At 61.4% G+C, this 55,008-nt stretch carries 46 protein-coding genes, 1 tRNA gene and 1 other RNA gene; 15 read left to right on the top strand and 33 right to left on the bottom strand.

Going from position 1 to position 55,008, the window contains the following annotated elements:
* Window positions 1–79 precede the first annotated feature (79 nt).
* The 4 genes from LOL23_RS18410 (at window position 80) to LOL23_RS18395 (ending at window position 2,739) form a co-directional block, all read left to right on the top strand.
* Window positions 80–331 (top strand): MoaD/ThiS family protein, encoded by a 252-nt coding sequence (locus LOL23_RS18410; RefSeq protein ID WP_237174082.1) that lies wholly within the window; start codon window positions 80–82, stop codon window positions 329–331.
* Between the two features lie 163 nt (window positions 332–494).
* On the top strand, window positions 495–962 hold the full coding sequence (locus LOL23_RS18405) for a molybdenum cofactor biosynthesis protein MoaE (protein ID WP_369414156.1): 468 nt from the start codon (window positions 495–497) through the stop codon (window positions 960–962).
* Between the two features lie 60 nt (window positions 963–1,022).
* On the top strand, window positions 1,023–1,541 hold the full coding sequence (gene moaB / locus LOL23_RS18400) for a molybdenum cofactor biosynthesis protein B (protein WP_160982224.1): 519 nt from the start codon (window positions 1,023–1,025) through the stop codon (window positions 1,539–1,541).
* Window positions 1,534–2,739 (top strand): molybdopterin molybdotransferase MoeA, encoded by a 1,206-nt coding sequence (locus LOL23_RS18395; protein ID WP_160982226.1) that lies wholly within the window; start codon window positions 1,534–1,536, stop codon window positions 2,737–2,739. Before moaB ends, LOL23_RS18395 begins: the two co-directional genes overlap by 8 nt.
* 68 nt (window positions 2,740–2,807) lie before the next feature.
* Here the strand turns inward: LOL23_RS18395 and rsmA are convergent, their stop codons facing one another.
* The 3 genes from rsmA to LOL23_RS18380 are packed head-to-tail and all read right to left on the bottom strand — an operon-like array spanning window position 2,808 to window position 7,515.
* Window positions 2,808–3,602, bottom strand: a complete 795-nt coding sequence (gene rsmA / locus LOL23_RS18390) for a 16S rRNA (adenine(1518)-N(6)/adenine(1519)-N(6))-dimethyltransferase RsmA (protein WP_160982228.1) — start codon at window positions 3,600–3,602, stop codon at window positions 2,808–2,810.
* 5 nt (window positions 3,603–3,607) lie between these two features.
* On the bottom strand, window positions 3,608–5,119 hold the full coding sequence (locus LOL23_RS18385) for a peptidylprolyl isomerase (protein WP_439652109.1): 1,512 nt from the start codon (window positions 5,117–5,119) through the stop codon (window positions 3,608–3,610).
* The gene (locus LOL23_RS18380) at window positions 5,116–7,515 is read right to left on the bottom strand and encodes an LPS-assembly protein LptD (protein ID WP_160982230.1); all 2,400 of its coding nucleotides are present in this window, start codon (window positions 7,513–7,515) and stop codon (window positions 5,116–5,118) included. The genes LOL23_RS18385 and LOL23_RS18380 overlap by 4 nt, the downstream gene beginning before the upstream one ends.
* A gap of 149 nt (window positions 7,516–7,664) precedes the next feature.
* Here LOL23_RS18380 and LOL23_RS18375 point away from each other — a divergent pair, with 149 nt between their 5' ends.
* The 3 genes from LOL23_RS18375 (at window position 7,665) to LOL23_RS18365 (ending at window position 10,393) form a co-directional block, all read left to right on the top strand.
* The gene (locus LOL23_RS18375; RefSeq protein ID WP_439652108.1) at window positions 7,665–8,708 is read left to right on the top strand and encodes an aminoglycoside phosphotransferase family protein; all 1,044 of its coding nucleotides are present in this window, start codon (window positions 7,665–7,667) and stop codon (window positions 8,706–8,708) included.
* Entirely contained in the window at window positions 8,708–9,421 is a 714-nt protein-coding gene (murU, locus tag LOL23_RS18370; RefSeq protein WP_160982232.1) for an N-acetylmuramate alpha-1-phosphate uridylyltransferase MurU, read from the top strand. Before LOL23_RS18375 ends, murU begins: the two co-directional genes overlap by 1 nt.
* A gap of 267 nt (window positions 9,422–9,688) precedes the next feature.
* Window positions 9,689–10,393, top strand: coding sequence for a DUF6776 family protein (locus LOL23_RS18365; RefSeq protein ID WP_160982234.1), 705 nt, complete (start codon window positions 9,689–9,691; stop codon window positions 10,391–10,393).
* 117 nt (window positions 10,394–10,510) lie between these two features.
* On the opposite strand, the gene glnQ is transcribed toward LOL23_RS18365, so the two are convergent.
* The 7 genes from glnQ to LOL23_RS18330 all read right to left on the bottom strand — a co-directional run bounded on the left by glnQ (window position 10,511) and on the right by LOL23_RS18330 (window position 16,012).
* Window positions 10,511–11,239 (bottom strand): glutamine ABC transporter ATP-binding protein GlnQ, encoded by a 729-nt coding sequence (glnQ, locus tag LOL23_RS18360; RefSeq protein WP_160982236.1) that lies wholly within the window; start codon window positions 11,237–11,239, stop codon window positions 10,511–10,513.
* The gene (locus LOL23_RS18355; protein WP_255457237.1) at window positions 11,236–12,072 is read right to left on the bottom strand and encodes an ABC transporter permease subunit; all 837 of its coding nucleotides are present in this window, start codon (window positions 12,070–12,072) and stop codon (window positions 11,236–11,238) included. The genes glnQ and LOL23_RS18355 overlap by 4 nt, the downstream gene beginning before the upstream one ends.
* Before the next feature lie 133 nt (window positions 12,073–12,205).
* Window positions 12,206–12,961, bottom strand: a complete 756-nt coding sequence (glnH, locus tag LOL23_RS18350; RefSeq protein WP_160982238.1) for a glutamine ABC transporter substrate-binding protein GlnH — start codon at window positions 12,959–12,961, stop codon at window positions 12,206–12,208.
* Between the two features lie 115 nt (window positions 12,962–13,076).
* Window positions 13,077–13,865, bottom strand: coding sequence for a MetQ/NlpA family ABC transporter substrate-binding protein (locus LOL23_RS18345; RefSeq protein ID WP_160982240.1), 789 nt, complete (start codon window positions 13,863–13,865; stop codon window positions 13,077–13,079).
* A gap of 87 nt (window positions 13,866–13,952) precedes the next feature.
* A complete protein-coding gene (locus LOL23_RS18340; protein WP_237174080.1) occupies window positions 13,953–14,612 on the bottom strand; it encodes a methionine ABC transporter permease in 660 nt (219 codons plus the stop codon).
* Entirely contained in the window at window positions 14,609–15,619 is a 1,011-nt protein-coding gene (locus LOL23_RS18335; protein WP_160982310.1) for a methionine ABC transporter ATP-binding protein, read from the bottom strand. Before LOL23_RS18335 ends, LOL23_RS18340 begins: the two co-directional genes overlap by 4 nt.
* Window positions 15,620–15,936: 317 nt before the next feature.
* Window positions 15,937–16,012 (bottom strand) — tRNA-Lys (locus LOL23_RS18330).
* A 20-nt stretch (window positions 16,013–16,032) separates the two neighbouring features.
* Here LOL23_RS18330 and LOL23_RS18325 point away from each other — a divergent pair.
* Window positions 16,033–16,944 (top strand): metallophosphoesterase, encoded by a 912-nt coding sequence (locus tag LOL23_RS18325; protein ID WP_237453382.1) that lies wholly within the window; start codon window positions 16,033–16,035, stop codon window positions 16,942–16,944.
* On the opposite strand, the gene LOL23_RS18320 is transcribed toward LOL23_RS18325, so the two are convergent.
* Complete coding sequence (locus LOL23_RS18320; protein WP_237174079.1) at window positions 16,922–19,138, bottom strand: glycoside hydrolase family 31 protein; 2,217 nt, start codon at window positions 19,136–19,138, stop codon at window positions 16,922–16,924. The genes LOL23_RS18325 and LOL23_RS18320 overlap by 23 nt on opposite strands.
* A gap of 102 nt (window positions 19,139–19,240) precedes the next feature.
* Window positions 19,241–21,127 (bottom strand): bifunctional tRNA (5-methylaminomethyl-2-thiouridine)(34)-methyltransferase MnmC2/FAD-dependent 5-carboxymethylaminomethyl-2-thiouridine(34) oxidoreductase MnmC1, encoded by a 1,887-nt coding sequence (gene mnmC / locus LOL23_RS18315; RefSeq protein WP_160982247.1) that lies wholly within the window; start codon window positions 21,125–21,127, stop codon window positions 19,241–19,243.
* A gap of 102 nt (window positions 21,128–21,229) precedes the next feature.
* On the opposite strand from mnmC, the gene LOL23_RS18310 reads away from it, so the two are divergent.
* The 4 genes from LOL23_RS18310 (at window position 21,230) to mgtE (ending at window position 25,395) form a co-directional block, all read left to right on the top strand.
* Window positions 21,230–22,078, top strand: a complete 849-nt coding sequence (locus LOL23_RS18310) for an inositol monophosphatase family protein (protein ID WP_160982249.1) — start codon at window positions 21,230–21,232, stop codon at window positions 22,076–22,078.
* 176 nt (window positions 22,079–22,254) lie between these two features.
* A complete protein-coding gene (locus LOL23_RS18305) occupies window positions 22,255–23,454 on the top strand; it encodes a M20 aminoacylase family protein (RefSeq protein WP_160982251.1) in 1,200 nt (399 codons plus the stop codon).
* Between the two features lie 104 nt (window positions 23,455–23,558).
* Window positions 23,559–23,903, top strand: coding sequence for an acyl-CoA thioesterase (locus LOL23_RS18300; protein WP_237174083.1), 345 nt, complete (start codon window positions 23,559–23,561; stop codon window positions 23,901–23,903).
* Window positions 23,904–23,916: 13 nt separating this feature from the next.
* A complete protein-coding gene (mgtE, locus tag LOL23_RS18295) occupies window positions 23,917–25,395 on the top strand; it encodes a magnesium transporter (protein WP_160982255.1) in 1,479 nt (492 codons plus the stop codon).
* A 190-nt stretch (window positions 25,396–25,585) separates the two neighbouring features.
* Here mgtE and secA read toward each other — a convergent pair whose 3' ends face one another.
* Both secA and LOL23_RS18285 read right to left on the bottom strand, forming a co-directional pair.
* Window positions 25,586–28,327 (bottom strand): preprotein translocase subunit SecA, encoded by a 2,742-nt coding sequence (gene secA, locus LOL23_RS18290; protein ID WP_160982257.1) that lies wholly within the window; start codon window positions 28,325–28,327, stop codon window positions 25,586–25,588.
* A gap of 110 nt (window positions 28,328–28,437) precedes the next feature.
* Window positions 28,438–29,304 (bottom strand): M23 family metallopeptidase, encoded by an 867-nt coding sequence (locus LOL23_RS18285; protein ID WP_237174078.1) that lies wholly within the window; start codon window positions 29,302–29,304, stop codon window positions 28,438–28,440.
* Window positions 29,305–29,528: 224 nt separating this feature from the next.
* On the opposite strand from LOL23_RS18285, the gene LOL23_RS18280 reads away from it, so the two are divergent.
* Complete coding sequence (locus LOL23_RS18280) at window positions 29,529–30,008, top strand: DciA family protein (RefSeq protein ID WP_160982261.1); 480 nt, start codon at window positions 29,529–29,531, stop codon at window positions 30,006–30,008.
* A 47-nt stretch (window positions 30,009–30,055) separates the two neighbouring features.
* Here LOL23_RS18280 and lpxC read toward each other — a convergent pair whose 3' ends face one another.
* The 16 genes from lpxC to rnpB form a co-directional block, all read right to left on the bottom strand.
* The gene (gene lpxC, locus LOL23_RS18275; protein ID WP_160982262.1) at window positions 30,056–30,979 is read right to left on the bottom strand and encodes a UDP-3-O-acyl-N-acetylglucosamine deacetylase; all 924 of its coding nucleotides are present in this window, start codon (window positions 30,977–30,979) and stop codon (window positions 30,056–30,058) included.
* Window positions 30,980–31,296: 317 nt separating this feature from the next.
* Window positions 31,297–32,463, bottom strand: a complete 1,167-nt coding sequence (ftsZ, locus tag LOL23_RS18270; RefSeq protein WP_160982264.1) for a cell division protein FtsZ — start codon at window positions 32,461–32,463, stop codon at window positions 31,297–31,299.
* Between the two features lie 175 nt (window positions 32,464–32,638).
* The gene (gene ftsA / locus LOL23_RS18265; RefSeq protein ID WP_160982266.1) at window positions 32,639–33,865 is read right to left on the bottom strand and encodes a cell division protein FtsA; all 1,227 of its coding nucleotides are present in this window, start codon (window positions 33,863–33,865) and stop codon (window positions 32,639–32,641) included.
* 11 nt (window positions 33,866–33,876) lie between these two features.
* Window positions 33,877–34,671 carry a cell division protein FtsQ/DivIB gene (locus LOL23_RS18260; protein WP_160982268.1) on the bottom strand — a complete coding sequence of 265 codons (795 nt, stop codon included), beginning with the start codon at window positions 34,669–34,671 and terminating at the stop codon, window positions 33,877–33,879.
* Window positions 34,672–34,684: 13 nt separating this feature from the next.
* On the bottom strand, window positions 34,685–35,632 hold the full coding sequence (locus LOL23_RS18255; RefSeq protein ID WP_160982270.1) for a D-alanine--D-alanine ligase: 948 nt from the start codon (window positions 35,630–35,632) through the stop codon (window positions 34,685–34,687).
* Window positions 35,629–37,035: a UDP-N-acetylmuramate--L-alanine ligase gene (gene murC, locus LOL23_RS18250; protein WP_160982272.1), complete on the bottom strand. Its 1,407-nt coding sequence runs from the start codon at window positions 37,033–37,035 to the stop codon at window positions 35,629–35,631. Before murC ends, LOL23_RS18255 begins: the two co-directional genes overlap by 4 nt.
* Window positions 37,032–38,105 (bottom strand): undecaprenyldiphospho-muramoylpentapeptide beta-N-acetylglucosaminyltransferase, encoded by a 1,074-nt coding sequence (gene murG / locus LOL23_RS18245; protein ID WP_237174077.1) that lies wholly within the window; start codon window positions 38,103–38,105, stop codon window positions 37,032–37,034. The genes murC and murG overlap by 4 nt, the downstream gene beginning before the upstream one ends.
* Window positions 38,102–39,295, bottom strand: coding sequence for a putative lipid II flippase FtsW (gene ftsW, locus LOL23_RS18240; protein ID WP_160982276.1), 1,194 nt, complete (start codon window positions 39,293–39,295; stop codon window positions 38,102–38,104). The genes murG and ftsW overlap by 4 nt, the downstream gene beginning before the upstream one ends.
* A complete protein-coding gene (gene murD, locus LOL23_RS18235; protein WP_160982278.1) occupies window positions 39,292–40,821 on the bottom strand; it encodes a UDP-N-acetylmuramoyl-L-alanine--D-glutamate ligase in 1,530 nt (509 codons plus the stop codon). The genes ftsW and murD overlap by 4 nt, the downstream gene beginning before the upstream one ends.
* On the bottom strand, window positions 40,818–41,990 hold the full coding sequence (mraY, locus tag LOL23_RS18230; RefSeq protein WP_160982280.1) for a phospho-N-acetylmuramoyl-pentapeptide-transferase: 1,173 nt from the start codon (window positions 41,988–41,990) through the stop codon (window positions 40,818–40,820). The genes murD and mraY overlap by 4 nt, the downstream gene beginning before the upstream one ends.
* Window positions 41,980–44,766: a bifunctional UDP-N-acetylmuramoyl-L-alanyl-D-glutamate--2,6-diaminopimelate ligase MurE/UDP-N-acetylmuramoyl-tripeptide--D-alanyl-D-alanine ligase MurF gene (murF, locus tag LOL23_RS18225; protein WP_160982282.1), complete on the bottom strand. Its 2,787-nt coding sequence runs from the start codon at window positions 44,764–44,766 to the stop codon at window positions 41,980–41,982. Before murF ends, mraY begins: the two co-directional genes overlap by 11 nt.
* Complete coding sequence (locus LOL23_RS18220) at window positions 44,763–46,499, bottom strand: peptidoglycan D,D-transpeptidase FtsI family protein (RefSeq protein ID WP_160982284.1); 1,737 nt, start codon at window positions 46,497–46,499, stop codon at window positions 44,763–44,765. Before LOL23_RS18220 ends, murF begins: the two co-directional genes overlap by 4 nt.
* The gene (gene ftsL / locus LOL23_RS18215; RefSeq protein ID WP_160982286.1) at window positions 46,496–46,804 is read right to left on the bottom strand and encodes a cell division protein FtsL; all 309 of its coding nucleotides are present in this window, start codon (window positions 46,802–46,804) and stop codon (window positions 46,496–46,498) included. The genes LOL23_RS18220 and ftsL overlap by 4 nt, the downstream gene beginning before the upstream one ends.
* Window positions 46,792–47,898, bottom strand: a complete 1,107-nt coding sequence (rsmH, locus tag LOL23_RS18210) for a 16S rRNA (cytosine(1402)-N(4))-methyltransferase RsmH (protein ID WP_237174076.1) — start codon at window positions 47,896–47,898, stop codon at window positions 46,792–46,794. The genes ftsL and rsmH overlap by 13 nt, the downstream gene beginning before the upstream one ends.
* Before the next feature lie 8 nt (window positions 47,899–47,906).
* Window positions 47,907–48,335 (bottom strand): division/cell wall cluster transcriptional repressor MraZ, encoded by a 429-nt coding sequence (mraZ, locus tag LOL23_RS18205; protein ID WP_160982290.1) that lies wholly within the window; start codon window positions 48,333–48,335, stop codon window positions 47,907–47,909.
* Window positions 48,336–48,852: 517 nt separating this feature from the next.
* Window positions 48,853–49,256, bottom strand: an RNA gene (rnpB, locus tag LOL23_RS18200) — RNase P RNA component class A.
* 111 nt (window positions 49,257–49,367) lie between these two features.
* Between rnpB and LOL23_RS18195 the strand changes: the two genes are divergently transcribed.
* A complete protein-coding gene (locus tag LOL23_RS18195) occupies window positions 49,368–51,236 on the top strand; it encodes an ATP-binding cassette domain-containing protein (protein WP_160982292.1) in 1,869 nt (622 codons plus the stop codon).
* Window positions 51,237–51,389: 153 nt separating this feature from the next.
* Here LOL23_RS18195 and pyrC read toward each other — a convergent pair whose 3' ends face one another.
* Both pyrC and LOL23_RS18185 read right to left on the bottom strand, forming a co-directional pair.
* Window positions 51,390–52,451: a dihydroorotase gene (gene pyrC, locus LOL23_RS18190; RefSeq protein ID WP_160982294.1), complete on the bottom strand. Its 1,062-nt coding sequence runs from the start codon at window positions 52,449–52,451 to the stop codon at window positions 51,390–51,392.
* 32 nt (window positions 52,452–52,483) lie between these two features.
* Complete coding sequence (locus tag LOL23_RS18185) at window positions 52,484–53,680, bottom strand: M20 aminoacylase family protein (RefSeq protein WP_160982296.1); 1,197 nt, start codon at window positions 53,678–53,680, stop codon at window positions 52,484–52,486.
* A gap of 221 nt (window positions 53,681–53,901) precedes the next feature.
* Between LOL23_RS18185 and LOL23_RS18180 the strand changes: the two genes are divergently transcribed.
* Window positions 53,902–54,174: an SWIB/MDM2 domain-containing protein gene (locus LOL23_RS18180; RefSeq protein WP_160982298.1), complete on the top strand. Its 273-nt coding sequence runs from the start codon at window positions 53,902–53,904 to the stop codon at window positions 54,172–54,174.
* A 150-nt stretch (window positions 54,175–54,324) separates the two neighbouring features.
* On the opposite strand, the gene LOL23_RS18175 is transcribed toward LOL23_RS18180, so the two are convergent.
* A complete protein-coding gene (locus LOL23_RS18175) occupies window positions 54,325–54,690 on the bottom strand; it encodes a DUF4870 family protein (protein ID WP_160982300.1) in 366 nt (121 codons plus the stop codon).
* Between the last annotated feature and the right edge of the window lie 318 nt (window positions 54,691–55,008).

Genomic DNA, 55,008 nt, shown 5'->3' with positions numbered 1-55,008 from the left:
GGGGGGGCGGGCACCGTGCCACACTGCGGCATACCCGCTACAATGAACTAAAGAGAATGCCATAGAGATGGAGGCTGGCGTGGCACATTCCTGCATAAACGTTCTGTATTTTGCCCAAGTGGCCGAACTGGCCGGGCTCAGGCAAGAAAGCCTGCCGCTGGCCGCTCCCATTAGCGGTGCCGAATGGCTGACCCAACTCGAAGGCCGTTACCCTGCGCTTGCACCCACCGCGCGGCTCAAATTGGCGATCAATCAGCAACGTTCGCCGCATCAGGCCATCATACAGCCCGGCGACGAGGTTGCCGTCTTCGAACCCGTGACGGGCGGCTGACGCTGGCCGTCACCGTCAAGCTCGGATATCAACCATGACCACCACCCTCCCCCTGAATGGCGCTGCCGCATCGAACACGACGACGGCACACCCGCAAACGTACCCAGCAGATACCTCTGGCGCAGCCAGCCCGGTGAACGACACGCGGCCGCAGGCCTCCAGCATTTGGGTACAGGAGCAGGATTTCGACAGCGCCGCCTTGGTGGCGGGCATGCGCCAGCGCACCGCCGGCCGTGCGGGTGCGCTGGTCAGTTTTACCGGATATGTGCGGGATTACACGCCCGACACCCCCACACACACCCTGTTTCTTGAGCACTACCCCGGCATGTGCGAACGCGAACTGCACGCGCTGTGCGCCACCGCGCGAGCGCGCTGGGACGTACAAGACTGCCTGATCGTGCATCGGGTGGGTGAGCTGCACAACACCGACCAGATCGTTTTCGTAGCCGTCGCCAGCGCTCACCGCGGCGATGCCTTCCGCGCCTGCGAGTTCATCATCGACGCCCTGAAGACACGCGCGCCGTTCTGGAAGCGTGAAGCGCTCGCGAATGGCGAGCGCTTCTGGGTGCAACAGCGCGAGTCGGATGCGGACAAGACCAATGCATGGGAATCCGGTGCCGCGCCGCCCTGAATCCCCACGCAGCGCCAACGCATCTGTCATCGGTAACCTCACTATATCGAACCCTCTCTCATGAGCAAAGCGACCCCAGGGCAAGCCACCCTGCCCCTGAACTGTGCAGTCATCACCATCTCCGACACCCGCGAAGCCACCAACGATACATCAGGCGACTACCTGGCCGAAAGCCTGCTGGCCGCTGGCCATCGTTGTGTACAACGGGTGATCTGCAAGAGCAGCCTGTACGAAATCCGCAAGCACATGAGCGACTGGATTCTCGACGCCGGCATTCAAGTCATCCTGGCCAACGGCGGCACCGGCTACTCGCACCGCAAATCCACGGCAGCGGCTGTCACACCGCTGCTCGACCAGACAATTACCGGCTTCGGTGAATTGTTCCGTTATCTGTCTTACAAAGATATCGGCAGCTCGATGCTGCAATCCGATGCCTTTGCCGGCATCGCCAACAATACCCTTATCTTCTGCCTACCCGGCTCCACCAAGGCGTGCCAGACCGCATGGGAAGGCATCCTGCGCGAACAACTCGACAGCACTCACCGCCCCTGCAATTTCGGAGCTTCGTTCCATGCTTGATTTCGACGACGCGCAGCAGCGCCTGGCCGCCGCTGGCGGCGTGCCCACCATCACCGAAAGCTGTCCGCTTTCCCAGGCGAGCGGCCGCGTGCTGGCGCAAACATTATTCGCCACGCTAGATCTCCCGCCCGCCGACAACAGCGCCATGGACGGCTATGCAATCCGCCATGCCGATTACGCACCCGGCCGGGCGCTGCCGATACAGCAACGCTGCTTTGCGGGCGAAAAGCCACAGGCGCTGGTAGCGGGCCAAGCAATCCGCCTCTTTACCGGTAGCTTGATTCCCGAAGGTGCCGATACGGTGGTCATGCAGGAAGACGCGGAGGAAGCCGACAACGCCGTTACCCTCACTCTCGCCCCCACGCTTGGCACGCACGTAAGACGGCGTGGCGAAGATGTGGCCCAGGGCAAGCAGCTACTGGCGCGCGGCACACTGCTGCGCGCGGCTGAACTGGCCTTGCTGGCCTCGCAAGGCTACGCCGAGGTGCCGGTCTTTGCCCGCCTGAAAATCGGCCTGCTGACCACCGGCGACGAGCTTGTCGCGCCAGGCACGCCACGTGACGAAGCACAGATATTCAACTCCAACAGCCCCATGCTGGCGGCGCTGGCCGCAGGCCTGGGCGCGCAGGTCGTGCATACCCTGCACGCGGCGGATACCGCATCCGCCCTGGATGATGCCTTCCAGACGCTGCTGCGCGATTGCGATCTCATCCTGACGGTGGGCGGCGTATCCGTGGGCGAAAAAGACTTGGTCAAGCCCACCATCGAACAACTGGGGGGTACGCTGGACATGTGGCGTGTACGCATGAAGCCGGGCAAGCCCGTTGCCTTCGCACGCATACAGGGCAAGCCCGTGGTGTGCCTGCCTGGCAACCCGGTATCGGCCTTCGCCGTGTTTACCCTGCTAGTGACACCCCTGGTGCGAGCCATGCAAGGCCGCGCCGATACCCTGCCCCCGGTTGGGTTCGGCACGCTCGCGACATCTCAAGTGTTCCAGGAAAAGCGCGACGATTTTTTGCGGGTGCGTGCCGAACCCCGGGCTGATGGGCTGCCGCAGCTTGTGCCCTATGCGCAGCAGGGTTCGGGCATCATCAGCGCTTTGCCGTGGGCCAGCGGCCTGGCTCGCGTCCCGGCTGGCGCAAGCACCGGCAATGGCGCCGTGCTGCGGTACTACGACCTGGCACACTGGCTGGCATAACCCCGCAGCGCGCCCACGCGCCGCACGGTATGCCGCCAAGCATTCTCGGCGCTGCGCAGCACATGCGCTCAGGCTGACACCACCCCGACCACCCCGGCACGCACCAGCGCGTCGGCCAGCGCCATGAACTGTGCCACTGATAGTTCTTCGGCACGCGCCGTTGCCGGGATGCCCAACCCGTCCCAATCAATATGGCCCGCCCACTCCGACAAGCCGCGCCGCAGCATTTTGCGGCGCTGCGCGAACGCCCGCGCCACTACTTGCTCAAAAGCGCGCTCGCTGAGCGGCTTCGGCCTGTTTTCGGGCAGCGGCACCATGCGCACCACCGCGGATACCACGCGAGGCGGCGGATCGAAGGCCTCGGGCGGCACATCGAAGAGCTTCTCCATGCGGTAGCGCGACTGGAGCATAACGGACAAACGGCCATAATCGGCCGTGCGCGGCGCCGCAACCATGCGATCGATCACCTCTCGCTGCAGCATGAAGTGCTGGTCCAGCACTTGGCTCGCGCATCCCAGCAAATGGAATAACAATGGGCTCGAAATGTTATAGGGCAGATTGCCCACGATGCGCAGCCGCTCGCCCAAGCCCGCAAAGTCAGTCTTGAGCGCATCGGCCTCGACGACAGTGAGCCGATTGGCCGGATAGTTCAGACGTAGCCGGGCGGCCAGGTCGCGATCGATCTCGACAACTGTCAGGTGGTCCAGCGCCCCGAGCAGCGGCGCGGTCAGTGCGGACAGGCCGGGGCCGATCTCCACGACTGCGTCGCCCCGCGCGGGTGCGATAGCACGCACAATGGCGTCAATGACGCCCTCGTCAACCAGAAAATGCTGGCCGAATCGTTTGCGGGCTTGATGAACCATCTGTGTCAGCGCCGCCCGCTGCTCGACTGCGGATCAAGACGGTTGTCGATATAGGCTCGGCCACGCAATTGATTGAGCCATTCTTCGACGGCCGGCTCAAGCCTGCGCTCGAACAGGGCCCGACGCGCCTGCATCCGCTTGTATTCATCGCCCATGTCTTTGCTGCGGCGTTCGATCACTTCGATCAGGTGCCAGCCAAACTGGGATTGCACCGGTTGGCTCAGTTGCCCCGGCTGCAGCCCGTTCATGGCCTGCTCGAAGGCAGGCACCGTTTCACCGGGCGTCAGCCAGCCCAGATCGCCGCCTTGCGGTGCAGTCGCGTCTTCAGAGTAGCGCTTAGCCAAATCGGCAAATTTTTCGCCGTTTTCGATGCGCTGACGCAGTTGAACCAGCCGTGTGCGGGCCTGCTCATCTGTCATGACCTTGGATGTCTTGATCAGAATGTGGCGCGCATGTGTCTGCGTGACCATCATGGGGCCCTGCTGGCCCGTGACAGGCGCGGCAGGCTCCGCTTGCGGCGCAGCCTGTGCGCGTGCGGGACCGGACTGGCCGCGCGTCAGGACTTTGAGAATGTGAAAACCATTGCCGCTCTGGATGATGCCACTGACCTGGCCTGCCTGCAGATCGCGGGTAGCCTGAACGAAGAGATCCGGCCACCCCGCCACTGGCCGCACCCCCATGTTGCCACCCTCGAGCGCCTGCGGGCCGTCAGAGGACGATGCCGCCACGCCGGCGAAATCAGCGCCGCCGCGCACTTTGGCGAGCAGCCCCTCGGCCTTGCGCCGCAACTCGGCAACCTGTGACGACGATGCACCCTCGGGCACCGCCACGAGAATCTGCGCAATGCCCAATACTTCGGGCCCCGTCGCAGCGGGCGCGGGCGCAGCAGGCGCGGCGCCCGCCTGGGGTTGCTTGGACGCCGCCGCTTGCCCGCCCTGACTGCGCAAGAAGGCATCGATTTCGGCATCGGAAATCATAATGGTGCTGTCGACCGCCCGCTGGCGCAACATATCGAAGCGCACTTCATCGCGCAGGCTGTCGAGATAGTCAGACCACTTGATGCCGGATTTCTCGATCTCCGTACGTAGCTGGGCCGTAGAGATCCGGTTACGCTGGGCAATGGTGTCCAGCGCACGCTGCACCTGGGCGTCATTGACGCGAACACCAAGCCGGTCGGCCTCCTGGCGCTCGAGTTCCTGCGTGATCATGCGCTGCAATACTTGCTTGCGCAGCACATCGTCGGGCGGAACAGGGATGTTCTGCTGGCGCAGTTGCTGGCGTGCGGACTGCGTCTGGGTTTCGACCTGCCGCAATGTGATCACGTTTTTGTTTACAACGGCAGCAATACCGTCGACGAATTCAGGCGCCGCCTGGCTGGCGGCAGGCTTGGCCGCCTTGGCCGGTGCGGCAACCGTTGCAACAGCGGGCAGCAACCCGGCCAGCAGGCCGGCAAGCAGCACTGCAAGCCAGGGCGTCGCACCCATCTGGTGCGTCTTGGCATGCTTACTTCGCATTATTCATACCTCTCGAAAGTGGTTTTTTCCGGTATAGGTGTCGCGACGGGCTCGTAGCCGATGACGCGGTCTTTGAGCAGGCTCATTGGATCGCTGCCCAATGAGCCCAGCCCTGCAAGTTCAAGCTGGAAGAAGACGGCGCTGTTCACGTCTTCACGTGACACTGCATAGCGCTGCATCACCACGCGTGCTGTCCAACAGCAATCGCCCTTGTACTCAAGCCCCATGATGGATTGCGTATTACGCTTTTCCTGCAAGGAGTAATCGTAACGACCCATCGCGTACAGCTTACGGGTAAGCGGCCACTGCCCCGTCAGGCTCGCCTGTTCGCGTGTGCGGTCGGCATCAGGGCTAAGCACCAAGGTGGGATCGTCGATCATGCGGATATCGCGTTCGTAGCGATACGACAGGCCCAGCGTTGCAAGCCGTTTGGGCATCCAGCGAATACCCGCCGACATGCGATTGCGCTCTTTGGACTCGGGGCTGACCTGCGCATCGAAGCGCACACTGAACTTGTCGGTAAGCGCGGCCTTCATGCCAAAGAGATAATCCGAGCGGCGGTTGGTGCGCGGCTCACGATACAACGTAACCTTCTGGTCGGCAAAATAGAAACGCTGCGCGGCCGACAGCGACAGACGTTCGAAACCGCTGTCTTCGTCCAGCCATCGCGAAGTGAGCCCGAGAGTGACCTGGTTGGCATTGGCGATGCGGTCCCAGCCGCCCGAGAAGATGTTTTCGTCGAAGGCCTGGGAAAAGTTGAACGCGGCCTGCGCCGTATCGTAGATGGGGATATCGGACTGATCGCGGTAAGGCACATACAGATAGTACATTCGCGGCTCCAGCGTCTGGATGGCGTTATTGCCGAAGAGCGTGGTCTTGCGCTCGAAGGTCATCCCGCTGTCCAGCGAAAGTATCGGCAGCGCACGCGTGTGCGTGTCGGGCCGGCCCGCAAAATATGGCAGGTCGTCAACATACCAATCGGTGCTGTATTGGCTCAGGTGCAAGCCGGCCTTGGGGGTGATGTACCAGCCCGGACGGACAATAGGGTGAGACACCGAGGTATACGATGTCATACGGGTGCCGTCGGGCGCCCGATGGCGCGTCCGCCACGGATCAAAGATGCTGCCAGTGTAGCGGCCCGTGTAGTACGGCATGCGAAACTTGGTGGCGTAGTTCTCGGACACGACGTCGAACCCGCCCCAGTTGTAGCGCGCACCCCGCACAAAGAGCTCGGGCAGCTTGTCGTACTGCGGCGTCATGTAATAGCCAAGCGTGGCATCTTGCAACGTCTGGTATTTATAGGCCGCCACACTGGCGTAAAAATACTTGCTGCCGCCCCAAGACAATGCCGCGGAACTGGGCAAGTAGTTGAGGGTGGAGTCTGTCAACCCAAACGAGGAGAAATCGCGGAAATAGTCGTCGTCAGACACCCGGCGGACATCGAACGAGGCATTGAAGCCGCCACCCAGGCTTTGGCGATGCTGCGCCATCAACAGCCAGCGGCTGTCGCCCGTAAGGCGATCGCTGCCAAGATAGGTGCCGTCCACCTGCCCACTGTAAGTGCTGCCAAGATAACGGAACTGCCCGCCAAGCTGCAGCCCGCGCTTGGACAGATAACGGGGCGCCAGTGTGGCATCGTAATTTGGCGCCAGGTTAAGGTAGTATGGTACCGACAGATCGAAGCCGCTTTGCGACGACATGCCATAAGTAGGCAGCAGAAAGCCTGATTTGCGTTCTTTCTTGATCGGAAAGGTAAGATACGGCGAGTACAGAATAGGCACATTTTTGAAATACAGCACGCCGTTGCGCGCCACGCCTTCGTTTTCTTCGAAATCCAGGTCGACCCGCGGCGACGAGATATACCAAGACGGCTCGGGACACGGGCAACCAGCGTAGACGACGTCTGTCAGGCGCATGCGGCTCTTGCTGAAAATATCGGCCCGTGTGGCCACCCCGGTGCCGCCCGCGGCGCCAAGCCAGAAATTCGGCTCGGTGACTTCGCCCGTATCGCTGTCGACATTGAAATCCATGGCCGTGCCACGCACAATGCTGCCTTCGCGCATGATAAGGCCATTGCCGCGCACACGCGCCTGCCCGGTGGCGCGGTCGTAGTCGATATAGTCGCCTTTGACCACGGAATCAATGCGGCGCACCTCAGCCGAGCCTTTCAGGATGATGCGGCCATCCTGGGTGGTTTCCATCTTGTCGGCCACCGTGAAGGCCGAGATCTCGCTGTCGTTGACATTGCTGTGCAGGGACAGCCGGGGCGCCACACGCAAACTACCAGCCTGCGCCTCGGGCGCCTCAGACGCTGCACCCTGCGCGCCGGCGCGCTGCTGCGCCTGCGCCGCCGGCACAGAGCCAAGAGCGATGAGTATTGCCCACCAGACCAAACGCACGAGGATGAAGCCTCCTGAAAAACCGAATATTATTATGCCCGCGCTCCGTTACCGGGTCTGGCACCCGGTATTATAGAGACAGCAGTCATGCGGCATGCATGATTAAAGCATGCCGGCGCCGCTCCCGTCCCCGCGATTTCCCCTCTGATATGAATCTTGTTACCAATCCTGGCCGCGACACCCGGCGCGATGCAATGCTGCAATGGCTGGGCGTCATTGCGCCCTCGCATAGCCTAGACTTGTCCACACTCGAGCCCGCTTCGGCCGACGCCAGTTTCCGGCGTTATTTCCGCCTCCGCGCGGGGCCGGGCACGGCAATCGTGATGGACGCGCCACCCAGCCACGAAGACTGCCGGCCATTCGTGCATGTCACCCGCCTGCTGCACGACGTGGCACTTAACGTACCGCGGGTTCTGGCACAGAATCTGGACGACGGTTTTCTGCTGCTGTCCGATCTTGGCCGGGATACTTTTTATCACGCAATCGGAGAGGGGCTGGACGACGCCCGCCTGCAATCCATGTATCGCGGCGCGCTGGGCGCGTTGGTGCGCATGCAGCAGGCTTCCACCACCGGCTTGGCCGCCTTCGATGCACGACGCCTGCTCGACGAGCTATCGGTTTTCCCCGAATGGTATGCGCGCACGCATTGTCAGGCCGAACTCACCGCTGTCGAACAAGATGCGCTGGGCAGCACCTTTGGCATGCTAGTGGCCGACAACGCCGCTCAGCCCCACGTACTGGTCCATCGCGACTTCCATTCGCCCAACCTGATGGTCGGCGCCCACGACGACGCCCCGGGCATCATCGATTACCAAGACGCCCTCGCCGGCCCCATCACCTACGACATCGCCTCGCTAGTCATGGATGCCCGCACCACATGGGAAGAGCCTCAACAGCTCGACTGGGCAATCCGTTACTGGCAGGCAGCGCGGTCGGCAGGCCTACCGGTGGGCGACGATTTCGCCGAATTCCACCGCGCCTACGAATGGATGGGCCTGCAGCGCAACTTGCGCATTCTGGGCGTGTTCGCCCGACTGTCGCACCGCGACGGTAAACACCACTACCTGGATCACATGCCGCGGGTCAGCGCCTATGTACGCCAGGTGGCTGCCCGCTACAACGTCTTCCGCCCTCTGCTTCGCATTCTCGACAGGCTCGAAAACCGCCAGGCCGCCACAGGGTTCACCTTTTGATGCGCGCCATGATCCTGGCGGCCGGGCGGGGCGAACGCATGCGGCCATTGACAGACAGCGTCCCGAAGCCATTGCTGCGGGCCGGTGGCAAGCCCCTGATTGCCTGGCATATCGAGCGCCTGGTCGCTGCCGGCATTACCGACATCATCATCAACCACGCGTGGTTGGGCGACCAGATCGAGCAGGCATTGGGCGATGGCAGCACATTCGGCGCCCGGCTTGCCTATTCGCCCGAACCGCCCGGGGCACTCGAAACCGCGGGCGGCATCGCCCAGGCCTTGCCGTTTTTCCATGAGCAGCCTTTTCTGGTCGTGAATGGCGATGTGTGGTGCGATTGGCCAGCCACCCAAGCACCCGCCTTCGCCCGCGCCCTTGCCGATTCGGGCCGCAGCGCCTGGCTGCTGCTGGCCGATAACCCGCCCCAGCATCCACAGGGCGACTTCTGCCTGCTGCCCGACGGTACGGTACACGACAAAGCCGCAGACACTGGCGCGGGTCAAATCCTTACATTTTCGGGCATTGGCATTTACACACCCGCATTGTTCGCCCCCATCACCCCCGGCATGCGGGCGCCGCTTGCGCCGCTGCTGCGCCACGCAATGCTTGCCAGGCAAGTCACGGGCACCCGCCATGCGGGCGCCTGGGAAGACATCGGCACACCCGAGCGCCTGAGCGCACTCGATCGGCGCCTGGGCACGGCTTCCCGCGCCTGACGCCACTGCGCCCAGGCGCCCAGGCGCGGCAGTGGCCGCCGCGGGCTGGCCTCCAACAGCACTGCATTTGGCAAACGCAACGCCCGACCCGGCACCGGTATGGATATGTCCAGTCACCTTATCCGCACTACAAAATACAGCTATTTCTATCAAATCGAAACCAACACGACTGCACTACTGTCCGCATCACAGAATCTGGTCTATGCTTAATGGTTTTTCTGGGGCACTGCCTCTTGCTCCCATTTCGCCACGCCAGGATCCCTGCCCATGTTCGGTTCGCGCAAACGTAATGTCTTCACCCCCACCGCCTACGGCTCGGCACGCCGCTCGCGGCGCATACCGCGCTGGTTTTTGCTGCTGCTAGCCGGCATCGTGCTAGGCGCTGGCGGCCTGCTGTTCCTGCAAAAAAGCTACGGGCCGCAGCGTCTCACCGTCGAACAGTCAGAACAACTGCACTACGACTTGAACAGCCTGGGTATCGACAAGCAGCGCCTGCAGTCCGAGCTGGCACAAACTAGCCGCAGTCTGTCCGAAGCCCAAACCAGGCTGACCGCGCAAGAAAAAGCGCTGACTGAAGCGAATGCCAGTGTCGAGACGCTCAAGAAAGATGTAGCGATGCTGGCCAACGCCATGCCGCCCGATCCGCGTGGCACGTCGCCTGGCATCCGGGCGGCAGATTTCAACAACCGGGATGGCCAGTTGGCCTACCAACTGCTGCTCATGCAAGATGCAAATAAAGCGGCGCAGACGTTCACCGGCCATGCAGAGATGATCGTAACGGGGCGTTACCCCAACGGCCGCACGGGTACCGTCTCGCTGCCCGCTGTCGATCTTTCACTGGGGCGCTATACACAGCTTCAAGGCATGGCCGAACTGCCCGCCGGCTTCCAGGCACGCCGCGTCACCGTGAACGTGCGAGGCCAGGGCTCGGATAAGGTCGTCGCCACGCGCACGCTGATCGTCTCGCGCTAGCAGACCGGCCGTATAGCGGCGCGGCAGCGATACGCCGCGCCATCCCAGGCCACTCCAACAACACGCAACGACATACGCAACACCACGTGGCATCGCCGGCACCGTGCCGGCGATGCTTCAACCCACATGCTGCAGAAACTCCCGCAAGCGCTGGCTGGGCGGGTTGCTCAACAGTTCGCTGGGCGGGCCATCCTCAGCAATCCGGCCGCCATCGATAAAAATCAGCCGCGTGCCCACCCGACGGGCGAACTCCATTTCGTGTGTCACCACCACCATGGTCATACCCGATTGCGCCACATCCTGCATCACCTTCAGCACCTCGTGGCGCAGCTCAGGATCCAAGGCAGAAGTAGGCTCATCAAATAGCATCAGGATAGGTTTGATCGCCAGCGCCCGGGCAATCGCCACCCGCTGCTGCTGCCCGCCTGACAACTGGCCGGGGTAATGATCCACCTTGGCCGACAGGCCCACTTTGTCCAGCAGCGCCAGCGCCTCTTCGCGCGCCTTCGCGCGCGGCAGCCCGCGCGTGTGCACTGGGCCGAACATGACGTTCTCGAGGGCCGTAAGCTGAGGAAACAGGTTGAACTGCTGGAACACCATGCCTGCCTCACGGCGCAGTTCACGCACTTGCGCGCCCTTGCCCAATACGCTCAGGCCATTGACGATGATGTCGCCACCCTGAATGGTTTCGAGGACATTGATACACCGCAGCAAGGTTGACTTGCCCGAGCCAGATGGCCCCACAATCACTACCACCTCGCCTTTTTCTATCGTCAGGTTAATGCCGTCGAGCACGGTGTTTTCGCCGAAACGTTTCACCACATTCTTGAATTCGACGATGCTCATACGATCTGTGTCCTGTGCTCAATGAATTTAAGCGTGGCCGCGATAATGCCGGTGAGTATCAGATAGATGATGGCCACAGCCCCCCAGATTTCGACCGATCTGAAATTGCCGGCTATGATCTCCTGCCCCTGGCGCGTCAGCTCCGCCACCCCGATCACGATGAACAGCGACGAGTCTTTCAGGCTGATAATGCACTGATTACCCATCGCCGGGATCATGCGCCGCAACGCCACCGGGCCAATGATGTACACCAGGATTTTCCAGAATGGCAGGCCCATTGCCTGCCCCGCTTCTTTCAGCCCCTTGGGCACCGACTGCAGCGCACCACGCACAATCTCGGCGATGTAGGCACCCGAGTTGATCACCAGTGTAAAGATGGCGGCCGGCACCGCCTCAATGCGCCATCCGGCAATCAGCGGCAGGGCAAAATAGATGAACATGACCTGCACCACAATGGGTGTACCGCGTATCACCAGAATATACACCTGCGACAAAAACGACAGCGCAATCGGAATATAAGCGGCCAGGCGCACCAACGTGGCGATCGCGATCAACACTTGCAGCAACGCCCACACCCAAGCGGGCACCCCCGGCATCACCGCCCCCAGCCAGCCCGGCAGACGCACGAGCACATACAGGCCCACCAAGGTGAGGACAGCCGCGAGAATACTCGGCCCATCGATGCGTACCCGGATATAGGTTGTGATGACACCCGTCAGAAATCCAATGATGCAGCCCCCGATGAGGCCGAGCACGGTAATCTGGATGGTGAGTTTGGCGCCATCCATGAGGCTGGGCAAAGCCGCCCAGATGACTGACCACTCGAACGACATGGCGATGGCCCCTTTAGTAAGTGTGCGCCAACGGCATGCGCACCGCCGCGGACGGAAGAATCAAAAAAGGCGACCGTCGCCTTGCGGGCAACCAGTCGCCATGACAGCTAGCGTAAGGCTACTTGAGCCAAGGTTACTTGACCTTCTCGCCAAACCATTTCGTGTACAGCTTGTCGTACGTGCCATTGCTTTGCAGGGTTTTGAGCGCATCGTTGACGACAGGCACCAGCTTGCTGCCTTTGGGGAAGGCGATGCCGTAATAATCGCCGCTCTTGAGGGCGCCAACCACTTTGACCTTGCCCTTGCCTGCTGTCTGGGCAAAGTACTGCACGTTGGGGGTGTCGTGCACCACCGCATCCACGCGCCCCGTCGCCAACTCGAGGAAGGCATTGTCGATGTTGGGAAACAGCTTGAGCTTAGCCTCAGGCACATTGGCCTTCAGGTAGTCGACCGTCGCCGTACCGATCTTCACTGCCACCGTCTTGCCCTTCAGGTCGGTGGCCGACTTGATGCCGTCGTTGTTCTGCGCCACCAGAATGGCCAGGCCGCTTTCATAGTAAGGGTCGGAAAAATCGATCACCTTTTTGCGATCGTCGCGAATCGTGATGCCGGCCAAGGCCGCATCCAGATTGCCAGTCTGCAGGCCGGGGATAATGCCGTTGAAATCCATGGGCCGCAGCTCGTACTTGAGATTGGCCTGCTTGGCGATGGCATCCCACAGATCGATGTCGAAACCCGTGTACTTGCCGTCCTGCTTGAACTCGAATGGTACAAATGCAGTGTCGGTGGCAACCAGCAGGGTTTTATCCTGCGCAACCGCGCTGCCGGCCGGTAGCGCCAGGGCGATGGTTAGCCCTGCCAGAAATGCCTTGGCTTTATTTTTAAGCATTGCGGACTCCTTTTGAGAAAAAGCAATGGTAACCGATGCGCGAACCGTGGGCCTCGGGGCCCCGCCATTTGGCAGTATCGCGCACCGGGGTGGGCCCGGGCAAACCCCGGCGTACTCAGAACGCCGGAACGATGGCGCCCTTGTACTTGGTTTCGATGAACTTCTTGATGTCGTCGTTGTTCAGCGACTTGACCAGCTTTTGTATCGCAGGATCGTTCTTCTTGGCTTCGGTCGTCACGATGATGTTGGCGTAGGGCGAATCCGAACCTTCAATGAACAGCGCATCCTTGACCGGGTTCAGCCCCGCTTCGAGCGCGTAGTTGGTATTGATCAAAGCCAGGTCGACGTCAGGCAGCACGCGCGGCAGCGTGGCCGCCTCCAGCTCCTTGAATTTCAACTTCTTGGGGTTTTCAACGATATCGCGCGACGTCGCGAGGATATTGCTTGGATCCTTCAACTTGATCAGACCCTGTTTTTGCAGCAATAGCAAGGCGCGTGCGCCATTCGACGGGTCATTGGGCAGCGCCACCAAGGCACCTTCCTTCAGATCTTTGATGTCTTTGATTTTGCTGGAATATGCGCCAAAGGGCTCGACATGCACCTTGCCGACCGTCACCAGTTTTGTACTGTGCTCTTTGTTGAAGGAGTCCAGATAAGGCTGGTGCTGGAAGAAGTTTACGTCGATATGGCCATCGGCGACCTGCTGATTGGGCTGCACGTAATCGGTGAACACCTTGATATCCAGCTCGACGCCTTCTTTGGCCAGGACAGGCTTGACGCGCTCGAGCAGCTCGGCATGCGGCACCGGCGTGGCGGCCACGCTCAGCTTCTCGGCATGCGCCGCCGTACCCAGCAGCATGGCCGCCCCCAACGCCAACACTGGCGCGAATTTCTTGAACGACATATTCACTACTCCTAAAAAAGTGCTTGGATGAGAAGCCCGGAATCGGCGATCCCTGCCATAACCCGCGCCCGCCGTTGAATCGAGCGCTTATTTTCTGCTCAAGCGGGCCACCAGCCGGTCGCCGAATACCTGCAGGATCTGCACCAGAACCACCAGAATGACCACGGTGACGATCATAACGTCAGTCTGGTAGCGCTGATAGCCGAAACGCAAGGCCAGATCGCCCAGGCCGCCCCCGCCGATCACACCCGACATGGCCGAATAGCCCACTAAAGCAATCGCCGTCACAATGACAGCGGCCACAATACCTGTGGTGGCTTCCGGCACCAACGCCATCAGCACCGTCTGCCGTGAATTCGCCCCCATGGCGCGGCATGCCTCGGACACACCTGGATCCAGCTCGCGCAAGACATTCTCGACCAACCGCGCAAAAAACGGCGCCGCGCTGACGACCAGCGGCGGCACCGCGCCCTGCACACCCAGCGAGGTGCCTGCCAATACACGCGTAAGCGGGATCATCACGATAAGAAGGATAAGAAACGGCACTGATCGCAGCACGTTCACAACGAAGGACAACGCGTGATACACCGGGCCGTTATCAAGCATCTGACCCCGGCTGGTGAGGAACAGCACAACGCCAAGCGGCAGGCCGATGACCACCGTGAACACCAGCGAGAAACCGGTCATCAGCAAGGTATCTATCGTCGCCTCGGCGATGAGTGCCCAATCGATATTGGTGAATATCATGCCCTGAGCACCTCGCACTGAATACCATCGGCGGCGAGCATGTCCGCCATGCGGCGCAGGCCATCAGACCCGCCCTGCACAGACACGACCAATTGGCCGTACCGTGTACCTTTGATACTGCCCACCGACCCCTGCAGTATGCTCAGGTCGAGCTCAAGCTCGCGGCTGATGCGGCTGATGAGCGGCTGCACCGTCGCCTCGCCCCGGAAGCTCAGGCGAAACAAGCGCCCGCCTATGCCATGCGCCATCTCGCGCCACCCTTCGGCATCCATGCCGCTTTCAGACAACAGGGACTGCGTCACCGTGTGGCGCGGATGCAGAAAGACATCGACGACATCGCCACTTTCAACAATGCGTCCCGCGTCGATCACCGCCACCTTGTCGCACACTGTACGGATCACATCCATACCGTGCGTGATGAGCACAATAGTCAGGCCCAATTGGCGGTTGATATCCAGCAGCAGTCGCAGTATCGATTGCGTGGTTTCAGGGTCCAGCGCCGACGTGGCTTCATCGCACAGCAGCAGCTCGGGTTGGTTCGCCAGCGCCCGCGCAATGCCCACGCGCTGCTGCTGCCCGCCGGATAACTGCCGAGGATACTTGGATGCATGCGCGTCCAGCCCCACAAGCGACAGCACCTCTCGCGCACGCTGCGTCTGGGCCTCGCGGCCCATGCCGGCCAGCCGCAAAGGGAAGCGCACGTTGTCCAGTACCGTGCGCGAACGCAGCAGATTGAAATGCTGGAACACCATGCCGACACGCTGCCGGTAGGCGCGCAGACGGGTATCGCTGTATTGGGTGATGTCTTCATCGCGCACAAGCACCCTGCCTGAACTGGGGCGTTCGAGCAGGTTCAGCATGCGGATGAGCGTGCTTTTGCCAGCGCCCGAGCGGCCGATGATGCCAAAAATCTCGCCTTGCGCCACATGCAGGTCTACCCCAGCCAGGGCGTGCGAAACCCGGCCGGGCGACGCGTATGTTTTGTGAATGTTTTCCAGACGGATCAAGGTGCCAGACTCTACAGGGACAAGCAAGCCGACAAATGCAAACACCTGCCCGCAACCGTGCCCGGCAGGCGCGGGCTCTAAGCGAAATAATTTAACACATGCCCGGCGCCACCCCCGGCCGCCGCAGCGTTCCGCATGAAGTGGGCTCGCGCCGCACCAGCAATAGCATTTGCCGTGGAACTTGCTATAGTTAACTGAACACGCGGCCAGATATAACGCCATCGGCCCGCGCCGCATACATAAGTGGGCGACGCAAAGCGCAACCCGATTTCCAAAGACAAGGGGCCGCGTGTAACCACGCGGCCCCTTGATGGTATTGGTGGGTCGTGCGCGGCTCGAACGCGCGACCAACGGATTAAAAGTCCGGTGCTCTACCGACTGAGCTAACGACCCAAAAACTTAAGAATGAAATTATGAAACAAACCGAGTCTATTGTCAACCGACATGGCATAGAAAAATCATCCAGCGGCAATTTGTCGGTACGCGCGGATAACGACAAGCGAAACAACAGGGGGGCACAGCAAGCCGTGCGCTTGTGGATCATGTCGGACCTGCACCTGGGCAATGGCGGATTGACACTCGCGCCGGTCGAGGCGGATATCGTCATCCTGGCCGGCGACATCAGCCGCCCGCGCCAGGCGATCGAATGGGCTGATGCCACCTTCGACGTACCGGTGCTGTATGTACCCGGTAACCACGAGTTCTACGGCAGCTCAATGGCGAAAGCGCGCCAGGCTTTGCAGGCATTTTCGCAAGGCACACGCGTACATGTGCTGGACAACAGCGAAACCACACTCTTGGGCGTTCGGTTCCTGGGCAGCACGCTGTGGAGCGATTTCAATCTCTCGCCCAGCGCGGCGGCACGCGACACTGCCATTCGCCAGGCGCTTGGCCTGATACGGGACTTCGAACGGATTGAATCCGACCAGCACCCGGGCACCCCCTTCTCGCCCGACGACATGGAGGCGCTATTCGCCCATAACCGTACATGGTTGGCCGCGCGGCTGACTGAAGGCAGCAACCTGCCCACAGTGGTCATCACGCATCATGCGCCGTCCACGCGCAGCATCCACCCGCGCTTTGCGGGCTCTCCCATCAATGCCTGTTTTGTATCGGACAGCGAGCACCTGCTGGACGCAAGCCGTGCATCGCTGTGGATACACGGCCATACGCACGACAGCTTCGACTACAGCGTGAATGGCACGCGCGTGGTGTGCAACCCACGCGGCTATATACGCGACGGAGAGCTCGAAAACCAGGCGTTCAACCCGGCCTTTACCGTGGACGTGACAGCGACGGGCGTCAGCGCGCCCGCGATATCCTGACTTCCGCCCCGCGGCGCTTTACCTCGAGCCCCTCGGAGGGCAGGATGCGCAAGCCCTCCAACCCTTTGATGTAGCTGGAGCCCTGCATCTGCATGACGCGAATCTTGTTGCGCATGACCACCGGGCTGTGTTCGGGCATGCCAAACATCCAGACTTCTTCGAGAATACGAGCCGAATTGAACTCGCCCGCATGCTGCACCACGGGGCCTAGACACAGCATATGGCCTTCGCGGCCGAACAGCGGCATCGTATCCAGGCCTGCTTCGAACGTCCAGGTGGTGCCCCCCTCGTAGCGCTGGCCGGTGGCCAGATCCCACCACGCGTCGCCAGCCGGCAAATAGACCTGCACTTTGTTGCCGGGCTGCAGCACCGGCGCCACCAGCAGCGCGGGGCCAAGCATATACTGCGTGTCCCAGGCCTGCGCCACAGGATCGGACGGAAATGCCAGCGCCATGGAGCGCTGCACCGGCAGCCCGGTGCGTACGGCATCTTCGATGATGCCCAGCACATACGGCACCAGGCGGTAGCGCCACTGCAGCCAGTGCCGCACCAACACTTGCGTGGCCTCGTCGAAGGAGGCGGGCAGCAGGGCCGGCGCGGCCTGGAAGCTAAAGTTGCCAGAGAACACGCACATTGCCAGCCAGCGTATGTAGCACTCGGGCGTCATGCTGTCGGTTGCATGCCGCGCCGAGCCCAGCGCGTGCGTTTGCACCGGGATACCGCTGTCGCCGAGCGAGAGCGCCGTGCGCAACGTATGCGCCATGGCGGCCCAATCGTTGCCGGTGCGCGGCCCTACCTGCCAGGCAAAACGCTGCGCGGAGGGAAATATGTCGCGGCTACAGACGACACCTTCCTGGGGCGTCTTGTGGCCAGCCACCGCCTCGAACAGCGCGCGGCGAACGAGCACAGGGTAGAGCGTGCGCAAAACCGCCCCGGTTTCGCCGCCACGCGCGGTGATGCCATCGGGAATGTTGTACTGGGCGTCGCAGACCGGGGAGGACAGGCCTTCGTCAACGCTTTGGCGCACGCGTTCGACCCAGAGCTTGTAGACGTCTTTGTGCGTGAGGTCGAGCAGCCCAAACGGCTTGCCGCCAGATGCATCGGTGCCCGCAATGCGCACCGCGTTGCTGTCGTCGTCAAGCAGCAGCCATCCACGGTCTTCCCATTCCGCAAACAGTTCGGTGTCGGCCAGAACGCCGGGAAACACTGGCGCGGCAAGCTGAAGATTGGTGGCCTGCAAGCGCCCGTACAAATCGCGGGTATCGGCGACACGGCCTGCATCCCATTCAAAGCCGGGTTTGTCTGCCTGGAACCCCAGCGGGGCAGGCGCCGCGAGGTTGGCCACGTCCAGCCCCCATTGCTGCTCACGAAAAACCTGGGCGGCCTGCAACAGCGCGTCGACCGACTGGCCGGGCACCTGGTCGAGCCAGACGCCCATGGGTGCCAGGCCGGGCTGCCCTGCGCGACCCGTGAGGGCCGTATAGGCATTGAGAATCTCGGCCGGTTCGCCGGCAAAGATGAAGACATCCAGCACGGTGTCGTGAACAACGGCTTGGTACTGATCGGGATCCGCGCAGCCCATGTCGTGTTCGACACGTGAGAAGGTGTTGAAGTAGAGACCCCAGCCCTTGGTGCTCCAGACCAGGGGCAAGGCGCGGCAAGCCGGGTCATCGGTGACCAGGTGCTCGCCGCGGCGATCGAGATCGCCTGCGGTTTCACCCGCGCCATGCAGGGTGTCGTCGCCATCGAGCTCGGCGCAAAGGCGCCAGAATGGCATATCGCCGTCCGGGCTATACCCCAGCGCGGCGCCGCCGCATGTGGACAGCAACAGCTGCTCGCCCTTGTAGAGGGCAAGCCCGAAGGGCTCGCGCGTGAGCTCGAGCGTTACATCGCCCTGCTGCAGCCGCCAACCATGACTACCGTCGTCCGTGGCCGAGCTGACCGCAAGCTCGCCAACGGCCTCTTGGCGAGCCAGCAGCATTTCAGCCTGCGCACGGGCACGCGCAGAAGGTTTTTCGGAATGCAAAAGGGCAGCTTGCCCGCAGCGCAGCCGGTAAACACCTGGCGCATGCGCTTCGATCTCAAGCTTCAGGCCGGCTTGCGACAACGCGAATTCCGCACATGCGGATCGCGATGTTACAAATTCCAGGGCGTCAAGTTGCGTCACGTGATCAAGTTCAGGCTTGGGCGGCACAGCGCGTTCCTCGGGACTAGCCCAAAAACGTTCAAAAGATAGTATTTTGACGGATTTGGGCCATAAAATAAAATCACGTGTTTTTGAGCGCCCGCGCCCGGCTCAATGGGGCGCCATCTTTGCAAGCAAATTACGTTCCAGGGGTGCCGGTTCACCGTCCAGGCTGGCGCCCATCAACTCGCCCGCCAAGGCCGACCACGTCAACCCGCGCGAGCCGTACCCGCACGCCAGCCATAGCCCCACATCCGCCGACAGCGGCCCGATGATGGGCAGTCGATCAGGCGCCGCCACGCGCCAGCCTGCCCACCCTCCGGCCACGGCCACATCGGCCAGGCGGCGGCCTGCCGAGCCATCCAGCAGGGTTTCAAGCTTTCTGGCTATCTCACGCCGGCCCGCAGGCGTTTCCACCGCCGCGTGCGCGCCCCGCACATAAGTGCTGCCAGCCACCTGGACGCCGTCGTGCGGCGGCAGCAAATAGCCTTCTCCGGATAGAATCACAGCAGACGTGGGCAATGTGCCAGCCCGGTAGTGGCTGACCTGCCCCGCCACTGCATCCATGGCCCGAACCCGGGAGAGCGCGAGCATCGGGCCCGGCAGCCCCTGCACACCCGCCAGCAGGGCGCCGGCCCCCCGGGCGGCGGCAAGCACTACGTCTGCCCCCTCCGCAAGCACGGTACCGCCTGCGTCATACGCCAGCCAAGTACCGTCGGCCAGGCGCCGCAGTGCGGCAACCGACTTCGGTATGCAGCGAATGCCTGACCAGCCCAGCAGCGCATTAAGCAGTGGTTCGGGGTACACAACCTGACCACTGGGCAGATATGTAGCGCCTCGCGGCAGCTCAATGCCTGCCAGCGCTGACGCTTGGGCCGCATCAAGCCATTGCACCCACTGCTCGGTGAATTGCAGCGTTTGCACCACACCTTGCTGGGCCAGCGCATCTGCGTCAGTCGCCGCAGGCAGCAGGGTGCCACACATCTGCGGGCTCGCCGACGCGGGCAGCCCTTGCCAGCGATGCAGGGCACGCAATACACCCGCCCGGCTCACGCGCGCCCGGATGTTGTCGTCGATGCTGACCAGCGGTGACAGGGCCATCGCGCGATGGCCCTGGTGGGTCGCCGCCAAGCCCCCGGCAAACGCCGGATCCAGCACCGTCACACGATGCCCGCGCCGCGCCAGCGCCTGGGCGATGCCTGCCCCTGCCAGCCCTCCTCCCACCACCAACACTGCACGACGTTGTGTTTGCGCAGCAGGGGTGCGGCGCACGCTGATTTCGGCGCGCAGGCGCGCAACCGTCATTTCGCGTTTTGTCCCAAAACCCGGCACCTTTTCCACGACGAATCCAGCCGCCCGCAGATCGCGCCGCACCTGCCCGGCACAGCACCACGTGGCGGCCGTTGCCTCGGCGTTGGCCATGCGCACTAACTGCCCGAACAGCGCAGGCGACCACATATCGGGATTGAGCCGAGGGGCGAAACCATCGAGAAAGAATGCATCCACCCCGGCCTGGATCTGGCTGGCCGTGCGCGTGATGGGGCCGAAAGCCAACGTCAGGGTGACAGCACCCTGCTCGAAATCGAGCCGATGCAACCCCGGTGTAAGCGGTGGCCAGGCGTCGGACAGTTGGCGGGCCAGACCGAGCACCGCCCCTTCATGTTGATGGCTCAGCAGCGCGCGCAGATCATCGCGCCGGAACGGATGGGCCTCGAAGGAGACGACATGCAGGCGCGCCGGCCGTTGGGGGTCGTCCCGCCAGGCTTGCCAAAGCGCCAGGAAGTTGTTGCCCAGGCCAAAGCCTGTTTCACACACCGTGAAGGCTGAGCGGCCGCGCCAGCGCGCCGGCAACTGGTTGCCGGCCAGGAAGACGCCCCGTGCCTGCGCCAGCGCGCCAGAGCGGGAGTGGTACACATCGCCGAAGCGGCGGCTGACCGCGACGCCATGTTCGTCGAAAGCGGGTTCCGCGGGGATCAGAGGGTCGTAGCGGGTGGACATAGCCAAGTAACGCAATTGGAAAAACCATCACGTACAATGATGATGCAACGTGATCGGGCGCAGGAAACCCACGCCTGGACGTATGGAGGGGCCATTACCAGTATGCAAGCAACCCGTCTTCCACTGAGCGACTGCCTTGATGCAGCCGTCACCGCGGCGCATGCCGCTGCCGCGATTTTACAGTCGTACGCCCGAAACCGGTCTGAACTGGTCATTGACACCAAAATGCGCAACGACCTTGTCTCGCAGGCTGATCGCGAGGCCGAAGAGGCCATCGTCGCCATGTTGCGCGAACGCACACCCAACTTCGGCATTGTCGCTGAAGAAAGCGGCGGCCAAATCGCCGGTGCAGCGTCCTGGTACATCGATCCACTGGATGGCACCACCAATTTTCTGCATGGTATCCCGCAATATGCCGTCTCCATCGCACTGGTTGCGCATGCTGGCGCCATCGCCGGCGACGGCGAACCGCTGGAACGAGACACCCCCGTCATTGGCGTGGTTTACGATCCCTGCCGCGAAGAGCTGTTCACTGCCATGCATGGCGTGGGCGCGTGGATGAATGAACGCCGCATCGGCGTATCGCAGGCGCGCAATCTGGCCGAATCGGTGCTGGGCACGGGCTTTCCGTTCCGCGATTTTTCTTTCACCAGCCAGTACATGCCCACGCTCGAATACGCCATTCACCACACACGCGGCGTGCGCCGCCATGGTGCAGCCGCGCTTGACCTGGCCTGGGTGGCATGCGGGCGCTACGACGGCTACTGGGAGATGGGCCTTGCACCCTGGGATGTAGCCGCGGGCACCGTGCTGGTCCGTGAGGCAGGAGGGGTCTGCGAAGACATCCATCACCGCGATTCGTGGCCCATCAAAGGTTATGTGTATGCGGGCAACACGCACACCGCCCCCGCGCTCGACGCCATGATCCGGCCGCACCTGAAGTCGGACTAGAATAGGAACCAGAAAATATCGCGCCCGCGGCTGCACATGGCAGCGGGATGCACAAATCGAACTCAGCACGCACCGCCCCACGGGGCAGGCACATTGGCTGGCCGCGCGAGGCGCACGCCAGCCGCTGCCCCGCGCCGGCCGGCACACCACTGCCAGCACCTTAAAGGATACCGGACATGAAACTCACTGATGCCATCGTTGGCTGGAAATCCGAGATCATCGACATACGCCGGGACATTCACGCTCATCCCGAACTGGCCTACGAAGAACACCGCACATCGGAACTCGTTGCCAGCAAGCTCGAGTCGTGGGGCATCACCACCCATAAGGGCCTGGGCAAGACGGGCGTAGTGGGCGTCATCCACGGAAAATCACAAAATGGGCGCGCCATCGGCCTGCGCGCCGACATGGACGCATTGCCCATGAACGAAGACAACACCTTCGATCATGCCAGCAAGCATCCCGGCAAGATGCACGCCTGTGGCCACGACGGCCACACGGCAATGCTGCTCGCGGCGGCGCGGCACCTGGCGCAACATCGCGATTTCGACGGTACCGTGTATGTTATCTTCCAGCCGGCCGAAGAAGGCTTCAAAGGCGCCAAGGCCATGATCGACGATGGCCTGTTCGAACGCTTTCCCATGGACGCCGTGTTCGGCATGCACAACTGGCCCGGCATGGCTGCGGGCCAGTTCGGGCTGCGCGCCGGCCCCATTATGGCGTCCAGCAATACCTTCGATATCCGCATCATTGGCCGTGGCGCACATGGTGGTATGCCACATTTGGGTGCCGACCCTGTCATTGCGGCCGCACAGCTTGCGTTAAGCCTGCAAACCATTGTTTCGCGCAATATCAACCCGATAGACCCGGCAGTTCTCAGCATTACTCAGATACATGCCGGCTCGGCCGACAACGTCATCCCGCGCGACGCCATCTTGCGCGGCACGGTACGCACCCTGTCCGAAGACGTGCTCGACCTCATCGAGCGCCGCATGCGCGAAACCGCTGAAAGCGCAGCCAAGGCGCTCGAGTGCAGCGTCGAATTCAATTTCGAACGCAAGTACCCGCCCACCGTCAACCACTCAGACGAAACCGCCTTCTGTGCCAAGGTCATGCGCAGCATTGTCGGCGACGAAAACGTGTTCGACGACGTCCGGCCCACCATGGGCGCCGAAGACTTCGCCTATATGCTCAAGGTCAAGCCGGGCTGTTATGTGTGGATAGGCAACGGCGACGGCGACCACCGCAGCCACGGACACGGTGCCGGCCCCTGCATGCTGCACAACGGCAGCTATGATTTCAACGACGAGCTTATCCCGCTGGGTGCCACCTACTGGGTCGAACTGGCCCGGCAATGGCTGGCTGCCCGCGCCTGACACATTTTGTCGACCTCCCCGCAACATCCCGGAACTGCACCTTGACTACGCCAGCCCCAAACAACGTACTGCCCCCGCCCGAGCGCCACGCCATCCTGCGCGTTATGCCACAGCCGTCCGACGCCAATATCCACGGCGATGTGTTCGGGGGGTGGATCATGGCGCAGGTAGACATTGCAGGCTCGATTCCGGCAACTCGCCGCGCCAATGGCCGGGTGGCTACGATCGCGGTCAACGCCTTCACCTTCAAGCAGCCTGTCTTTGTTGGCGATCTGCTCAGTTTCTACGCCGAAATCATCAAAGAGGGCCGCACCTCCATCACGATTTCCGTTGAAGTCTACGCCGAACGCCAGCGTCTGGAAGGCGACGTCGTCAAGGTGACCGAAGCCATTCTCACCTACGTCGCCACAGACGCGCAGCGCAAGAGCCGCCCCCTGCCACCTCTCTGAATCAGGTCTGCCCATGACGGATGCCCACACGCCCGATGAGAGCGTGCCGATCACCATCCCGCGCCGGTTAGACCCGGAGGATGCCCAACTGGCCCTGCAGGAGCTGCAGGCCATTTTGCGCCGTCAAGAAGTCGTGGAGGAGCTCGCCCACCGGCAATACGAAACGGACGACCGTTCGCATCTGCTCGAAGGCCTGCTGCAACGCCAGCACGAAAACGAAATCAAGGCTATCGTCAACAAGCTGCATCCGGCTGACATCGCCTTCATTCTCGAATCCCTGCCTGTTCAGGAACGTCAGATCATCTGGGATTTGGTCGACGCATCCCATGACGCCGACGTTCTGCTCGAGGTCGAAGACTGGGCGCGCGAATCGCTGATCAAATCCATGGACCACCAGGATCTGGTCAACGCGACCGGAACCATGGACGCGGACGAGATCGCAGACCTGGCCGCCGACCTGCCGCCCGACGTCATCGCCGAAGTGCAGAAAGGCCTGACGGATGCCGAGCGCGCCCAGCTTATCGAAGCCATGGGCTACCCCGAAGACACCGTCGGCGCCATCATGGACTTCGAGATGGTGCGGGTCCGTGAGGACGTATCCCTGGAGGTAGTGCTGCGCTACTTGCGCCGCCTGCAAGAACTCCCCGATCACACTGACCAGATTTTCGTGGTCGACCGCGAGGACAAGCTGCAGGGCATCCTGCGCCTGACCAAGCTGCTGGTGCATGAACCCGAAGCCGACGTGTCCGAAGTCATGGATACCAACTACCTGACCCTCAATCCGCTCGACTCGGATGCCGATGCGGCGGGCGCATTCGAGCGCTACGACCTGGTGTCGGCGCCAGTCGTGGACGACCAGGGGCGTCTGATCGGCCGGGTTACCATCGCCGACGTGGTGGACGTCATCCAGGAAGACTCGCAAGAACAGGAGCTGTCTCGCGCGGGCTTGCAGGAAGAGGATATTTTCGCGCCGGTACTGTATGCGCTGCGCAACCGGGCTCCGTGGCTGCTGATCAACCTTTGCACCGCTGGTATTGCGTCGCTGGTTGCCTCGCGCTTTGAAGAAACGGTCAGCCATATTGTGATCCTGGCGTTTCTGATGTCTATTGTGGCGGGTATTGGCGGCAACTCGGGCAACCAGACCATGACCATGATCATCCGCGCTCTGGCTGTGGGCCGCATCAGCGAATCCAATGCCTTGCAACTGGTCCGCCGCGAGCTTACCGTCACGTTTCTGGTTGGCTTGTGCGGCAGCTTCGTGGCCGCCGCGTTCGCATGGGGGATCTCGGGCTCCCCCGCCATTGCGGCCGTGATGATGGCCGCAATGATCCTCAATATGCTGATCGGCGCCGGGCTCGGGGTGCTGATCCCCATATTGCGCGAGCGCTTCGGCAAAGATCCGGCCATCGGCTCGTCGGTGCTGCTCACCTTCGCCACCGATTCGCTCGGGTTCTTTATTTTCCTGGGGCTGGCGACGGTGTTTCTGCTTTAGTGCTGCTCGACAGCGACAGCGACAGCGACAGGCAGCCTTTTACTTCAACCGAACGCAGTCAGGAAGCAAAAAGCCCGGCACTGCACTACACCCCAAATGTCGGATTGAAGTCCAACGTTTGAAATGCAGTGCAGTGCCGGGCCATTTTTGCGGAGTCTAGGCCGCAGGCCTGCCCCCTGGGGCTTGCCAATCAGGCCAGGCGACCGTGGCAGTGCTTGTACTTTTTACCGCTGCCGCAAGGGCAGGGATCGTTGCGCCCGACCTTGCCCCCTGGATGCACCGCCGCGGCCGCCGACGTCGGCGCCTCGTCCAGGCCAGGATCCTGGCCGCTGAGCGCAGCGTCGTAGTCCGCGTGGTGGTAGGTGACTTTCTCGAGCGCCGGCTCGGCTTCCTCGACTTCGACCTGCTCACGCGACTGGATGCGCACCGTCATCAGCACACGCACCACATCGTTGCGAATACGATCGAGCATGTCGGAGAACAGCTCGAACGCTTCCCGCTTGTATTCCTGCTTGGGGTCTTTCTGGGCATAGCCGCGCAGGTGAATGCCTTGGCGCAGATGATCAAGCGACGCCAGGTGCGCACGCCAGTTGGTATCGATGGACTGCAGCAGCATGGAGCGCTCGAACGGCGCCCAGCCTGCCTTGCTCACCAGATCAACCTTTTCCTGATAGATGCGCCGGCCTTCGGCCAGCACGCGCTCAAGCAGATCATCGTCAGTGAGATTGGGCTCTTTCTCGAGCATGTCGACCAGCGGCAACGACAGCTGCCACTCGGATTCGAGCGTATTCTGCAAACCAGCGACGTCCCACTGCTCCTCCATGGTGCCCTCGGGTATGAACACCCGGAACTGCTCGGACAGCGTGGCGTCGCGAAGGTTTTCGATGGTTTCGGCTACGTCTTCGGTTTCAAGCACCTCGTTGCGCTGCGCGTAAAGCACCTTGCGCTGGTCGTTAGCGACATCGTCATACTGCAGCAGTTGCTTGCGGATGTCGAAGTTGCGCCCTTCCACCTTGCGCTGCGCGGATTCGATCGAACGCGACACCATGCGCGCCTCGATGGGCTCGCCCTCGGGAAGACGCAGCCGATCCATGATGGCGCGCACACGGTCGCCCGCGAAAATGCGCATCAGCGAATCCTCGAGCGATAGATAGAAACGCGATGAGCCCGGATCGCCCTGCCGCCCCGCGCGACCGCGCAGTTGGTTGTCGATGCGACGGGACTCATGTCGCTCGGTGCCGATGATACGCAGGCCGCCCGCAGCCTTGACCGCCTCGTTGGCCGGCTGCCAGGCCGCCTTGATGGCCTCGATCCGACGTTCTTTTTCGTCTTGCGACAGCGAGGCGTCGGCGCGCACCAGATCAACCTGTTTTTCGACACTGCCGCCAAGCACGATGTCGGTACCGCGGCCCGCCATATTGGTAGCGATGGTGATATGACCCGGCTTGCCGGCTTCGGCGACGATCTCAGCTTCGCGCGCGTGCTGCTTGGCATTGAGCACATCGTGTGGCAGTTTTGCCTGCTTGAGCAGACCCGACAGCAGTTCGGAGTTCTCGATGCTGGTGGTGCCGACCAGCACTGGCTGGCCACGCTCGTGGCAGTCTTTGATGTCTGCCAGGATGGCGTTGTATTTTTCTGTGTCGGTCTTGAAGACCTGATCGTTTTGGTCGACCCGCGCCATGGGGCGGTTGGTGGGGATGATGACGGTTTCGAGGCTGTAGATTTCCTGGAACTCGTAGGCTTCCGTGTCTGCCGTGCCGGTCATGCCAGCCAGCTTCTCGTACATGCGGAAGTAATTCTGGAACGTGATGGAGGCCAGTGTCTGGTTTTCGTTCTGGATGCGCACGCCTTCCTTGGCTTCGACCGCCTGGTGCAACCCGTCGGACCAACGACGGCCCGCCATCAGGCGGCCTGTGAATTCGTCGACGATGACGACTTCGTCGTTCTGCACCACGTATTGCTGGTCGCGGAAGAATAGATTGTGCGCGCGCAACGCGACCATGAGATGATGAACCAGCGAGATATGGCGCGGGTCGTACAGGGATTCGCCCGCAGGCAGCAGGCCCAGTTCGTGCAGCACCTCTTCGGCCTTGACCTGCCCCGCTTCTGACAAATACACCTGCTGCGCCTTTTCATCGACCCAGAAATCACCTTCTGGCTCGGGCTCGTGCGGCTTGGGTTCGCTTGCCATGCGGATGAGCATGGGCGGCACGGCGTTCATGCGCACGTAAAGCTCGGTGTTGTCTTCGGCCTGACCAGAGATGATCAGCGGTGTACGCGCCTCGTCAATCAGGATCGAGTCGACCTCGTCGACAATGGCGTAGAACAGCGGACGTTGGCGCCGGTCTTCGGCGCGATACTCCATGTTGTCGCGCAGGTAATCGAAGCCGTATTCGTTGTTGGTGCCATAAGTAATATCGGCGGCATAGGCAGCGAGCTTTTCTTCGTTTTCCTGCTGCGGCACCACAACGCCAACCGTGAGCCCAAGAAAACCGTACAAGCGGCCCATCCATTCGGCATCGCGGCGGGCCAGGTAATCGTTGACCGTGACCACATGCACACCCTTGCCTGCGAGAGCATTCAGGTAGACGGCAAGGGTTGCCATGAGCGTCTTGCCTTCGCCGGTGCGCATTTCAGCGATCTTGCCGTTGTGCAGGGCGATGGCGCCCAACAGCTGCACGTCGAAGTGACGCATGCCGAACACACGTTTGCTGCCCTCGCGCACCACGGCGAACGCTTCCGGCAGCAGATCGTCGAGCGATGCGCCTTCGGCCAGCCTCTGCTTGAACGCGGGGGTTTTGGCGGCAAGCTCTTCATTAGAGAGCTTTTCCATGGCGGGCTCAAGCGCGTTGATTTGCGCCACCAGCTTGCGGTACTGCTTGAGAATGCGGTCGTTGCGACTGCCGATCAGCTTTTTGAGCAAGGAAACCATTCGTGTGTGGCGGACACGCCCGTGCCGGCGCGGGCCCGCTTTGCCTGTCGTTGGGTTGGCGGAAAAGGCTCCGCGGAAAACGCTACAGTTTAACGCAGGTTCGTGGCAACTTACTTTACAGCAGCCATGACAGCACTGGCGCCGCCGGCAGCCGCGTTGGCTGCGTCGGCAATCAGGCTGTCAGGCTCGGTGTTGGTCTCGGCGGGCAAGAACAGCGACGGGTCAAGGGGATGGCCGGCCATCCGAACTTCGAAATGTAAATGCGACCCGGTGGAGCGCCCCGTGCTGCCCACGCGCGCTATCATCTGCCCCTTCTCGACCAGAGCGCCAAGCTTGACGTTGATCGACGAGGCATGGGCGTACCGGGTAACGAGGCCATTGCCATGGTTAATTTCGACCATCTTGCCATAACCGGGTACGTAGCGCGCCTCGGTGACAACACCCGCAGACGCAGCGTGTATCGGCGTACCTCGAGGGGCCGCGAAATCAAGCCCTTCGTGCATCGTATGGCGTCCGGTAACAGGATGCCGGCGCCATCCGAATGAGGAACTGAGCGCGGGATAATCCACCGGTTTGTAGGACGGCATCCAATTCTGCGCGCCGGCGCGCTTGGTCAACACTAGATCCAGCATGCCCAGCCAGTCTTTCTGCTCGGAAAGCTGCGCAGATAGTATGTCCAGACGGCGCCCCAACCCTTCGGCGGACCACTCCGAGATACCGGAGTCGGCATGGATGTCGTCCATGACGGCCGGCACCTGGTGCGCCAGGTTGGCCTGAACCTCAGGGTCGGTATATGCCACGCCGGCTGCCTTGGCGACGTGTTTGCTCAGCGCCCCCACGGAAATCAACTGCGCCTGCATTTCGCCGACTTTGGCAGCAAGCTGACTGACGTTCTCCCGCACATAAGCCGAGTCGCGCGACAAACGTTCAGCGATGATGCGCTCCTGGTCGGGCGTGAGCGTCTGCTGAGGCGCCATGCGCGCCTGGATCCAGGCGCCGGCGACCGCGGAAGCGCCCAGGGCCGCTACCGCCAGTACAGCGGCTGCGAAAAACCGCAAGCCTTTACGGGTAGAATGAGCAGAGGAAGTCCCGGTGGGTTGACGTACCCCTGTTTCGGGCACCGTCCCCCCGAATTCTCTGGACGCTGTAGATTGCATAAACCGATATCTCTATTCCGTTTCGCAGGCTAGGCATGGCATACATGCGTAAACCCACTGCTATTCGTAAACAAGACCGAACGCGTGGCGCGGCCCTGGCGGCCAATTGGCTGGAGGACGACCAGCAAAGCGCCGACGTATGGGCGACAGCCCGTGCCATGCTCGCCATCCAGGAAGCAGCGCGCGAGGTACTACCGGGGCCGCTGGCCGATGCGTGCCAGGTTGCCCGTATGGAAAGACAGCGAATTACACTGGCAGTTCCCAGCGCCGCCTATGCCGCCAAACTCAGGCAATTGGCGCCGCGCATTGCACATCTACTGGCCGGCAAGGGCTGGAACATCCAGGAGATCACCGTCAAGGTGCATGCCGGATTACCGCGGCAGCGCACAGAAAGCGCTACGCAGCGTGACGTTGTCCCGCTGGGCGAAAACGCCCTGCAGGCATTTGACGACCTTCGCCACAGCGTAAGGCCAGGCCCGCTGGCTGATGCCATAGAGCGATTACTGGCGCATCACCGCCGCTGACGCCGGGTACAACAAGGAAACAGTAACGCGCTGGGCGGCAAGCCGCCTTAAGCCAGTTTCCACTCGTGTGTGAACGCCTTGGGCGCGGTGGCCGTTGAAGCGTAGGTCACGATTTCCCAGGCTTGCTGGCGGGCCAACAACGCCCGCGCAAGCTGGTTATTAAGGCCATGGCCGGATTTGCAGGCGACATAACGCGCCACAAGCGGCTTGCCAATGAGATACAGGTCGCCGATGGCGTCGAGTATCTTGTGCTTGACGAATTCATCATCATAACGCAAGCCATCCGCATTGAGCACGCGGTACTCGTCCATCACGATTGCGTTATCGAGGCTGCCACCACGCGCCAAGCCAGCCGCACGCAATGCCTCGACTTCGTTCACGAAACCGAAAGTGCGGGCCCGAGCGATCGTCTTGACGTAGGAGTCTTTCTCGAAATCGACTTCGGCGAAATTGGCCGTGGAATTGATGGCGGGATGGTGAAAATCGATGGCGAACGACAAGGCAAAGCCGTTATACGGCTCGAGACGCGCCCATTTGAGATCTTCGCCCTCGCCTTCGCGCACCTCGATGGGTTCGAGCACGCGCAAGAATTGCTTGGGGGCCGCTTGTTCTTCAAGACCTGCCGAGCGCAACAGGTACACGAATGTGCCCGCGCTGCCATCCATGATAGGCACTTCTTCGGCAGTGAGGTCGACATGAAGGTTGTCGATACCCAGGCCGGCCAGCGCGGACATCAGGTGCTCGACGGTGGAGACACGCACATTGCCCTTCTGGAGCACCGAGGCCATGCGGGTATTGCCGACAAGGTCCGCCTGTGCGGGAAGATCGACGATTTCGGGCAAGTCAACGCGGTGAAAAACGATACCCGTATTGGGTGCAGCCGGGCGCAGGGTAAGCTCGACCCGCCGGCCCGAATGAAGACCGACCCCCTTGGTGCTGATGGGTCTCTGGATGGTGCGTTGACGTAGCATGAGCGATCTGTTCAAGGGCGCAAGCCCTTCTTTTTCCTGCTTTTTTATGAGGGGCCATTGTAACCGAATTACGGGTTTTCCATTAAATTCAGTTGTTTCAACAGCCTGTGCAAGTGTTTCAGTGGGCTTCAATGCATACCGGCCCATCGGTTTGTAACAACGGCGACGGCGCGCTGCCCGTGGGGAACGAGCGGCGCGCCTGCCGGGAACCCCGCCAGCGAACAGCGGGGGTGCGAGAGTCAGCCACCCGCCCTGCCCAATGGGCAGGGGCGGGCAACCTCCAGTCTGGCGGATTTACATCGTGATGCGCTACGAGATCAATCCGCCTGCTTGCGCAGGAAAGCAGGGATATCAAAATGATCCATACCTGCGGTTTCCAGCGCGCGCACCTGGGCCGAAGCCTGGCCGCGCGGGCGGCGGATTACCGCGGGAACGTCGGAATTGCCAAAATCATAATCACCGGCGGTGAAATCATCCGTGCCGGTGCGAACCGCTTCCTGTTTGCTGGACACCAGTTGCGGACGGGATGCGGCGCGGCCCAGGCCGGTGGCAACCACGGTGACACGCAAGTTCTCGCCCATGGACTCGTCGTAAGCGGTGCCAAAAACGATGGTGGCATCGTCAGCGGCATAGCTGCGAATCGTATCCATGATTTCGCGGGTTTCGCGCATCTTGAGCGTGCGGCTGGCGGTAATGTTGACCAGCATGCCGCGCGCACCGTGCAGATCGACACCCTCGAGCAGCGGGCACGCAATGGCACGCTCCGCGGCAACCCGGGCGCGGTCGGCGCCTGCCGCGATAGACGTACCCATCATGGCCTGGCCCTGCTCGCCCATGATGGTCTTGACGTCTTCGAAGTCGACGTTGACATTGCCTTCGACATTGATGATCTCGGCGATACCGGCACATGCGTTGTGCAGCACATCATCCGCCGATTTGAAGCAGTCTTCCTGCGTCGCATCGTCGTCCATCAGGTCGTACAGGTTTTCATTCAGCACCACAATCAAGGAATGTACGTGCTTGGAGAGCTCAGTAATGCCCTCTTCCGCCATCTTCATGCGCTTGTTGCCTTCGAAACCAAAGGGCTTGGTGACCACACCCACAGTCAGGATGCCCAGCTCTTTGGCAACCTCGGCCACGACCGGGCTGGCGCCCGTGCCGGTGCCGCCGCCCATGCCGGCGGTGATGAACACCATATTGGCGCCGTTCAGGGCGGCGCGAATTTCCTCGCGCGCCGTTTCTGCGGCGGCGCGGCCCTGTTCAGGACGCGCACCCGCACCCAGGCCGGTACGGCCCAGGCGAATCTGTACCGGCGCTTCCGTGGTGGCCAGCGCCTGCGAATCGGTGTTGGCGCAGATGAACTCCACGCCGCTCACCCCCGAGCGGATCATGTGGCCGACGGCGTTGCCGCCTGCACCACCCACGCCTACTACCTTGATTACGGTGCCGTTTGCACTCGTATCGAGCATCTCAAAATTCATCATGTCGACTCCCTCACGTTTCCAGAATTGCTTAAATCACGATATTGAAATTGCTTTCCCCAGTACTGCTGCTTATCCGGAACGGTGTCAAACAAAGTGCCCGCCGGCTGACGCGCACCTGATTTGACCCCCTTCCGCAACCGTGCCCGCGCGGGCCGGCCGTTAGGGTCTTGCGGCCCTAATTCATAAACCACTCCTTCATGCGCGCCAGCAGCGTCTTGAACGACCCTTTCTGCTGAGCCACCTTGTGGCCGCGCGCGCGTTGCAAACGAGCCTCGGACAACAGGCCCATCACAGTGGAGAAACGCGGGTTGTGCATGACGTCCGCCAGACTGCCTTCGTAGGCGGGCACGGCAACACGCACCGGTTTCAGAAATACGTCTTCGGCCAGCTCAACAATGCCAGGCATCAGGGCGGTGCCGCCCGTCAATACGACGCCGGAGGCGAGCAGGTCTTCGTAGCCGGATTCGCGCACAATCTGCTGCACGAAGGTAAACAGTTCTTCGACACGCGGCTCGATCACCGCGCCCAGCGCCTGACGCTTTACTTGCCGGTTGGGCCTGTCTCCCAGTCCCGGCACCTCGATCATCTCGTCGGGGCTGGCCAGCACCTGCTTGGCAATCCCGAAGCGCAGCTTGATCTCTTCGGCATCCGGCGTAGGCGTACGCAGCATGGCCGCGATATCGCTGGTGATCTGGTCGCCGGCAATGGGCACCACTGCAGTGTGGCGGATGGCGCCACCCGTATAAATGGCGATGTCGGTGGTGCCGCCGCCTACATCCACCAGCACTACGCCCAATTCTTTCTCGTCAGCCGTCAGGCAAGCCAGGCTCGAGGCCAGTGGCTGCAGAATCAGATCCTGCACTTCCAGGCCGCAACGCCGCACACACTTGACAATGTTCTGCGCCGCGCTGACCGCCCCCGTGACGATATGCACGCGTACCTCAAGGCGCAAGCCACTCATACCGATCGGCTCGCGGATGTCCTCCTGCGAGTCCACGATGAATTCCTGCGTCAACACATGGAGCACTTGCTGGTCGGTGGGGATGTTGACCGCCTTCGCGGTCTCGATGACACGCGCCACGTCGGTCGCCGTCACCTCCTTGTCTTTAACGGCCACCATGCCACTGGAATTGAAGCTGGTGATGTGGCTGCCCGCGATGCCGGTGTATACCTCACGTATCTTGCAGTCGGCCATCAGCTCGGCTTCTTCAAGCGCGCGCTGTATCGAATTGACAGTCGATTCGATGTTGACCACCACGCCCTTGCGCATACCTTGGGACTCATGCTGTCCAAGGCCCAACACCTCGAAACGCCCTTCGGGCAGAATCTCGGCAACCACAGCCACCACCTTGCTGGTGCCGATATCGAGTGCAACGATCAGGTCTTTGATGTCACGGGTCATAGTTTTAGTCTTTACTTCGTCGAGGTGTTGTTTACGGGAGCCAGGGTAATGGCGAAACCGTTCGGGTAGCGCAGATCGGCCGACGCAATGCTGCGGTCGCCCAGTCGCTGCGCCAACTGCGGCCAAACTTGTACAAATTGTTCGATGCGTGCGGCAAACGGGAGGGCGCCCGATCGACCATGCGGGTCGGCAACGTCGGCTGCGGGATCGCGGCCGAGATTCAACCGCATGCCGTCCGACAACCGCACTTCCCATGCATAACGGGGGCTGAGCGTGACCTCACGCACATGCAGGTTCAGCGGCGCAAACCAACGCGCGATCTCCGCATAACGCTGCACGACCAAACGTTCGGAATTCGCTGGCCCATTCAGCTGGGGCAGTTGCGCATCATCCGGCAGCTCGCCCTGGTTGGCCGCGAACGCTTCCCCCCAGGTGTTGATCATCTGGTCTTCATTCCACAAGGCCAGCGGCTGCTGCTCCTCGACCTGCACACGCAGGGTATCGGGCCATACGCGGCGCACGCTGGCGTGCCGGACCCACGGCACGGTTTCAATAAGCCCGCGCACATCATCGAGCTTCACAGAGAAAAAGTTGCCCGACATCCTGCCCGCAATCGTCGCCCGGACACTGGCGGGCGACACATAGCCAAGCTTTTCATTTCCTTCTTCGGGCTCGAGCTGTATACGTGATATGGCGAAGTACGGCCGCTGCGCCAGCCATGCCACGCCGCCCGCCAACAAGGCGAACACGGCCAGCACGGCCAACGCATTCGCGATGAAGTTGGTTAAACGGGCGTCGGAAAACATGGCTGATGCTCCCTTACTCGCGCGCCGGCGCCTGCACTTTGCAGTTCGCCATCGATAGAATTTCGACACACAGGTCGGCGTAGCTCATGCCGGCCGCCTTGGCTGCCATGGGCACCAGGGAATGACTGGTCATGCCAGGCGACGTGTTGAGCTCCAGCAGCCACGGCTCGCCATTTTCGTCCAGCATGAAATCCGCACGGCCCCAGCCTTCGCAGCCCAGCGTCACGTATGCCTGCTCGGCAAGGCGCAGCACACGCTCGGTCAACGCGGGCGACAGCTGTGCGGGGCAAACGTACTGGGTGTCATTGGACACATATTTGTGCTCGTAGTCGTAGTTGCCCTGCGGCGCAATGATCTCGATGACTGGAAGCGCTCGCGCCTGCTTGCCTTGGCCCAGGATTGCCACCGTCAACTCGCGCCCCGCAATGAACTTCTCAGCCAGCACTTCCGCGTCATAGCGCGCCGCCAACAGATAGGCTTCGCGCAGGGCTTCACGCGTATCCACGCGCGTCACACCCAACGTCGAACCTTCATGCGGCGGCTTGATGATCATGGGCAGGCCAACGCTTTGCACCGCGGCGTCCAGATCCGCCTCGCTATGCAGTGCCGCGTAGGGCGGTGTGGGCAGGCCTTCGTACAGCCACACCTTCTTGGTCATGATCTTGTCCATGGCCAACGAAGAGGCAAGAGGGCCACTGCCTGTGTATGGCTTGCCGAGCAATTCGAGTGCACCTTGCAGCGTGCCGTCTTCACCATAGCGTCCGTGCAGGGCAATGAACACGCGATCAAAGTTGGCGTTGATGAAGTCAACCAGTGTATAGCGCCCCGTATCAAACAAATGTGCATCCACCCCCTTGCTGCGCAGCGCGTCATACACGCCTTGGCCGGACATAAGGGATACTTCGCGCTCTGCGGAGCGCCCACCGTACAACACCGCCACACGGCCGAACTGACTGCTCATAATGCCTCTCCCATCTGCGCCGGCACGCGGCTGATCGAACCTGCCCCCATCACGATCACCACATCGTCATCTCGCACGAAATCGCGGATCGCCTGGGGCATGTCATCTACGTTCTCGACGAACACCGGCTCCACCTTGCCTGCCACACGCAGTGCACGGGTCAATGCACGGCCGTCAGCAGCCACCAGCGGCGCTTCGCCCGCGGCGTATACTTCGGACAGCAGCACAGCGTCAGCTTGGCCGAGCACCTGCACAAAGTCTTCGAAACAATCACGCGTCCGCGTATAACGATGGGGCTGGAAGGCCAGCACAATACGGCGGTCGGGCCAGGCACCACGCGCTGCCTTGAGCGTCGCGGCCATCTCGACCGGATGGTGGCCGTAATCGTCGATCATCGTGAAGCGGCCGCCGCCATGGTCGGCCGGCACCTCAAACTCGCCGACCTGGGTAAACCTGCGGCCCACGCCGCGAAACGATTCCAGTGCCGCCGAAATCTGCGCATCGGACAGCCCCAACTCGGTGGCCACCGCGATCGCTGCAAGCGCGTTCAACACATTGTGGCGCCCAGGCAGGTTCAGGCGCACGGACAGCGGCGGCAGCATGCCGGTTGCCCCCTGGCGCAATACGTCAAAGCACATCATTGTGGCTTCGGGGCGCACATTAACGGCACGCACCTGAGCCTCTGTCTCAATGCCGTACGTAGTTACCGGCCGGGAAATGAATGGGATGATCTCGCGTACATTGGCATCATCACTGCACACAATGGCCGAACCATAGAACGGCAGACGCTGGGCAAATTCGATGAAGGCGCTCTTGAGGCGCGCCACATCATGGCCATAGGTATCCATATGGTCCATGTCGATATTGGTGATGATGGCCATCACCGGCAGCAGGTTCAAGAACGACGCATCGGACTCGTCCGCTTCGGCAACGATGTACTCACCCTGCCCCAAGCGCGCATTCGCACCTGCGGAATTGAGCCTTCCGCCGATCACAAAGGTAGGATCCAGGCCGCCGCCCGCCAGCACACTCGCCACTAGACTGGTGGTGGTTGTCTTGCCGTGCGTACCGGCCACCGCGATGCCGCGCTTCAAGCGCATGAGTTCGGCGAGCATCAGGGCCCGGGGAACCACAGGTATGCGCGCGGCGCGCGCGGCCAGCACTTCGGGGTTGTCTCCACGCACCGCTGTTGACGTGACGATTGCACCCACACCCTTCACGTTGGCTGCATCGTGCCCGATGGAAATTCGCGCACCCAGGCTCGCCAGGCGACGCGTGACCGCCGACTCGTTGATGTCGGAACCGCTGATGGAATAACCCAGATTCAGCAGCACCTCGGCAATACCGCTCATGCCCGAACCGCCTATCCCTACAAAATGAATACTTTGAATTCTGTGTTTCATGCTTTGCTCCCGGCGACCTGTTCACATGCGTCGGCAATCTGGCTGCGAGCCTGCAGCCAGGCATGCTCGTGGGCATGCGCGGCCATGCGCGCCAGATCGGAGCGGCTCAGGGCGCCCAGCCAGTCAGCCAGCCACTGGGCGTTCAATTCGGACTGCGGGCGCATCAGGGCGCCATTGCAGTCACTGAGATAACGTGCGTTTGCCGTCTGATGATCGTCGATGGCGTGCGGCAATGGCACAAACAATGCCGCCACCCCCACTGCGGCGATTTCCGCCACCGTCATCGCCCCCGCGCGGCAAATCACCACATCGGCGTTGGCCATTTCGTTCGCCATGTCTTCGATGAATGCGCGGCAATCGGCTTCGACGCCTGCCTGCGCATAGGCTGCGCGCAGGGTATCGATATGGCGCTCGCCTGCCTGATGCAAAACCACGGGACGATCCTGCGGCGCCAGCAGCGCAATGGCCTGCGGCATCACCGCATTCAGCGGCGCAGCGCCCAGGCTCCCACCCACGATCAACACTCGCAACGGGCCCTTGCGCAAGGCATAGCGTTCAAATGGCGCGGGCATTTTCGAGAATTCGGTGCGTACAGGATTACCGACCATGATGGCTCCCGGCAATGCGCCTGGAAACCCCACCAAGACCTTCTGGGCCATACGGGCCAACCAGCGGTTCGCTGTGCCGGCAATGGCATTCTGCTCATGCACCACCAGCGGAATGCGCCGCATTGCGGCCATGACACCGCCCGGAAATGCCACATAGCCGCCCATACCCAGAACCACGTCAGGCTTGACGCGAGCCAATGCCCGACGCGCCTGCGCGCAGGCGCGCAGCAGCGTGAACGGCAGCTTGAACAGCGCCATCGGCCCCTTGCCCCGCAGGCCAGCAAAACGCAACGGCACCAGCTCGAAGCCTTGGGGCGGCACCAATTGCCCTTCCATGCGCTCGGGATGGCCGAGCCATAGCACACGCCAGCCACGCTGCTTCATTTCGTGTGCAACAGCCAGGCCCGGCATGATGTGCCCGCCTGTACCGCCCGCCATGATCAGCAAAGTACGCGCGCTCATGTGCGTTTCCCCCGCATCATATTGCGATTCTCGAAATCCACGCGCATCAACAATGCCATGGCCACGAGATTCATCACAATTCCCGAGCCGCCGTAACTCACCATAGGCAGCGTAAGCCCCTTGGTGGGCAGCAGGCCAAGGCATACACCGATATTGATGAAAGCTTGCGCACCGAACCACAGTGCCACGCCCTGAGCAACCAAACCGTTGAAAATGCGCTCCATGGCCAAGGCCTGGCGGCCCACTTCGAAACCGCGCCAGACTAAATACACAAACAGGGCCAGCAAGCACATCACGCCGACAAACCCCAACTCTTCGCCAATCACCGCGACGATGAAGTCAGTATGTGCCTCGGGCAGATAGTGCAGCTTTTCGACACTGGAGCCCAAGCCGACACCAAACCACTCGCCACGCCCGAGCGCAATAAGCGAGTGCGAAAGCTGATAGGCACTGCCATAGGCATTGTCGGGGTTCCAGGGATCCAGGTAGACAAACAGACGCTCGCGGCGCCATGGCGATAGCCAGATCAGCGCGAGGAAACTGAACATCATGATGCCCAGGAGCGTGGAGAACAGCTTGCCATTGATACCGCCAATGAACAAAATGCCCACCGCGATGGCCACAATCACCATGAAAGCGCCCAGGTCGGGCTCGAGCAGCAACAGCATGCCCACGACCGCCAGCGCGCAGGCCATGGGCAGAAACCCGCGCAAGAAGTTCTGCATGTGCTCTTGCTTGCGTACGGTGTAATCGGCAGCATAAAGCAGCACCGCCACTTTCATCATCTCGGAGGGCTGCACGTTCACTGGGCCAATCGACAGCCAGCGCCGCGCACCGTTCACTTCCCGGCCGATGCCCGGCACCAACACCACCGTCAGCAACACGACGCAGATCAGGAACAGCGGCACGGCGGCCTTCTGCCATACCTTCATCGGTATGCTGGCGGCGAACAGTGCGCACAGCAAACCAATGGCAATGAATATGCCATGGCGCAGAACGAAGTAATAGCGGCCGTAGCTTTCGTAGCGAGGCCCATCCGCCAATGCAATACTGGCGGAGTACACCATCAGCAGGCCGAACATCACTAGCGTAGCCGCCACGACCAGCAGCGATATGTCGAATGCCGGCATGGTGGTGCGGCCGGGCCGCACAGCATTCACCCCAGACGTCAGCTCGGAGAACAGGCTCATTCCACCTCCCCTCGGCTCAGGGCGAGCTCCCGAACCTCTTCCACAAAACTCTGGCCGCGATGACCATAATTGCGGAACATATCCATGCTGGCGCATGCCGGCGACAGCAATACCATGTCGCCCTCTTGCGCAAGGGCAAAAGCGCGCTCCACCGCTTCACGCATGGAAGCTGCTTGCTCGATGGGCACACCCGCCGCCGCAAGCGCATCTGCGATTACCGCGGCGTCGCGGCCGATCAGCACTACCGCGCGTGCGTGATCGCGCACTGGCTGAATGAGCGGTGAGAAATCCTGGCCTTTGCCCAGGCCGCCGGCAATGAGCACTACCTTATGTTCCAGGCCATCCAGCGCGGCAACCGTTGCGCCCACATTGGTGCCCTTGCTGTCGTCCACGAAATCGACACCGGCCAGCGTACGCACAAATGCCATGCGATGTGGCTCGCCGCCATAGTCGCGAAGCGCGCGCAACATATCCGCCCATCCCAGGCCCAGGCTGCGGCCCAATGCCAGGGCTGCCAATGCATTGAGTGCATTATGGCGGCCGCGCACCCGCATGGCATCAGCAGGCATCAGACGCACCAGGCGGCCTGATGCGCGCACCGGCGCCAACTGACTCTTCTTGCGTCGCGATGACGACGCCGGCATGTCGAAATCGGTGGCTTCAGCGGCGGCCAGCCACAACATGCCATCACTGTCCTCCAGCCCCATGTCGCCCTGTGCCTCTGGCGCCCCCAACCCGAACGAACGCACTTGTTCACCGTGCAGATCGTCGACCATGGCTGCAACCAGGGGGTCATCGCGATTTACGACAGCCAGCGCGGCCATCTTCAAGAGACGTGCCTTTGCCGCAGCGTACGCCTGCATGCTGCCATGCCAGTCGAGGTGATCCTGCGTCACATTCAGCACCACCGCGGCGTGCGGCCGCAGCGTATGGATAGCCTCCAACTGAAAGCTCGACAGTTCCAGTACCCAGACGTCAGGCAACGCACCGGACTGCAACGCGTCGGCCAACGCCGTCAGTGCAGCCGGGCTGATATTGCCAGCCGCCAGCGCGCTCAGGCCTGACGCCTCAACCAACCGGCGCGTCATGGCTGTGACAGTGGTTTTGCCATTGGTGCCCGTCACCGCAAGCACCTTCGGCTCGTACCCCTGCGCCGCCATATCAACCAACGCACGGGCAAATAGTTCGACTTCGCCAATGACTTCGATGCCCTGCTCCGCCGCCCACGCCAGCAGCTCACGCTGCGGCGGTTCGGAAGGCACGAGACCGGGACTGAGCACAATCGTGTGCACACCCTGCAGCGCTGTTCGCGCAAAGTGCTCCGCGCCAAGCAGATATTCGACCTGACTGCCGCCCAGCGCCGCTTTGAGCGCGGACATCCCCCCCGGCTCGGCGCGGGTGTCCAGCACACGCAGCCGCGCACCATGCAGGCCGCACCATTTTGCAGCCGCCGCACCCGTCTCGCCCAACCCCAGAATCAAGGTTGTGCCATCCGTGCGCACCGAGGGAAAAGTCCAGTTAGTCATCGCAGTTTGAGAGTTGCAAGCCCAATAAGCACCAGCATCATGCTGATAATCCAGAAACGCACCACTACCTGGGTTTCCTTCCAACCCGTGACTTCAAAGTGATGATGCAGCGGCGCCATCCGGAAGACCCGTCGCCCTTCTCCATAACGCCGCTTGGTGTACTTGAACCAGGTCACCTGAATCATCACGGAGAGCGTTTCCACAACGAACACGCCGCCCATGATGAACAGCACAATTTCCTGACGCACAATCACAGCAATGGTCCCTAGTGCGCCGCCCAAGGCCAATGCACCCACATCGCCCATGAACACCTGCGCTGGATAAGCGTTGAACCATAGAAAGGCCAGGCCCGCGCCTGCAATCGCGGCGCACAGCACCATGAGTTCAGAGGCGCCAGGGATATACGGAAACAACAGGTACTTGGAATAATCCACGCGCCCCACAACATAAGCAAAAATGCCGAGTGCGCTTCCCACCATCACTGTGGGCATGATCGCCAAACCATCCAGGCCGTCGGTGAGGTTGACCGCATTGCTGGACCCCACGATCACCAGCCACGTCAGTGCCACAAAACCGAACACACCCAAGGGATAACTGACGCTCTTGAAGAAGGGCACGATCAGATCGGCGCGAGTGGGCAATGGCATCGTGAAACCGCTCAGCACCCAGTCTCGGAACAGCGGCCACAGCTCGGCATTCGCGGGCGCGGAAACGGCAAAGGTGAGATACACCGATGCAACAGCGCCGATCAGCGCCTGCCAGAAAAACTTCCGGCGAGATGACATGCCTTCAGGATCGCGATAAACCACTTTCCTGTAATCGTCGGCCCAGCCTATCCAGCCAAAGCCGAATGTGACAAGCAGCACAACCCACACGAAGCGGTTGGACCAGTCGGCCCAGAGTAGTGTGCTGACACCGATGGAGATCAGGATCAACGCGCCGCCCATGGTCGGCGTGCCTGTTTTCTGCAGATGGGATTGGGGGCCGTAGGCACGCACCGCTTGGCCGATCTTGAGTGCGGTCAGGCGGCGGATTACCCATGGCCCGGCAAACAAGCCGATCATCAAGGCAGTACCGCATGCCAGCACGGCGCGCAGCGTGATGTATTCGAACACCCCGAAAGCGCGTATGTGCGAATCCGACAACCACTGCGCCAATTCAAGAAGCATGGTCCACTCCTTGCCCAATTGCGGGGTTTTGTTCTTCAAGCGCCGAGATGACGCGCTCCATGCGCATGCTGCGTGATCCTTTCACCAGGATATTTGCGGGAAGACGAACAGCCAAATCCTGGGCCAAGCTGTCGATAGATGAATAAGAAACCGCGTTCTCGCCGAATGCCTGCACAGCCTGTTTGCAGGCCGTGCCGAACGTCAAGAGCGCATCGATGCCCTGTTCGCGGGCATAACGGCCAACCTCGGCATGCATGGTCGGTCCGTTGTCGCCCACTTCGCCCATGTCGCCCAAAACCAGAATCTTGTGGCCCTGCAGGCTGGCAAGCACATCTATGGCTGCACGCACGGAGTCGGGGTTGGCGTTATAGGTGTCGTCGATGAGTTGAAAACCGCCCGGCAGCATACGGGGCTGCATGCGCCCTTTTACCGGGCTAAACGCCCCCAGGCCGCGCGCGATGGCATCCAGCGGAAGGCCGGCCGCCAACGCACATGCAGCTGCGGCCATGGCGTTGCGCAGATTGTGCGCGCCCGGCGCGTTCAGCAGGATGTCTGCGTCACCCTGCGGCGTAATCAGGCGGAACCGCGTGCGCGACGGTTCCGCACGAATCGACCCTGCCCTGACGTCCGCCCCTTCGTCGAAGCCGAAGTGCACGATCCGGCGGCCACCAGCCAGCCCATTCCAGAGCAAGGTGTAGTCGTCATCACCAGGAAAGACCGCAACACCATTGACAGGCAGCGCCAGCAACACACTGCCATTCTCGCGCGCAACCGCTTCCACAGACTGCATGAACTCTTGATGCTCGCGCTGCGCATTATTGACCAGCGCAACCGTGGGCTGCGCAATGGCTGCGAGCAAGGCTATTTCGCCAGGGTGGTTCATCCCCATTTCGAGCACCGCAGCACGATGACCACGGGTGAGGCGCAATACGGTCAGCGGCACGCCGATGTCGTTGTTCAGGTTGCCGCGCGTAGCAAGGCTAGCCGCGTCGCCATAGCTCTCGCGCAAAATCGCGCCGATCATTTCCTTGGTTGTTGTCTTGCCGTTGCTGCCCGTGACGCCGATCACCGGAATATCGAACTGGCGGCGCCAGGCGGTTGCAATGCGAATCAGCGCCTGGCGTGTGTCGCCCAGCACATACTGCTTCATTGCAGGATCGGCATCAGCGACACGATGGGCCACGACAGCACCGCGCGCGCCGGCTTTTGCGACTGCGGCGACGTAATCATGCGCGTCGAAGTTCTCGCCCTTAAGTGCCACAAACAACTGTCCGGGGGCAATAGAGCGTGAGTCGGTGGATACAGCTTGACCAACGCCCCAATCCAATGCAAAACGTGCCCACTCACGGTCGTCGAACGGCGACCGCACGCCACCGGCCTCTTGATAGGTTTCGTGGCCTTTGCCTGCCAGCAGCACCACATCAGCCGCACTGGCCTCCCATACCGCCAGGAGAATCGCCAGCGCGCGATCCGTTTGCACGCGCGGCTCACCGGGCATGCCGGCAAGTACTTGCGCAATAATATCGCTGGGATTCTCTGAGCGGGGATTATCGCTAGTCACGATGACCAGGTCGGCGCCAGCTGCGGCAATGCTGCCCATCATGGGGCGCTTGCCGGTGTCACGGTCGCCACCGCAGCCAAATACGCACACCAGCCGCCCACCACGTGCCTGCGCGAGTGGACGAAGCGCCGTCAACGCACGCGCCAGCGCGTCGGGCGTATGGGCGTAATCCACAACCACCATGGGGCCCGGCACATCGGATGGCGCAGGCTCGACGACCTGCAGCCGGCCCGCAACGGGCGTCAATCTGGCCAGGACACGCGCAATGCGGGACACACCCCACCCCATTTCACGAAGCACGCCGGCAATCAAAAGGAGATTGGAAATATTGTGCTCACCCACCAGACGCGTGGGTACTTGCGCACTGCCCCCAGGCATCAGCAGATTAAATACCAGCCCGTAGGCGCCTACGTGAATATCGCGCGCCTGGATGGCCGCATCGGCAGCGCCTAATGAATAGCCCTGCACAAGGCCGGCAGGCAAGCGGGCGAGCAGCTCGGCGCCGGCAGCATCGTCGGCATTGATAATGGCGCGCGACAGCCCAGGGCGTTCAAACAGTGCGAACTTGGCCTGCTTGTAACGGGCTTCTGTCTGGTGATAATCGAGATGGTCGCGTGTCAAATTGGTGAACGCCGCGATATCGATATGCACTTCATCCAGACGCCCCTGTTCAATGCCGATCGACGAGGCCTCCATAGCGACGACTTCGGCGCCAGCATCGCGCAACCGCGCCAGGCTTTCATGCAGACTCAGCACATCCGGCGTGGTAAGCGCCCCACCTTCCTGGCTGCCGTCGGGCAATGTCAGGCCCAGCGTACCGATCGCGCCGCTGGGCACACCCTCTGCATTGAGCGCAGCAGCCAGCCATTGCACACAACTGGTCTTGCCATTGGTACCCGTTACGGCAACGATCTTCGTCGTCTCGGAAGGCTTGCCGTACCATATGTGCGCAACTTCGCCCATCACCTTGGGCAAAGCCGGCACAGAAAGCATCGGCACGCCCGGCGGCTGCGCGAGCAAGCGCGCATCGGCATGCACCACTATCGCCGCAACGCCTGCTCGCACGGCTTGGTCGATGTAGTCGCGGCCATCGGCATGCAGGCCCGGGCATGCGAAAAACACATCGCCAGCACGAAGCTGGCGCGTATCCAGGCACAGTCGCGCGGTACGCGCAACCCGTGCCTCTAGCCAGGAAACGATATCAGGCGCATTCATTCCCGCGCCTCCTTCTTGGCGCCCAGCGCCACGAGTGACTCAATCGGCGCATCAGGCTGCACGCCAAGGCGGCGCAGACTGCTGGCCACAATATCCGAAAACACCGGCGCCGCGATGCGGCCGCCATAATAAGCCTTGCCGTGCGGCTCGTCGATGGTCACCGCTACGACAATGCGAGGGTTCGATACCGGCGCGAAGCCCACGAACGAGCCGCGATACAAGCTGCGACTGTACTGGCCGTCCACGATCTTGCGCGCCGTGCCGCTCTTGCCCGCCACGCGGTAACCCTGCACCTGGGCCAGCTTGGCGCCATCCGGCCCAGCCGCGGCTTCCAGCATGGCACGGATCTGTCCTGCGATTTCAGGCCTGTACACCTGCACGCTTGTGGGTTTGCCTTCGCGCTTGAGCAGCGTCAGGGACACCATATCGCCGTTTCGGGCGAACGCTGTGTATGCATGTGCCATCTGCATCAACGACACCGACAAGCCATAGCCGTACGCCATGGTTGCCCGTTCTATCGGGCGCCAGCGCTCCCACGGGCGCAAACGGCCAGATGCAACCCCCGGGAAGTCAGTATGCGGCGGACGGCCGAAGCCCAGCTCGGTGAACTTAGTCCACATCTCCTGTGAAGTCAGCTTCTCGGAAATCATCGTCATGCCGATGTTGCTCGAACGGCGCAGAATGCCCGCTACGTTGAGCACCCCATTCTTGCTGACGTCGGAGATGGTCGACCCTTGGTAGCGGTAACGGCCGTTGCCGGTATCGAACAGCGTGTTCGTGGAAATACGTTTGATGTCCAGGGCCAGCGCCGCCGTGAACGGCTTCATGATCGAACCGGGCTCGAAGGTATCGGTCAGGGCCCGGTTACGCAAGGCCGCGCCCTTGCGATCGCCACGGTCATTCGGATCGTAGGTGGGCAGATTGACGAGTGACAGGATCTCGCCCGTTTGTACATCCAGCACAATCGCAGCACCGGCTCGCGCGTCATTCGCCTGCAGGGCGTCTTTGAGCGCAGCGTAGGTGTCATACTGCAGCCCCGCATCGATAGAAAGCCTTAGATCCTGGCCATTCACAGGCGGCACAATCGCCTGCACATCCTCTACGACGCGCCCCAGCCGATCCTTGATCACTCGGCGCGACCCAGGGCGGCCAGACAGTGCATCATTGAAGGCCAGTTCGATACCGTCGATGCCTTGATCTTCGATATTGGTAAAACCGATAAGATGCGCAGCCACCTCCCCCTCGGGGTAGAAGCGGCGCATTTCAGCCTGGTCGTGGAAACCAGGCACCTTGAGCCGCCGGATCTGCTCCGCAGTGTCCACCGCCACCTGGCGCTTGATATAAACAAAATTGCGCTCGTCGTCGCCAATGCGTCGCTTGATGTCACTGGCAGGCATCTCGAGCAAGGCGCCAAGCCTCTTGAGCTGCTCGTCCGACGCCTTGCGCGCGTCTTCAGGGATCGCCCAGATAGCACGCACGGGCACGCTGGACGCCAGCACCACAGTACCGGTGCGATCGAAAATCTTGCCACGCGTAGCCGGCAACACGAGATTGCGCTCGTAGCGGCGTTCGCCCTGCTCTTTCAGGAACTCGTTCGACAACCCTTGCAGATACAGCGCTTTGGCCGCCAGGGCCAGGAAACCCACCATCAGCAGTATCAATACCAGGCGCGACCGCCACATTGGCATCTGCTGGTTGAGCACGGGGCTGTCATAGAAACGCACGCGCTTCATGGTTTGCCCCCCGATGCCGGCTGGCCGGCAGATGCGGACGGCGATGTACCCACCATATAGAGTGTGCGGTCGGGCGTTCCCGGCGTCATGCCCAGCTCTTCACGCGCAATGCTGTCGATGCGCGCATTGCGGGCCAGTTCCGCGCGCTCAAGCTGAAGGCGCCGCCAATCGGTGTCCAGTTGGCGCTCACGATCGTGCAGCCGACCAGCCTCCACATACAATTGGCGCGCCTGGAAGCGCGCCGTGACGAGCGACAGAGCGGAAACCATCAACAGCGCCGCAAACAGAAGGCTCAACCGTGCCATGACGTGCGCCCTCCCTTGCCATGACGCCTGCCGGCAGCATCGCCGCCAGCCATGCCCTGGCCAACAAACGATGCGCCGCCATCGGGCGGCAGCGGTGTATCCGTGCGTTCCGCCACCCGCAAGACAGCCGATCGGGCACGAACATTGTCACGCGCCTCATCGGCGCTGGCCAGCACCCGGCCGAGCGAGCGCAGGATGGGTTGCGGCATATCCTTCTCTGGAATCGGCAGGCGCGCGTGCGCGGCAGCCGGTCTGGCCGCCGCCGCGATGCACTGCTTGACCATGCGGTCTTCAAGAGAATGGAAGCTGATCACCGCAAAACGCCCTCCTGGCGCAAGCAAAGTCAGAATTGCCTTGAGGGCGCGTGCGAGCTCCTCGAGCTCTTGATTGAGGTAAATCCGTATAGCCTGAAAGCTGCGGGTGGCCGGGTGTTGACCCTTTTCGCGCGTGCGGACGACACCGGCGATGAGCTCGGCGAGGTCGAGCGTTGTGCGCAGCGGGCGGGATTCGCGGCGAGCAACAACCGCCTTTGCAATCTGGAAAGCAAACCGTTCTTCGCCATAATGTGCGATGACCTCCCTCAATTCTTCGACACTGACCTCAGCCAGCCATTGCGCAGCCGTCATACCGCTGCTCGTATCCATCCGCATATCAAGCGGGCCTTCGCGCATGAACGAGAAACCCCGCGATGCATCGTCGATCTGAGGGGATGACACTCCCAGATCCAACATCACACCGTTAACCGACGCGATCCCCAGATCGGCCAGCCTTTCAGCCATTTCCGCAAAGCCGCTGTGCACCACAGCCACTCTGCTATCCTGCGCCGCCAGTTGATGGGCCACCTCGATGGCCTGCGGGTCTTTGTCGAAGACCACCAGCCTCGCCTGCGGCCCCAGTTTCGACAACAGCAAGCGGCTATGCCCCCCACGCCCGAAAGTGCCATCGACAAACACGCCGTTGCGCCGCGCCTCATCGACAAGCGGCTCGGAAGCGGAAACCACCTGCCCACGCGTACCGTGCTTTCGGCCAAAACCCGGATCAACGAGAGCGTTGACCGTAGGCTCCAGCAGCACGGACCGATGCACAAACGACATAGCAGGAATCAAAAAGAAAATGTTTCGAGGACTTCAGGCATACCCTTCGCGAGGTCTTCCGCTTCGCGTCGGGCCCATTCGGCGGCATCCCACAATTCGAAGTGACTACCCATCCCCAGCAGCATGACTTCGCGCGTCAACCCAGTCGCTGTGCGCAGCTCAGGCGCCACCAGAATGCGGCCTGACGCATCCATGTCAACGTCCTGCGCATTGCCCAGCAGCAGGCGCTGCAGCGGACGAGCGGACATTGGGAAGTTTGCGATCTGCTCACGCTTCTTTTCCCACACATTGCGGGGGTACAGAAGCAGACAGCCATCGGGGTGGCGGGTGAGGGTAAGACGGCCTTCGACCTGTGCGACGAGCGCGTCACGGTGCCGGGTCGGAATCGAGATCCGCCCCTTGGCATCGAGAGTGAGAGCGCTGCTGCCCTGGAACAAGTTTCTTCCCCACTTTTTTGCACAAAATCCTACTTTTCCCCACTCTAAGCCATGGCTTTCAAGTGGTCAAGCACAAGTTGCATTTTTTTCAATCGCGTCAAGCACTTAGCCTCATCTTTAAGAGTTCGGCCAAAAAAAATTCCTCAATAAATCAAGAAATTGTGATCTGAAGTGAAAGTCCTTTATCAGAATGGAGCGGTGGATAAACCATAACGCGCGTTTTCAATTGCTGACATACGGCCGCAACCACCCGTCCATTCAGGAAATTGCCAGCTTTCCCGACAACCATCCAGAATCATGACTAGCCAACGAAAGCGAAGCCGCTAAGACGCAGCTAAGACGCGGCTACTTAAAGCAATGGAGGGAAATAAAGGAAGGCGGCGATAGAGACGCGAGGGAATGAAACGATGAAGAGGCAGCGATAGAAAAAGCAGCGATGGGAGGCTAAAGCGCGGGCGCGAAAAACCGGTTGAAAAACTGCCGTGCCGGGGCAAGCCCCCGCCCCGCACTACGGAAAAAGTGAGACAGGCCTATAGGCCGGATTCTGTATGCCCGGCGAGCCGGACAGGCAATCATTCATCTGGGCCCGACATTACTGTCGGGCTCGAGCCATCTACCCGCATGCTCGGACGGGCCGCCCGTCTGGCCGAGGCCTGCGCATGCCTATTTGATGTTGCTCCGGATAGAGGTTACCGCGTTTCACCCTGCAGCGCCGCAGGCGTTTCCGCCTGCGCAGCACGGAGTAGCCGTGCCGGTGCACGCCCGTGGACGTGCCCTCGCCGCAGACTCGTCTCTGTGGCCCTGTTCCTCGGCTCGCGCAAGCTCGCGCTTTTGCTTGCCGGACGGCTGTTAGCCGCTACCCTGCCCTGTGGAGTCCGGACCTTCCTCGATGCGCCGCACCGCGATTGCCCGGCCTGCCTCACGTGAGCATTGTAACCTGCGACAATAGCGTTTTGGCCCGGCCGCTTGCGGCCGGCCGGTGCTGCAGCCCTCGGGGGCAAAAGGCAGCATGGTTTTCCTCATTTTCACGACATGGCCGCAACACTCGTTACCCTCACCGATGCTCAACTGGCTTATGGGCACCACCCGCTCCTGGATCACGCCGAACTCACCATCCAGGCAGGCGAACGCATCGGCCTGATCGGCCGCAACGGGGCTGGCAAATCGTCCCTCCTCAAGATTATCGATGGTCGCATCCAGCCTGACGACGGCGAGGTCATGCGGGTGGGCGGCCTGCGCGTCGCGACGGTAGAGCAGGAACCTGAGCTGGACGACAATCTCACCGTCCACGAAGCGCTTTGCGGCGATATTCATTCAAGCGAAGACTGGCAGCGGCCCGCCCGCGCCAACGCACTCATTGAACAGCTCGGGCTGCAGGCAGACGCCCAAATCGCGGGATTGTCCGGTGGGTCGCGCAAGCGCGTCGCGCTGGCCCGCGCCGTGGCGGACGAGCCCGATCTGCTGTTGTTGGATGAGCCCACCAACCATCTGGACTTCGACGGCATCACTTGGCTCGAAAACCTGCTGCTCACCGCGCGCTGTGGTGTCGTGCTAATTACACACGATCGACGCTTTCTGGATGCAGTCGCTACGCGTATCGTAGAACTCGATCGCGGCAAGCTGTTCAGCTTCCCCGGCAATTTTTCAGCCTGGCAACAACGCAAGGTTGAATGGCTGGAAGCCGAACAGCAGCAGAATGCCCGCTTCGACAAGCTGCTTGCCCAAGAAGAGGTGTGGATACGCAAAGGCATCGAGGCGCGGCGCACCCGCAACGAAGGCAGGGTTCGACGGCTCGAACAGTTGCGGCGCGATCGCGCCGCGCGGCGTGAGCTGCAAGGCAATGTCAGGCTGGCTGTCGCCGAAGGCCAGCGGTCGGGCAAACTGGTGGCCGAACTGCAAGGCGTAACGCATGGCTATGGCGGCCGCACCCTGATTCGCGATTTTTCCACCGTCATCCTGCGTGGCGACCGCATTGGCCTGATCGGCCCCAACGGCGCAGGCAAAACTACACTTCTGCGCATCATTCTCGGGCAATTGCAACCCGACGAAGGCAGCGTGCGGCTGGGCACCAATCTTACCGTTGGCTACTTCGACCAGATGCGGGCCCAGCTCGATGAAAACGCCACGCTGGCAGACACCATCAACCCCGGCAGCGAGTGGATAGAGATCGGCGATCAGCGCAAACATGTCATGAGCTATCTCGAAGACTTTCTCTTCCCCGCCGCACGCGCACAATCGCCAGTGCACAGTCTGTCGGGCGGCGAGCGCGCGCGCCTGGCGCTGGCGCGCATGTTTGCGCGGCCCACAAACATCCTGGTGCTGGATGAACCCACCAACGACCTAGACATCGAAACGCTGGAGTTGCTGGAGTCACTGCTGCAAGACTACCAGGGCACGGTCCTGCTCGTGAGTCACGATCGCGCATTTCTCGACAATGTCGTCACGCAGACCATCGCCGCAGAAGGCGATGGCGTGTGGGGCGAATATGTAGGAGGCTATGACGAATGGCTCGCCCAACGCCCGCAGCCAGAGGGCGCCGCGGATAGCGCGAAAGGGCGCGGCAAAGGCGCCGCGAGGGGCATGGATAGCGACACATCCGGAAAAACACCCGATGCCAACACATCGAGCAACGCGAGCCGCACTGCAAAGCCGGCCAAGGTGGGCCGCATTACTTCATGGGAACAGCGTGAGCTCGATGGCATCCCCGATGCCATCGCCGCCCTCGAAACCGAACAGGCCAACCTGACGGAACGGTTGGCGGACGGCAGTCTTTACCGCGACGCACCCGATGAGGTCAATGCGATCAACGAGCAACTTGCCGGCATCGAATCAAAGCTCGAAGCACTCTTTGCCCGTTGGGAAACGCTTGAAGAAAAGAAAAACGCGTCAAGCCAAGCCTGATGCCAGGCGTCTTGGCATATCATCCCTGATCCATCAGGGCTGGAGACGACGGCCGCAATCCGGCGCCCCATGCGAACAGCATGCTGCTCGCATGGCTGGCGGCCGCACCGTCCGTCAAGGGCCTGCCTCAGCCTCAAGCGCCAATACCTGACGTCAGCCGATTACTTTCCATCTGAGCGACGTACCCGCCGCCAATGGCACCATAGTGGTATCACCCAACGGCAATTCAGCGGGAATCTCAAAGTCGGTGAGCGCCAACGTTAATGTCCCGCTGTTCTCAGGCAAGCCATAAAACGCCGGCCCGTTTCGGCTGGCAAACGCTTCCAGCTGATCCAGCCGCCCGGCTGCCTCGAACGCGGTGGCATACAACTCCATGGCATGCAGCGCCGTATAGCACCCCGCACAGCCACACGACGCTTCTTTCAAACCGCGCGGATGCGGCGCGCTGTCAGTGCCCAGGAAAAACCTTGGGTTGCCGCTTGTAGCAGCATCGATCAGCGCCTCTCGGTGCATTTCGCGTTTCAGCACCGGCAGGCAAAACCAGTGCGGCTGCAGGCCGTTGGTGAATAGCGCGTTTCGGTTGTACAGCAGGTGATGCGCGGTAATCGTTGCAGCAATAGGGCCGTCTGCATACCGCACGTACTCCACCCCTTCGAGTGTGGTCAGATGCTCGAACACAACTTTCAATTCGGGGAACATACGCCGGAGCGGGATCATCACGCGGTCGATGAACACTGCCTCACGGTCGAACAGATCGATGGCGGGATCAGTGACCTCACCATGCACCAGCAGCGGCAGCCCCACCCGCTGCATGGCTTCGAGCACACGCCCGCAACGCCCCAGCAGGTCAGTCACGCCAGCGTCCGAATTAGTGGTCGCGCCGGCCGGATAGAGCTTTACTCCATGCACAATGCCCGATGCCACCGCACGAGTGATTTCATCCGGGGAGGTATTGTCGGTGAGGTAAAGCGTCATCAGCGGCGTAAACGCATCGCGCGCAATACCCGCCTGGTCCAGGGCAGCCAGAATGCGATCGCGATATGCCTGAGCCTGTGCCGCGGTCGTCACAGGCGGCTTGAGATTGGGCATCACAATGGCACGCCCGAACTGTCGTGCGGTATCACCCACGACAGAAGCCAGCATGGCGCCGTCGCGCAGATGCAAGTGCCAGTCATCGGGGCGGATAATGGTCAGGGTTTGCTTGTCGCTAGTCATTTCATCACAGTCAATATCGCCGGTGCCCCGCTTCAGCCGGCATCTAGGGGCATGCTGCGCTCAACCAGCCGGCAGAACAGCGCGCTGCCGGCGGGAATCACCGCATCATTGAAATCAAACATAGGATTATGCAGCACGCAGCCGCGCTCCGCACCGCCCTGCCCCAGCCGAAAATAAGCACCGGGTCGACGCTGCAGCATCACCGAAAAATCTTCAGATCCCATCGACGGCGTCAGATCTCGTACGACCTGCTCTTCGCCGAACAGTTCCTCGGCCACATCGGCTACAAAACGGGCATGGGCGGGTGTGTTGATGGTTGCGGGAAACAGCCGCCGGTAGTCAAGGCTGATCTTGGCCTTGTAGGCAGCAGCCATGCCATCAACGATCTCGCGCATGCGCTGCACCACCTGCTCCTGGACCACCGGATTAAACGTGCGCACCGTGCCCACCATGTAAGCATCACGCGGAATGACGTTCATGGCCTGCAGATTGCCCGCGTTAACCGCCGCCACCGTCACCACGGCCGACTCGGGCGCGGGCACATTGCGCGACACAATAGTCTGCAATGCATTGATGAGCTGCGCAGCGATCACTACCGGGTCGTTGGTTTGATAGGCATGGGCCCCATGCCCGCCACGCCCTTCGATGTGTATCTCGAATTGATCCGCTGCCGCCATCATCGGGCCCGGGTTCACGCCGATGACACCCTCTGGCAACCCTGGCCAATTATGCAGCGCATAAATCGCATCGCACGGAAAACGCTCAAACAGGCCATCGTCCAGCATGGCCTGTGCCCCACCCTGGCCTTCTTCAGCCGGCTGAAAAATCAGCACCGCACGACCGTCGAAATTGCGTGTTTCAGCCAGATAGCGCGCGGCCCCCAGCAGCACTGTGGTGTGGCCATCGTGCCCACATGCATGCATCACCCCCAGATTGTTGGACGCATAATCGACGCTTCCCTGCTCCTGTATAGGTAGCGCGTCCATATCCGCCCGCAAGCCAATTGCCTTACCGCTGGTATTGCGACGCCCTTCCAGCACCCCGACAACCCCCGTGCGGCCAATACCCTTGTGCACCTCAAATCCCAGTGCCTGCAGGGCCGCCGCCACGATCGATGACGTGCGCGTCTCCTGAAAGCCAAGCTCTGGGTTTGCGTGAATATCACGACGTATTGCCGTAAGGTCGGCATGAAAGCCTCGGATCACCTCCAGGACTGATTTCGCATGCATAGTCTGGCCTCCTCCTGGCCATCGAACGGCGCCCGGATCGGCCCGGAATTGCCGGTTTTCGTGTATTCGTCACATTAACACAGGGACATCCCCAAGACGCGAAGCTTTATGCCCGCACCCCGAGCGGTTATATTCTCGTTCACAAATCGCTTTGTTTTTCGAGGAAACTCACGTTATGCTGCGTGAGACGCACCTTTTCACTCAATCAGGAGTACTGATCTATGGCAACCACCGCGAAAACCGCCCGTAAACCGAACGCGGCATTCATGAAACCGCTTACGCCTAGCGCCACGCTGGCTGCCGTCATTGGTCCCGAGGCTGTTCCACGCACCGAAGTCACCAAAAAAATCTGGGATTACATCAAAAAGCACGACCTGCAAGATCCCGCCAATCGCCGAAACATCAACGCTGACGACAAGTTGCGTCCGCTGTTTGGCAAAGATCAGGTCTCAATGTTCGAACTCACCAAACTTGTCAACGCCCATCTTAAATAAGCTATATCGCGTAAGCGTCGCGCGCTTACCATGCTTGTGGTCACAGCCCTTGCTCGTCGGCACAGCCACACCCATACCGCCTAATAAAAAGCCGCTGACAGACTTGGCTGTCAGCGGCTTTTTTGCCCGGTTAGCGGGCGGATGGAACGCTTAATACTCAGATACAGGCGGCTGCCCCGATGCCAACGCAAGCCAACCTTTGATCAAACGATAGACGATCCATACAAGCGCAATAATGCCCGTGATCCAGCCGATGAAGATCCAGGTTGCCAAGGCACTGAGCAGCACCCACAACAGCCCCCACCAGAACGTGCCGATCACCCAATCGAAATGGGCGGCATATACCGTACCAGCGGCATCGCTACGCTTGAGATAGGCCAGCACAATCGCGGCAATAGCCGCAACGCCAAAAAAACCGCCACTCAGCAAACCAAGCGCGAACAGGCCGTATATAAGATGCGTAAGGTTGCGCATCGAAAAGCCCTTGTTGTCTTCTGGCGGAATCGCCTCGGTCATCGGTAACCTCCGGAATCAGGGTGCATACATTCGGCCCCGCGGCCGATCCAGGCTATTCTACCGGAACTCGGGCGGCCGTAATATATGCCGATCCCCTTGTGGCAAGCAGATCTCCCGTTTTGGCGTACTGTCGCGGCTTGCACGGGTTCACCGCGCACCGATGCGCTGGTCGCGCCTGGGTGGTGCGCCGGCGCTTTGCCTGGTTTTGATTCGCACAAACAAAAACCCCCGCCAGGGTTTGCTGGCGGGGGTTTTCTTCGGTATAAAAGCCTGACGATGACCTACTTTCACAGACGAGATGTCAACTATCATCGGCGC

The sequence above is a fragment of the Paracandidimonas lactea genome (genome assembly GCF_021653995.1).
Classification (GTDB): Bacteria; Pseudomonadota; Gammaproteobacteria; order Burkholderiales; family Burkholderiaceae_B; genus Allopusillimonas; species Allopusillimonas lactea.
This window is presented reverse-complemented; position numbering and strand designations above follow the sequence as displayed.

Excerpts from the sequence above, each read along its gene's own strand:
- LOL23_RS18220 (WP_160982284.1), bottom strand. The coding sequence starts at position 46,499 with ATGAAGCGCGTGCGTTTCTATGACAGCCCCGTGCTCAACCAGCAGATG.
- LOL23_RS18325 (WP_237453382.1), top strand. The coding sequence starts at position 16,033 with ATGAAACAAACCGAGTCTATTGTCAACCGACATGGCATAGAAAAATCA.
- mgtE (WP_160982255.1), top strand. The coding sequence starts at position 23,917 with ATGACGGATGCCCACACGCCCGATGAGAGCGTGCCGATCACCATCCCG.
- LOL23_RS18195 (WP_160982292.1), top strand. The coding sequence starts at position 49,368 with ATGGCCGCAACACTCGTTACCCTCACCGATGCTCAACTGGCTTATGGG.
- rsmH (WP_237174076.1), bottom strand. The coding sequence starts at position 47,898 with ATGTCGTTTGTGCATCGGTCCGTGCTGCTGGAGCCTACGGTCAACGCT.
- LOL23_RS18340 (WP_237174080.1), bottom strand. The coding sequence starts at position 14,612 with ATGATATTCACCAATATCGATTGGGCACTCATCGCCGAGGCGACGATA.
- murG (WP_237174077.1), bottom strand. The coding sequence starts at position 38,105 with ATGAGCGCGCGTACTTTGCTGATCATGGCGGGCGGTACAGGCGGGCAC.
- LOL23_RS18395 (WP_160982226.1), top strand. The coding sequence starts at position 1,534 with ATGCTTGATTTCGACGACGCGCAGCAGCGCCTGGCCGCCGCTGGCGGC.
- rsmA (WP_160982228.1), bottom strand. The coding sequence starts at position 3,602 with ATGGTTCATCAAGCCCGCAAACGATTCGGCCAGCATTTTCTGGTTGAC.
- LOL23_RS18300 (WP_237174083.1), top strand. The coding sequence starts at position 23,559 with ATGCCACAGCCGTCCGACGCCAATATCCACGGCGATGTGTTCGGGGGG.
- LOL23_RS18310 (WP_160982249.1), top strand. The coding sequence starts at position 21,230 with ATGCAAGCAACCCGTCTTCCACTGAGCGACTGCCTTGATGCAGCCGTC.
- ftsA (WP_160982266.1), bottom strand. The coding sequence starts at position 33,865 with ATGACCCGTGACATCAAAGACCTGATCGTTGCACTCGATATCGGCACC.
- ftsZ (WP_160982264.1), bottom strand. The coding sequence starts at position 32,463 with ATGATGAATTTTGAGATGCTCGATACGAGTGCAAACGGCACCGTAATC.
- LOL23_RS18175 (WP_160982300.1), bottom strand. The coding sequence starts at position 54,690 with ATGACCGAGGCGATTCCGCCAGAAGACAACAAGGGCTTTTCGATGCGC.
- LOL23_RS18185 (WP_160982296.1), bottom strand. The coding sequence starts at position 53,680 with ATGCATGCGAAATCAGTCCTGGAGGTGATCCGAGGCTTTCATGCCGAC.
- secA (WP_160982257.1), bottom strand. The coding sequence starts at position 28,327 with ATGGTTTCCTTGCTCAAAAAGCTGATCGGCAGTCGCAACGACCGCATT.
- lpxC (WP_160982262.1), bottom strand. The coding sequence starts at position 30,979 with ATGCTACGTCAACGCACCATCCAGAGACCCATCAGCACCAAGGGGGTC.
- murU (WP_160982232.1), top strand. The coding sequence starts at position 8,708 with ATGCGCGCCATGATCCTGGCGGCCGGGCGGGGCGAACGCATGCGGCCA.
- LOL23_RS18285 (WP_237174078.1), bottom strand. The coding sequence starts at position 29,304 with ATGGCGCCTCAGCAGACGCTCACGCCCGACCAGGAGCGCATCATCGCT.
- LOL23_RS18345 (WP_160982240.1), bottom strand. The coding sequence starts at position 13,865 with ATGTCGTTCAAGAAATTCGCGCCAGTGTTGGCGTTGGGGGCGGCCATG.
- mraY (WP_160982280.1), bottom strand. The coding sequence starts at position 41,990 with ATGCTTCTTGAATTGGCGCAGTGGTTGTCGGATTCGCACATACGCGCT.
- LOL23_RS18305 (WP_160982251.1), top strand. The coding sequence starts at position 22,255 with ATGAAACTCACTGATGCCATCGTTGGCTGGAAATCCGAGATCATCGAC.
- LOL23_RS18365 (WP_160982234.1), top strand. The coding sequence starts at position 9,689 with ATGTTCGGTTCGCGCAAACGTAATGTCTTCACCCCCACCGCCTACGGC.
- glnQ (WP_160982236.1), bottom strand. The coding sequence starts at position 11,239 with ATGAGCATCGTCGAATTCAAGAATGTGGTGAAACGTTTCGGCGAAAAC.
- LOL23_RS18260 (WP_160982268.1), bottom strand. The coding sequence starts at position 34,671 with ATGTTTTCCGACGCCCGTTTAACCAACTTCATCGCGAATGCGTTGGCC.
- LOL23_RS18355 (WP_255457237.1), bottom strand. The coding sequence starts at position 12,072 with ATGTCGTTCGAGTGGTCAGTCATCTGGGCGGCTTTGCCCAGCCTCATG.
- LOL23_RS18375 (WP_439652108.1), top strand. The coding sequence starts at position 7,665 with ATGAATCTTGTTACCAATCCTGGCCGCGACACCCGGCGCGATGCAATG.
- murF (WP_160982282.1), bottom strand. The coding sequence starts at position 44,766 with ATGAATGCGCCTGATATCGTTTCCTGGCTAGAGGCACGGGTTGCGCGT.
- murC (WP_160982272.1), bottom strand. The coding sequence starts at position 37,035 with ATGAAACACAGAATTCAAAGTATTCATTTTGTAGGGATAGGCGGTTCG.
- glnH (WP_160982238.1), bottom strand. The coding sequence starts at position 12,961 with ATGCTTAAAAATAAAGCCAAGGCATTTCTGGCAGGGCTAACCATCGCC.
- murD (WP_160982278.1), bottom strand. The coding sequence starts at position 40,821 with ATGACTAACTGGACTTTTCCCTCGGTGCGCACGGATGGCACAACCTTG.
- pyrC (WP_160982294.1), bottom strand. The coding sequence starts at position 52,451 with ATGACTAGCGACAAGCAAACCCTGACCATTATCCGCCCCGATGACTGG.
- ftsW (WP_160982276.1), bottom strand. The coding sequence starts at position 39,295 with ATGAGCCTGTTCTCCGAGCTGACGTCTGGGGTGAATGCTGTGCGGCCC.
- LOL23_RS18180 (WP_160982298.1), top strand. The coding sequence starts at position 53,902 with ATGGCAACCACCGCGAAAACCGCCCGTAAACCGAACGCGGCATTCATG.
- mnmC (WP_160982247.1), bottom strand. The coding sequence starts at position 21,127 with ATGTCCACCCGCTACGACCCTCTGATCCCCGCGGAACCCGCTTTCGAC.
- LOL23_RS18280 (WP_160982261.1), top strand. The coding sequence starts at position 29,529 with ATGCGTAAACCCACTGCTATTCGTAAACAAGACCGAACGCGTGGCGCG.
- moaB (WP_160982224.1), top strand. The coding sequence starts at position 1,023 with ATGAGCAAAGCGACCCCAGGGCAAGCCACCCTGCCCCTGAACTGTGCA.
- ftsL (WP_160982286.1), bottom strand. The coding sequence starts at position 46,804 with ATGGCACGGTTGAGCCTTCTGTTTGCGGCGCTGTTGATGGTTTCCGCT.
- LOL23_RS18255 (WP_160982270.1), bottom strand. The coding sequence starts at position 35,632 with ATGAGCAGTCAGTTCGGCCGTGTGGCGGTGTTGTACGGTGGGCGCTCC.